General features: G+C 73.7%; 54 protein-coding genes (1 of these 54 running past the window's edge). 32 read left to right on the top strand and 22 right to left on the bottom strand.

What is annotated here, in order from left to right; all coding sequences use genetic code 11:
• The 6 genes from ACFO4E_RS26515 to ACFO4E_RS26490 all read left to right on the top strand — a co-directional run.
• Positions 1–648, top strand: the end of a protein-coding gene (locus ACFO4E_RS26515; protein WP_378579376.1) for an AI-2E family transporter. Its footprint begins 690 nt before the window's first position; the window shows 648 of its 1,338 coding nt (coding positions 691–1,338); its start codon lies off the left edge, out of view; it ends in the stop codon at positions 646–648.
• Positions 649–968: 320 nt separating this feature from the next.
• The gene (locus ACFO4E_RS26510; RefSeq protein WP_378579374.1) at positions 969–2,567 is read left to right on the top strand and encodes an ABC-F family ATP-binding cassette domain-containing protein; all 1,599 of its coding nucleotides are present in this window, start codon (positions 969–971) and stop codon (positions 2,565–2,567) included.
• Positions 2,568–2,780: 213 nt separating this feature from the next.
• Positions 2,781–2,987: a helix-turn-helix domain-containing protein gene (locus ACFO4E_RS26505; protein WP_378535129.1), complete on the top strand. Its 207-nt coding sequence runs from the start codon at positions 2,781–2,783 to the stop codon at positions 2,985–2,987.
• Positions 2,988–3,112: 125 nt separating this feature from the next.
• Positions 3,113–3,955, top strand: coding sequence for an enoyl-CoA hydratase/isomerase family protein (locus ACFO4E_RS26500; RefSeq protein ID WP_378579372.1), 843 nt, complete (start codon positions 3,113–3,115; stop codon positions 3,953–3,955).
• 268 nt (positions 3,956–4,223) lie between these two features.
• On the top strand, positions 4,224–5,717 hold the full coding sequence (locus tag ACFO4E_RS26495; RefSeq protein WP_378579367.1) for a DEAD/DEAH box helicase: 1,494 nt from the start codon (positions 4,224–4,226) through the stop codon (positions 5,715–5,717).
• A 135-nt stretch (positions 5,718–5,852) separates the two neighbouring features.
• On the top strand, positions 5,853–6,404 hold the full coding sequence (locus ACFO4E_RS26490) for a GNAT family N-acetyltransferase (RefSeq protein ID WP_378579365.1): 552 nt from the start codon (positions 5,853–5,855) through the stop codon (positions 6,402–6,404).
• Between the two features lie 36 nt (positions 6,405–6,440).
• Here the strand turns inward: ACFO4E_RS26490 and ACFO4E_RS26485 are convergent, their stop codons facing one another.
• The 3 genes from ACFO4E_RS26485 to ACFO4E_RS26475 are packed head-to-tail and all read right to left on the bottom strand — an operon-like array spanning position 6,441 to position 10,581.
• Positions 6,441–8,330 carry a helix-turn-helix domain-containing protein gene (locus ACFO4E_RS26485; protein WP_378579363.1) on the bottom strand — a complete coding sequence of 630 codons (1,890 nt, stop codon included), beginning with the start codon at positions 8,328–8,330 and terminating at the stop codon, positions 6,441–6,443.
• A gap of 32 nt (positions 8,331–8,362) precedes the next feature.
• Complete coding sequence (locus ACFO4E_RS26480) at positions 8,363–9,730, bottom strand: MFS transporter (RefSeq protein ID WP_378579360.1); 1,368 nt, start codon at positions 9,728–9,730, stop codon at positions 8,363–8,365.
• A 56-nt stretch (positions 9,731–9,786) separates the two neighbouring features.
• Positions 9,787–10,581: a 3-hydroxybutyrate dehydrogenase gene (locus ACFO4E_RS26475; RefSeq protein WP_378579358.1), complete on the bottom strand. Its 795-nt coding sequence runs from the start codon at positions 10,579–10,581 to the stop codon at positions 9,787–9,789.
• Positions 10,582–10,799: 218 nt separating this feature from the next.
• Between ACFO4E_RS26475 and ACFO4E_RS26470 the strand changes: the two genes are divergently transcribed.
• Both ACFO4E_RS26470 and ACFO4E_RS26465 read left to right on the top strand, forming a co-directional pair.
• The gene (locus ACFO4E_RS26470) at positions 10,800–11,870 is read left to right on the top strand and encodes a permease (protein WP_378579356.1); all 1,071 of its coding nucleotides are present in this window, start codon (positions 10,800–10,802) and stop codon (positions 11,868–11,870) included.
• A complete protein-coding gene (locus ACFO4E_RS26465) occupies positions 11,867–12,637 on the top strand; it encodes a TIGR03943 family putative permease subunit (protein WP_378579354.1) in 771 nt (256 codons plus the stop codon). Before ACFO4E_RS26470 ends, ACFO4E_RS26465 begins: the two co-directional genes overlap by 4 nt.
• On the opposite strand, the gene ACFO4E_RS26460 is transcribed toward ACFO4E_RS26465, so the two are convergent.
• Positions 12,628–13,287 (bottom strand): IclR family transcriptional regulator, encoded by a 660-nt coding sequence (locus tag ACFO4E_RS26460; protein ID WP_378579352.1) that lies wholly within the window; start codon positions 13,285–13,287, stop codon positions 12,628–12,630. The genes ACFO4E_RS26465 and ACFO4E_RS26460 overlap by 10 nt on opposite strands.
• A gap of 261 nt (positions 13,288–13,548) precedes the next feature.
• Complete coding sequence (locus ACFO4E_RS26455) at positions 13,549–13,953, bottom strand: SSI family serine proteinase inhibitor (RefSeq protein ID WP_378579349.1); 405 nt, start codon at positions 13,951–13,953, stop codon at positions 13,549–13,551.
• A 186-nt stretch (positions 13,954–14,139) separates the two neighbouring features.
• Between ACFO4E_RS26455 and ACFO4E_RS26450 the strand changes: the two genes are divergently transcribed.
• The 8 genes from ACFO4E_RS26450 to ACFO4E_RS26415 all read left to right on the top strand — a co-directional run bounded on the left by ACFO4E_RS26450 (position 14,140) and on the right by ACFO4E_RS26415 (position 21,998).
• Positions 14,140–15,318, top strand: a complete 1,179-nt coding sequence (locus tag ACFO4E_RS26450; protein ID WP_378579347.1) for a CobW family GTP-binding protein — start codon at positions 14,140–14,142, stop codon at positions 15,316–15,318.
• A gap of 169 nt (positions 15,319–15,487) precedes the next feature.
• Positions 15,488–16,813 carry a sensor histidine kinase gene (locus tag ACFO4E_RS26445; RefSeq protein ID WP_378579345.1) on the top strand — a complete coding sequence of 442 codons (1,326 nt, stop codon included), beginning with the start codon at positions 15,488–15,490 and terminating at the stop codon, positions 16,811–16,813.
• Between the two features lie 115 nt (positions 16,814–16,928).
• The gene (locus ACFO4E_RS26440) at positions 16,929–18,143 is read left to right on the top strand and encodes an AI-2E family transporter (protein WP_378579343.1); all 1,215 of its coding nucleotides are present in this window, start codon (positions 16,929–16,931) and stop codon (positions 18,141–18,143) included.
• 168 nt (positions 18,144–18,311) lie between these two features.
• On the top strand, positions 18,312–19,496 hold the full coding sequence (locus tag ACFO4E_RS26435; protein ID WP_378579341.1) for an isochorismate synthase: 1,185 nt from the start codon (positions 18,312–18,314) through the stop codon (positions 19,494–19,496).
• A 41-nt stretch (positions 19,497–19,537) separates the two neighbouring features.
• The gene (locus tag ACFO4E_RS26430) at positions 19,538–20,878 is read left to right on the top strand and encodes a lysine N(6)-hydroxylase/L-ornithine N(5)-oxygenase family protein (protein ID WP_378579338.1); all 1,341 of its coding nucleotides are present in this window, start codon (positions 19,538–19,540) and stop codon (positions 20,876–20,878) included.
• Positions 20,879–20,919: 41 nt separating this feature from the next.
• On the top strand, positions 20,920–21,132 hold the full coding sequence (locus ACFO4E_RS26425; protein ID WP_378579333.1) for an MbtH family protein: 213 nt from the start codon (positions 20,920–20,922) through the stop codon (positions 21,130–21,132).
• A gap of 143 nt (positions 21,133–21,275) precedes the next feature.
• The gene (panD, locus tag ACFO4E_RS26420; protein WP_378579328.1) at positions 21,276–21,710 is read left to right on the top strand and encodes an aspartate 1-decarboxylase; all 435 of its coding nucleotides are present in this window, start codon (positions 21,276–21,278) and stop codon (positions 21,708–21,710) included.
• A 51-nt stretch (positions 21,711–21,761) separates the two neighbouring features.
• On the top strand, positions 21,762–21,998 hold the full coding sequence (locus tag ACFO4E_RS26415) for a hypothetical protein (protein ID WP_378579324.1): 237 nt from the start codon (positions 21,762–21,764) through the stop codon (positions 21,996–21,998).
• A gap of 30 nt (positions 21,999–22,028) precedes the next feature.
• Here ACFO4E_RS26415 and ACFO4E_RS26410 read toward each other — a convergent pair whose 3' ends face one another.
• Positions 22,029–22,895 (bottom strand): (2Fe-2S)-binding protein, encoded by an 867-nt coding sequence (locus ACFO4E_RS26410; RefSeq protein ID WP_378579322.1) that lies wholly within the window; start codon positions 22,893–22,895, stop codon positions 22,029–22,031.
• A gap of 135 nt (positions 22,896–23,030) precedes the next feature.
• Entirely contained in the window at positions 23,031–23,753 is a 723-nt protein-coding gene (locus ACFO4E_RS26405) for a DUF2306 domain-containing protein (protein WP_378579319.1), read from the bottom strand.
• Between the two features lie 139 nt (positions 23,754–23,892).
• On the opposite strand from ACFO4E_RS26405, the gene ACFO4E_RS26400 reads away from it, so the two are divergent.
• Complete coding sequence (locus tag ACFO4E_RS26400; RefSeq protein WP_378579317.1) at positions 23,893–24,672, top strand: TetR/AcrR family transcriptional regulator; 780 nt, start codon at positions 23,893–23,895, stop codon at positions 24,670–24,672.
• Between the two features lie 4 nt (positions 24,673–24,676).
• On the opposite strand, the gene ACFO4E_RS26395 is transcribed toward ACFO4E_RS26400, so the two are convergent.
• From ACFO4E_RS26395 to ACFO4E_RS26385, 3 genes are all read right to left on the bottom strand, one after another.
• Positions 24,677–25,855, bottom strand: a complete 1,179-nt coding sequence (locus ACFO4E_RS26395) for a JmjC domain-containing protein (RefSeq protein WP_378579315.1) — start codon at positions 25,853–25,855, stop codon at positions 24,677–24,679.
• 242 nt (positions 25,856–26,097) lie between these two features.
• The gene (locus tag ACFO4E_RS26390) at positions 26,098–28,107 is read right to left on the bottom strand and encodes a prolyl oligopeptidase family serine peptidase (protein WP_378579313.1); all 2,010 of its coding nucleotides are present in this window, start codon (positions 28,105–28,107) and stop codon (positions 26,098–26,100) included.
• Positions 28,108–28,375: 268 nt separating this feature from the next.
• Complete coding sequence (locus ACFO4E_RS26385) at positions 28,376–29,110, bottom strand: 4'-phosphopantetheinyl transferase family protein (protein WP_378579310.1); 735 nt, start codon at positions 29,108–29,110, stop codon at positions 28,376–28,378.
• A 184-nt stretch (positions 29,111–29,294) separates the two neighbouring features.
• Between ACFO4E_RS26385 and ACFO4E_RS26380 the strand changes: the two genes are divergently transcribed.
• The 3 genes from ACFO4E_RS26380 (at position 29,295) to ACFO4E_RS26370 (ending at position 31,201) form a co-directional block, all read left to right on the top strand.
• On the top strand, positions 29,295–29,465 hold the full coding sequence (locus tag ACFO4E_RS26380; RefSeq protein ID WP_378579308.1) for a hypothetical protein: 171 nt from the start codon (positions 29,295–29,297) through the stop codon (positions 29,463–29,465).
• A gap of 55 nt (positions 29,466–29,520) precedes the next feature.
• Positions 29,521–30,327, top strand: a complete 807-nt coding sequence (locus ACFO4E_RS26375; protein ID WP_378579306.1) for a DeoR/GlpR family DNA-binding transcription regulator — start codon at positions 29,521–29,523, stop codon at positions 30,325–30,327.
• Positions 30,328–30,418: 91 nt separating this feature from the next.
• On the top strand, positions 30,419–31,201 hold the full coding sequence (locus tag ACFO4E_RS26370; RefSeq protein WP_378579401.1) for a polyprenol monophosphomannose synthase: 783 nt from the start codon (positions 30,419–30,421) through the stop codon (positions 31,199–31,201).
• Between the two features lie 9 nt (positions 31,202–31,210).
• On the opposite strand, the gene ACFO4E_RS26365 is transcribed toward ACFO4E_RS26370, so the two are convergent.
• From ACFO4E_RS26365 to ACFO4E_RS26350, 4 genes are all read right to left on the bottom strand, one after another.
• Positions 31,211–31,957 (bottom strand): FAD/NAD(P)-binding protein, encoded by a 747-nt coding sequence (locus ACFO4E_RS26365; RefSeq protein WP_378579304.1) that lies wholly within the window; start codon positions 31,955–31,957, stop codon positions 31,211–31,213.
• A 19-nt stretch (positions 31,958–31,976) separates the two neighbouring features.
• Positions 31,977–33,503, bottom strand: coding sequence for a DHA2 family efflux MFS transporter permease subunit (locus tag ACFO4E_RS26360; protein ID WP_378579398.1), 1,527 nt, complete (start codon positions 33,501–33,503; stop codon positions 31,977–31,979).
• A gap of 112 nt (positions 33,504–33,615) precedes the next feature.
• Positions 33,616–36,135 (bottom strand): ABC transporter permease, encoded by a 2,520-nt coding sequence (locus tag ACFO4E_RS26355; RefSeq protein ID WP_378579302.1) that lies wholly within the window; start codon positions 36,133–36,135, stop codon positions 33,616–33,618.
• A gap of 6 nt (positions 36,136–36,141) precedes the next feature.
• Positions 36,142–36,891, bottom strand: a complete 750-nt coding sequence (locus ACFO4E_RS26350) for an ABC transporter ATP-binding protein (RefSeq protein ID WP_378579396.1) — start codon at positions 36,889–36,891, stop codon at positions 36,142–36,144.
• A 324-nt stretch (positions 36,892–37,215) separates the two neighbouring features.
• Here ACFO4E_RS26350 and ACFO4E_RS26345 point away from each other — a divergent pair, with 324 nt between their 5' ends.
• The 3 genes from ACFO4E_RS26345 to ACFO4E_RS26335 all read left to right on the top strand — a co-directional run bounded on the left by ACFO4E_RS26345 (position 37,216) and on the right by ACFO4E_RS26335 (position 41,429).
• Positions 37,216–39,141: a sensor histidine kinase gene (locus tag ACFO4E_RS26345; protein WP_378579300.1), complete on the top strand. Its 1,926-nt coding sequence runs from the start codon at positions 37,216–37,218 to the stop codon at positions 39,139–39,141.
• Positions 39,142–39,468: 327 nt separating this feature from the next.
• A complete protein-coding gene (locus ACFO4E_RS26340; RefSeq protein ID WP_378579298.1) occupies positions 39,469–40,785 on the top strand; it encodes a sensor histidine kinase in 1,317 nt (438 codons plus the stop codon).
• Entirely contained in the window at positions 40,782–41,429 is a 648-nt protein-coding gene (locus ACFO4E_RS26335; RefSeq protein ID WP_378579296.1) for a response regulator, read from the top strand. Before ACFO4E_RS26340 ends, ACFO4E_RS26335 begins: the two co-directional genes overlap by 4 nt.
• On the opposite strand, the gene ACFO4E_RS26330 is transcribed toward ACFO4E_RS26335, so the two are convergent.
• The 3 genes from ACFO4E_RS26330 to ACFO4E_RS26320 are packed head-to-tail and all read right to left on the bottom strand — an operon-like array spanning position 41,426 to position 44,135.
• On the bottom strand, positions 41,426–42,442 hold the full coding sequence (locus tag ACFO4E_RS26330; protein WP_378579294.1) for a phosphotransferase family protein: 1,017 nt from the start codon (positions 42,440–42,442) through the stop codon (positions 41,426–41,428). The genes ACFO4E_RS26335 and ACFO4E_RS26330 overlap by 4 nt on opposite strands.
• Before the next feature lie 30 nt (positions 42,443–42,472).
• Positions 42,473–43,126 carry a TetR/AcrR family transcriptional regulator gene (locus tag ACFO4E_RS26325; protein ID WP_378579292.1) on the bottom strand — a complete coding sequence of 218 codons (654 nt, stop codon included), beginning with the start codon at positions 43,124–43,126 and terminating at the stop codon, positions 42,473–42,475.
• Positions 43,127–43,172: 46 nt separating this feature from the next.
• Complete coding sequence (locus ACFO4E_RS26320) at positions 43,173–44,135, bottom strand: glutathione S-transferase family protein (RefSeq protein WP_378579290.1); 963 nt, start codon at positions 44,133–44,135, stop codon at positions 43,173–43,175.
• A gap of 129 nt (positions 44,136–44,264) precedes the next feature.
• On the opposite strand from ACFO4E_RS26320, the gene fabG reads away from it, so the two are divergent.
• The 3 genes from fabG (at position 44,265) to ACFO4E_RS26305 (ending at position 46,746) form a co-directional block, all read left to right on the top strand.
• The gene (gene fabG / locus ACFO4E_RS26315) at positions 44,265–44,972 is read left to right on the top strand and encodes a 3-oxoacyl-[acyl-carrier-protein] reductase (protein WP_378579288.1); all 708 of its coding nucleotides are present in this window, start codon (positions 44,265–44,267) and stop codon (positions 44,970–44,972) included.
• 79 nt (positions 44,973–45,051) lie between these two features.
• Complete coding sequence (fabI, locus tag ACFO4E_RS26310) at positions 45,052–45,816, top strand: enoyl-ACP reductase FabI (RefSeq protein ID WP_378579286.1); 765 nt, start codon at positions 45,052–45,054, stop codon at positions 45,814–45,816.
• 96 nt (positions 45,817–45,912) lie between these two features.
• Positions 45,913–46,746: an SDR family NAD(P)-dependent oxidoreductase gene (locus ACFO4E_RS26305; protein WP_378579283.1), complete on the top strand. Its 834-nt coding sequence runs from the start codon at positions 45,913–45,915 to the stop codon at positions 46,744–46,746.
• A 42-nt stretch (positions 46,747–46,788) separates the two neighbouring features.
• Here the strand turns inward: ACFO4E_RS26305 and ACFO4E_RS26300 are convergent, their stop codons facing one another.
• Both ACFO4E_RS26300 and ACFO4E_RS26295 read right to left on the bottom strand, forming a co-directional pair.
• Complete coding sequence (locus tag ACFO4E_RS26300) at positions 46,789–47,346, bottom strand: dihydrofolate reductase family protein (RefSeq protein WP_378579281.1); 558 nt, start codon at positions 47,344–47,346, stop codon at positions 46,789–46,791.
• A gap of 66 nt (positions 47,347–47,412) precedes the next feature.
• Positions 47,413–47,991, bottom strand: a complete 579-nt coding sequence (locus tag ACFO4E_RS26295; protein ID WP_378579279.1) for a dihydrofolate reductase family protein — start codon at positions 47,989–47,991, stop codon at positions 47,413–47,415.
• A gap of 96 nt (positions 47,992–48,087) precedes the next feature.
• On the opposite strand from ACFO4E_RS26295, the gene ACFO4E_RS26290 reads away from it, so the two are divergent.
• A complete protein-coding gene (locus ACFO4E_RS26290) occupies positions 48,088–48,570 on the top strand; it encodes a winged helix-turn-helix transcriptional regulator (protein WP_378579277.1) in 483 nt (160 codons plus the stop codon).
• 127 nt (positions 48,571–48,697) lie between these two features.
• Complete coding sequence (helR, locus tag ACFO4E_RS26285; RefSeq protein ID WP_378579394.1) at positions 48,698–50,851, top strand: RNA polymerase recycling motor ATPase HelR; 2,154 nt, start codon at positions 48,698–48,700, stop codon at positions 50,849–50,851.
• Between the two features lie 22 nt (positions 50,852–50,873).
• On the opposite strand, the gene ACFO4E_RS26280 is transcribed toward helR, so the two are convergent.
• Positions 50,874–51,323, bottom strand: a complete 450-nt coding sequence (locus ACFO4E_RS26280) for an ATP-binding protein (protein ID WP_378579275.1) — start codon at positions 51,321–51,323, stop codon at positions 50,874–50,876.
• Between the two features lie 286 nt (positions 51,324–51,609).
• Between ACFO4E_RS26280 and ACFO4E_RS26275 the strand changes: the two genes are divergently transcribed.
• Positions 51,610–52,422, top strand: coding sequence for a helix-turn-helix domain-containing protein (locus tag ACFO4E_RS26275; protein WP_378579273.1), 813 nt, complete (start codon positions 51,610–51,612; stop codon positions 52,420–52,422).
• Positions 52,419–52,589, top strand: coding sequence for a DUF397 domain-containing protein (locus ACFO4E_RS26270; RefSeq protein WP_378579271.1), 171 nt, complete (start codon positions 52,419–52,421; stop codon positions 52,587–52,589). Before ACFO4E_RS26275 ends, ACFO4E_RS26270 begins: the two co-directional genes overlap by 4 nt.
• Positions 52,590–52,600: 11 nt before the next feature.
• Here ACFO4E_RS26270 and ACFO4E_RS26265 read toward each other — a convergent pair whose 3' ends face one another.
• Complete coding sequence (locus ACFO4E_RS26265; RefSeq protein WP_378579269.1) at positions 52,601–53,146, bottom strand: hypothetical protein; 546 nt, start codon at positions 53,144–53,146, stop codon at positions 52,601–52,603.
• Positions 53,147–53,160: 14 nt separating this feature from the next.
• Here ACFO4E_RS26265 and ACFO4E_RS26260 point away from each other — a divergent pair, with 14 nt between their 5' ends.
• Together ACFO4E_RS26260 and ACFO4E_RS26255 are read left to right on the top strand one after the other, a co-directional pair.
• Positions 53,161–53,481 carry a hypothetical protein gene (locus ACFO4E_RS26260; protein WP_378579267.1) on the top strand — a complete coding sequence of 107 codons (321 nt, stop codon included), beginning with the start codon at positions 53,161–53,163 and terminating at the stop codon, positions 53,479–53,481.
• Positions 53,482–53,596: 115 nt separating this feature from the next.
• Positions 53,597–54,019, top strand: coding sequence for a pyrophosphohydrolase domain-containing protein (locus ACFO4E_RS26255; RefSeq protein ID WP_378579266.1), 423 nt, complete (start codon positions 53,597–53,599; stop codon positions 54,017–54,019).
• Positions 54,020–54,738: 719 nt separating this feature from the next.
• On the opposite strand, the gene ACFO4E_RS26250 is transcribed toward ACFO4E_RS26255, so the two are convergent.
• A partial coding sequence (locus tag ACFO4E_RS26250) for an HNH endonuclease signature motif containing protein (RefSeq protein WP_378579265.1) occupies positions 54,739–55,664 on the bottom strand: 926 nt, incomplete at its 5' end.

Below are 55,664 nucleotides of genomic sequence, written 5' to 3'. Positions count from 1 at the left end.
GTGGCGCTCGTCGGGTTCATCGACGCGGTCGGGATCGGCATCTTCCTGGTCTTCCTGATCGACCCCGCCCTCGCCATCCCGCTGATCGTGCTGACCTTCATCGGCGCCTTCCTCCCGGTCATCGGCGCCTTCCTGAGCGGCCTGCTGGCAGCCATGGTCGCGCTGGTCACCGAGGGGTGGATCATCGCCCTGGCGGTGGTCGCCGTGGTGCTCGTGGTCCAGCAGCTGGAGAGCCACGTCTTCGCACCGCGCGTCTACGGCGCGGCGCTCGACCTCCCCTCGCCGGTGGTGCTGCTCGGGATCACCCTCGGCGGCATCCTGGGCAACATACCGGGGATGTTCCTGGCGACGCCGGTCGTCGCGGTCATCGCCGCGCTCCTGCACGACCGACCCTCCGCCAAGCACGAGCGCGGCCCCGGCGCCGCCTCCGAGGCCGATTCCGGTCCGCCGCCCGGCGCCGGTCCCGAAGCGCGGGCCGCCGTCGGCGCCTCCGCGGCCACCGCCTCCTCCGCCGCCGAGCCCGCCGCGACGGCGCCGGCCCCGGCGGCGGCCGAGAACGGCACCGCGCCCGATACGGGCGCGGAGCCCGCGACGAAGCCCGCCGCCAAGAAGCCCGCGGCGAAGAAGGCCCCGCCGCGCAAGAAGTAGGCGCGGCGCGCGGGAGGCGGTGCCCGCTCAGCCCGAGCGGCGCCCATGGGGGCGCCGCCGGACCACCGACACGGCACCCCCGGGGCGCCGTGCCCGGCCAACCGCGGCCGGGCACGGCGCCCGCGGATATTTCCGCGCGGGTACACCGGGCAGGGGCTACCCTGGATCGGGTGCGCGTGATTTCGGGCTGATCGCCTCCGCGCCTTCGCCGGACCCCAGCTTCCGCCCGCCGTCCGGGAGCGATGCCCGCGCCGCGGCCGGTCCAGCCCGCCGCCGCTGCCGCACCCCTGCCGCCCCGCTCCCGAGAAAGTCGCTCCGCAATGCTGATCGCCCAAGACCTTGAACTACGCGTGGGATCCCGCCTGCTGCTGGAGCCCACGTCCTTCCGCGTGGCGGCCGGCGACCGGATCGGGCTGGTGGGCCGCAACGGTGCGGGCAAGACCACCATGACCAAGGTGCTCGCCGGCGAAGGCATCCCCGCCGCGGGCTCGGCCACCAGCGCGGGCACGATCGGGTACCTCCCGCAGGACCCGCGGGCGGCGAACCTGGAGGAGATCGCCCGCGACCGCGTCCTCTCGGCGCGCGGCATCGACGACACCCTGCGCCGGATGCGGGCCGCAGAGGACAAGATGACCAGCGACGACCCCAAGGTCCGCGACAAGGCCGTGCGCGCCTACGCCCGGGCCGAGGAGCACCTGCACGTCATGGGGGGCTATGCCGCCGAGTCCGAGGCCGCGTCGATCGCCAGCAGCCTGGGCCTGCCCGACCGCGTCCTCGGCCAGCCGCTGGGCACGCTTTCGGGCGGCCAGCGGCGCCGCGTCGAACTCGCCCGCATCCTGTTCAGCTCCGCCGACACGCTGCTGCTCGACGAGCCCACCAACCACCTCGACGGCGACTCCATCGTCTGGCTGCGCGACTTCCTCAAGTCGCACCAGGGCGGCCTGATCGTCATCAGCCACGATGTCGAGCTCGTCGAGGAGGTCGTCAACAAGGTCTTCTACCTCGACGCCAACCGCTGCGTCATCGACATCTACAACATGGGCTGGAAGGCCTACCAGGTCCAGCGCGAGGCCGACGAGCGCCGCAGACGCCGGGAACAGGCCAACGCCGAGAAGCAGGCGAGCGCGCTGCAGAAGCAGGCCGACCGCTTCCGGGCCAAGGCCACCAAGGCCAAAGCCGCCCAGCAGATGGCCAACCGCGCCGAGCGCATCCTCGGGTCGGTGCAGGGACAGCGCACCGCCGACCGTGTCGCCAAGCTGCGCTTCCCCGACCCCGCCCCGAGCGGCCGCACCCCGCTGATGGCCACCGGGCTGTCCAAGTCCTACGGGTCGCTGGAGATCTTCTCCGGTGTCGACCTCGCGATCGACCGCGGCAGCCGGGTGGTCATCCTCGGCCTCAACGGGGCCGGGAAGACCACCCTCCTGCGCCTGCTCTCCGGGGTCGAGAAGCCCGACACCGGCGAGGTCGTCGCAGGCCACGGCCTGCGCCTGGGCTACTACGCCCAGGAGCACGAGACCCTCGACACCGGCCGCAGCGTCCTGGAGAACATGATGAGCGCGGCGCCCGACCTCCCCGAGGTCGAGGCGCGGCGGACCCTGGGGTCGTTCCTGTTCACCGGCGACGACGTCGACAAGCCCGCGGGGGTGCTGTCGGGCGGGGAGAAGACCCGGCTGGCCCTGGCGACGCTGGTGGTCTCCAGCGCCAACGTCCTGCTGCTCGACGAGCCGACCAACAACCTCGATCCCGCCAGCCGTGAGGAGATCCTCAGCGCGCTGCGCAACTACAAAGGCGCCATCGTGCTCGTCACCCACGACGAAGGCGCGGTCGAGGCGCTCCAGCCCGAGCGCGTGATCCTGCTGCCCGACGGTGTCGAGGACATCTGGAACGTCGAGTTCGCCGACCTCATCACGCTCGCCTGACCCCCGGGGCGGCGGCACGTCCCCTAGAGGGGGACGCGCGGGCGCCGCGCCGGTTGCCACGGTGTCTCGACCAGGCCGGATTTTGTATCGTCCGAAATACGCTCAGCGCGCCCGCGCAACTGCGGTGCGTCGCTGACGGGTAGCCAGCCGCCTCCGCATGGCTGATCATGGGCAGCAATGTCGCTTTGATCACCGAGAGCACAGGAGGACGTCGTGGCCGAGACCCTGAAAAAGGGCACCCGGGTGACGGGAACCGAGCGTTCGGAACTCGCCACTGAGCTGAAGAGACGGTACGACGATGGGGAAAGCATCCGATCCCTGGCCGCAGCGACCGGGCGGTCCTACGGATTCGTGCACCGCCTCCTCACGGAGGCGGGCGTGACGTTGCGTGGTCGCGGCGGGGCCACGCGGCGCGGCTGACCATTGGTCCCGGCCCTCCAGGACACCCGCTCGCAGGGGATGGTTCGGTAGCGGGTCACGGTGGGTGATCGTCGACGGTGGACTCGACCGCGCCCGCTTTCCGGGCGCACGACGTACGGAGGCGGATGACGGTGGAGGCGGCGATCCCCACAGAGGACCAGTTGGCGGAGGCCGGGCTGCGGCTACGGGTGGCCGGCGGCGTCGCGACGATCACGCTGGCGCGGCCGGAGCGGCGCAATGCCATGACCGGGCGGACGTGGACGGTACTGGCCCATGTCGGCCAGACCCTGCCCGCATCTGTCCGAATTGTTGTGATTAAGGGTGAGGGGCCGTCGTTCTCGTCAGGGATCGACCTCGCCATGTTCGGTCCCGACGGGGTCGAAGGCGAGCCCTCGCTCATGGGGTACCTCGGCGCGGGACCCGGAGGCGAAGCCGCACTGGAGGCGGCGATCGCCGGGTACCAGGAAGGCTTCCTCTGGCTGCGCCGTCCCGGCATCGTCTCCATCGCCGCGGTGCGCGGCCATGCGATCGGCGCCGGGTTCCAGCTCGCGCTGGCGTGCGACCTCCGGGTGCTCGCCGACGACGCGCGGCTGTGCATGAAGGAGCCCGCCCTCGGCCTGGTCCCCGACCTCACGGGGACCAAGCCCCTGGTCGACATCGTCGGCCTCAGCCGGGCGATCGAGCTGTGCCTGACGGCGCGTAGCGTCTCCGCCTCTGAGGCGCGCGACCTCCGGCTGGCCGAATTGGTCGTCGACGGCGCGGACCTGGACCGCGCCGTCGACGACCTGGTGGCCGCTCTCCTGGCCACCCCGCCCGAGGCCGCCGCGGCGACCAAGGCACTGCTCCAGCAGGCCGTCGGCAGCGACCCGGCCGAGCAGGCCGCCCGCGAGCGGCGCGCCCAGGTGGCCCGCCTCACGGCCCTCGCCCGCCAGGGCGCTCCGGGCGCTTCGGGTCCCCCCGCAGGCTGAGCAGGGTGCGGGCCCGCGGCGAGGCGGGGATCACCGGGGGAATTTCCCGCCTCCCGTCCCCGTTGGCTATCGATGTCTAGTACCCTGCTGAAGGCGGTCAATTCATGCTGCGCGCATCCGGCGCGCCGGGCCGCTTGGCGCCGGGGGAGCTTCAATCGCCGCCCCCGTGTCGCGTATCCGGCGCGTTTGTGTGATTTCTTCGCTGTGCCCGAGTGGCCGTGGAGCCTTCTTCGAGACGCCGCCGATTGATGAGGAAGGTTTACGTCACTTGACGGATAATCCTGCATGTCCGGTTTTCGGTGATCTCGGACTCCCCGAGAAGATCGTCGAGAAGCTGGCGCAGAGCGGCGTCACCACCCCGTTCCCGATCCAGGCCGCCACGATCCCCGATGCCCTCGCGGGCCGCGACGTGCTCGGCTGCGGCCGCACCGGGTCGGGCAAGACGCTGGCCTTCGGGCTCCCGCTGCTGGTGCGCGCCGGCGAGCGCCGCGCCGCCCCGCGCCGTCCCCGCTCCCTGGTGCTGGTCCCCACGCGCGAGCTCGCCCACCAGGTCCGCGATGCCCTGCTGCCCTACGCCCGTGTCCTGGGCGTGAACGTCGGCGACGTCGTCGGCGGCAGCTCCTACACCCGCCAGATCAACGAGCTGCGCCGCGGCGTCGAGGTGCTCGTCGCCACGCCCGGCCGCCTCAGCGACCTCATCGAGCAGGGCGCCTGCGAGCTCGACGACGTCGGCATCTCGGTGCTCGACGAAGCCGACCAGATGTGCGACATGGGCTTCATGCCGCAGGTCAGCGAGCTGCTCGACCAGGTGCGCCCGGGCGGGCAGACGCTGCTGTTCTCGGCCACCCTCGACGGCGACGTCGACAAGCTGGTGCGCCGGTACATGAACGAGCCGCAGACCCACTCGGTCGACCCGCCGGTCTCGCACGTCACCACCATGGAGCACCACCTGCTCAAGGTGCTGCCCCGCGACAAGAACCGGATCGTCACCGAGATCGCCGCGCGCGACGGCCGGACCATCCTGTTCGTGCGCAGCAAGTACCGCGCCGACACCATCAGCGAGCAGCTGGTCAACGCCGGCGTCCCGGCCGCGTCCCTGCACGGCGGCAAGACGCAGAGCGTGCGCACCAAGACGCTCGCGAAGTTCCGCGAGGGCCGCATCCAGGCCCTGGTCGCCACCGACGTCGCCGCCCGCGGCATCCACGTCGACGGCATCGACCTGGTCGTCAACGTCGACCTGCCCACCGGCCACAAGGACTACCTGCACCGCGGCGGGCGCACCGCCCGCGCCGGCGAGTCCGGCCGCGTGGTCTCCCTGGTGGCGCCCAACCAGCGCCGCATGGCGCGCCGCCTGCTGGGCGACGCGGGCGTCGACGCCAAGCAGCACCTGGTCAACCCGGGCGATGAACTGCTGTCCGAGGTCACCGGGGCCCGCGAGCCCTCGTGGGAGCCGTGGATCGAGCCCCCGGAGCCCGAGCGCCCGCGCCGCGGACGCGGCAACGGCGGTCCCCGCCAGCGCCGAAACGGCTACGGCGGCGGGCGTCCGCGGGGGGAGCGCCGCTCCTTCGGCGAGCGCGACGACCGCCGGGGCCGCGAAGGCGGCGGCGAGTTCCGCGCCCGCGAGCAGCGTGGTGAGCAGGGCCGCCGGTTCGACGGCGAGCGCCGCCCGTACCGCGACGACGCCCGCGGCGGAGCCCCCCGGGGCGGCGGCCGCGGAGGCTACAGGGGCGACCGCCAGGGATCCGGCGCGCCGCGCTCCTGACCGGGCCGACCCGAGCACACCCGCCGGGCGGCCGCCGCGGAACCCCGCGGCGGCCGCCCGGCGGCGTCGTATCCGGGGGCGGCCACGCGTTCCCGGCAGCGGGGTGCGGCACCGCGCCTTCGATAGCATGAGCCGGTGTTCAGCGCAGCGCAGGACCCCCGCGGCGATGCCGAGCCCGTCCCCCTCACCGGCGAGCGCGTCAGCCTGCGCCCCTGGGAGCCGGGCGACGGCCCCGAGCTCAACCGGATCGTGGCCCTGCCCGAGGTCTGGCGCTGGTGGAACGGGGAGGACTTCACCGCGCCCGCCGACCATGCCCGGCGCTATGTGGTGCTGGTCGACTCCGCCGTGCGCGGGATGATCCAGTTCTACGAGGAGAGCGAGCCCGGCTACCGGCACGCGGGGATCGACCTCTTCATCGACCCCGCGCTGCGCGGGCGCGGGCTGGGCGTCGACGCGATCCGGCTGCTCGCCGGCTGGCTGTTCACCGAGCGGGGCCACCACCGGCTGGTCATCGACCCCGCCCTGGGCAACGACGCCGCCGTGCGCGCCTACGAGAAGGCGGGCTTCCGCCGCGTCGGCGTGCTGCGCGAGTACTGGCTCGACCACGTCGACGGCGCCTGGCGCGACGGCCTCCTCATGGACCTCCTCCGCAGCGACCCCGCCGCGGCCGGGCCGGCGCGGGGCTGAGCGCCCGGCGCCGCGGCCCGGGGGCCGCCTCCCCGGTCACGGGGAGCCGCGGCTCAGCGTGTGCAGGTGCAGGGCGATCCGGACCTCCAGTTCCCCGCCGGGGGCGTTCCAGTCCGCCCCGAGGAGGTCGGCGACGCGGTCGAGGCGCTGCGACACCGTATTGACATGGACGTGCAGGGCCGCCGCGGTGCGCCCGAGGTTGCGCCCCCGGGCGAAGTACTCCTCCAGGGTGCGCCGCAGCTCCGTCGACCGGCGGGCGTCGTAGTCCAGCACCGGGCCGAGGGTGCGCCGGACATAGCCCGCCAGGTCGTGACCCTCGCCCAGCAGCAGGCCGGCGAACCCCAGGTCGGCGATTGCCGCGCCGCGCCCCTCCAGGCCCAGGGCGTGCATCGCCCGCATGCACCGGTCGGCGTCGGCGTGGGCGCCGGGGACCGCCGGCGGCCCGCACGCCGGCCCGCCGCCGGCGACGGTCACCCGCCCGCCGGCGTGGGCGGCGAGCTCGTCGCGGATGCGCCGCGCGGCCGCCGACGCGTCGGACCCGGGGACGACCAGCACGACGTGGTCCCGGTCCTGCCCGCTGAGCCCGCCCGCGGCGGAGGCCACCCGGCGGGCGCACTCGGCCAGCCGCGCCCGGGGGACCCCGGGCGCGTGCGCCAGCAGCACGCAGTGGTCCGCGTCGAGGTCGACCCCCAGGCGGCGGGCGCGTGCCGACAGCGCGCCGGGGTCGCGCCCGTTGCCCAGCACGAGGTCGCCGACGAGCTCGCCGCGGACCCGGTCCTCGGCCTCCGCCGCGGAGCGGCGCAGCAGCAGGAGCAGCGCGGTGACGACCCCCGCCCGCTCGAACATCCGGCGGTCGGCGTCGTCCAGGTCGGGGCGGCCCGTCAGCAGCAGGCCGCCCAGCGGCTGGGGCCCGGCCGACAGCGCGTACACCCACGTTCCGTCCTGGGCCACGGCCCGGCGCTCCTCGCGCGACCGGCGCACGGCGTCGGCCATCGGGGCGGCCGGGGCGAGGCCCGCGCACGCCAGGACGCGGCCGTCGGGGTCGGTGACGGTGACCCCGCCGCCCAGCACCGCTCCGACGTCGGTCGCCACATCGATGGGGCCGGCCCCGCGCAGCACGAGTCCGGTGAGGCGGTCGTGCGCGGCCTCGGCGCGCTGGATCGCGGCGTGGGTGGCCCGCAGGCCGGCGTGCGCGCGGTTGCGTTCGTCCAGGGCCGCGCGGGTCTCGGCCAGGAGCTTGGTGCTGTCGATGGCGATGGCGGCGTGCGCCGCCAGGGACGACAGCAGTGCCACCTCGTCGGGGGTGAACGTGCGCGCCGCCCGGTCGGCGGCGAACAGCACGCCGATCACCCGCTCGCCGGACAGCAGCAGCGGCACCCCGAGGATCGCGACCAGCCCTTCATCGGCCACGCCCGCGTCGATGGTCCCCGTGTGGGCGAACCGCTCGTCGCTGAGGTAGTCGGCGCTCGCGTAGGGAGCGGCGGTCTCGGCGACCAGTCCGCCCAGTCCCGCCCCGTAGTCCAGGCGCAGTCGCTGGAACAGCGGGGACACCGACCCGTCGGTCACCCGCATGAAGGTGTCGCCCCGCTCCTCGTCGTCCAGCGTGAGGTAGGCGGTGTCGGTCCCCAGCAGGTGGCGGGCCCGGTGCACGATCGCGTGCAGCACGCCGTCGAGGTCGCGGGAGGCGGCGAGGTCGCCGGACGTCTCGAACAGGGCCGTCAGCTGGGCCTCGCGGCGGCGGTGCTGGGCCAGCCTGCCGTGCAGCCGCAGCGCCACGAGGGTCGCGGCCTCCACCTCGGCGACCTCCTCGGGCGCGGCGGCCTGCGCCCGCAGCAGGGCGGCCGGCCCCCCGAACCCCTCCACCGGCGCACTGCCGTCGAGGAGGTCGAGGAGCCGGCGCATCGCGGCGAGGGAGGAGGCGTTCATGCCGCCGATCGTCGCATGCCGGACATCGGTGGTCACCCGGCCGATGCGGGGCGGGGCTCGCCGACGGCGGCCAGGTCGCTCCCGCGCGTCTCCCGGGAGGCGAACACCGCCACGAGCGTCAGGACGCCCGCTGCGGCGACGTAGACCGCGATGGGCAGGCTCGACCCGTAGGCGGCGAGCAGCGCGGTGGCGATGAGCGGGGCGACACCGCCCGCGGCGATCGAGGCGAGTTGGTAGCCGATCGACGCGCCCGAGTAGCGCACCCGGGTGCCGAACAGCTCGGAGAAGAAGGCCGCCTGCGGACCGTACATCGCCCCGTGCAGGACCAGGCCGACGGTGGCGGCCAGGGTGACCGAGCCGAACGTGCCGATGTCGATCAGGGGGAAGAACGCGAACCCCCACGCGGCGACCCCCGCGGCGCCGATCGCGATGACCGGCCGCCGCCCCCACGCGTCGGACAGCGCCCCCCACGCGGGGATCGTCACCAGGTGCACCGCCGAGGCGACCAGCACCGCGTTCAGCACCTGCCCGTTGGGCATGCCCGCCTCCTGGGTGGCGTAGACCAGGATGAACGCCGTGATGACGTAGTAGGAGATGTTCTCCGCCATGCGCACGCCCATGGCCACCAGCACCTCGCGCCAGTGGTGCACCAGGACGCCGAGGATGGGCGCGCGCTCGGTCGCGCCCTCGGTCTCCGAGCGCGCCGCCGCCTCCTGGAACACCTTGGACTCGCTGACCGCCAGGCGGATCCACAGGCCGATCAGGACCAGGACGCCCGAGAGCAGGAACGGGATCCGCCACCCCCAGGCCAGGAACGCGCTGTCGGACATGGCGACGGCCAGCACCGCCAGCACCGCGGTCGCCAGCAGGTTCCCGCAGGGGACGCCGGCCTGCGGCCACGCCGCCCAGAACCCCCGATGCCGCGGGGACCCGTGTTCGGAGACCAGCAGGACGGCCCCGCCCCATTCGCCGCCCAGCGCGAACCCCTGGACCACACGCAACAGGGTCAGCAGCAGGGGAGCGGCGACGCCCACCGCGGCGTGGGTGGGCAGCAGGCCGATGGCGAAGGTGGCGCCGCCCATCATCAGCAGGCTGATCACCAGCAGCCGCTTGCGCCCGATGCGGTCGCCGTAGTGGCCGAACACCAGCCCGCCCAGCGGGCGCGCGACGAACCCCACCGCGTAGGTGGTGAACGCCAGCAGGGTGCCGATCAGCGGTTCCGACTCGGGGAAGAACACGTGGTTGAAGACGAGGGCGGCGGCGGACCCGTAGAGGAAGAAGTCGTACCACTCGATGGTGGTGCCGATCAGGCTGGCGGTGACGACCCGGTGGAACGGCGTCGAGCGCTCCGCGCCGCGGCCGGGGCGGGACGCCCGGGGGGTCGGGGGGATCTGGGGCATGGGGCACCGTTTTCCTAGCGGGGCAGGGGTGTGCGGTCCGGCGTGTGCGGAGCCGGTCAGGTCGCGGTCCAGCCACCGTCCATGGTGAGGCTCGAACCGGTGATGCCGCGAGCGTGCGGGGTGCACAGCCACGCCGTGGCCTCGGCCACCTCCTCCGCGTCGACGAGCCGCTTGGCGGCCGAGCGCTCCAGCAGCACCCGGTCGACGACGTCGGCCTCGGACAGGCCGTGCGCCCGCGCCTGGTCGGCGATCTGGCGCTCCACGAGCGGGGTGCGCACGTAGCCGGGGCAGACGCAGTTGCTGGTGACCCCGTGGGGCGCGCCTTCGACCGCGGCCACCTTGCTCAGCCCTTCGAGGGCGTGCTTGGCCGAGACGTAGGCGGACTTGTAGGCGCTGGCGCGCAGGCCGTGGACCGAGGAGATGTTGACGATCCGCCCCCACCCCGCCGCGTACATGTGCGGCAGGCAGCGGCGGATCAGCAGGAAGGGGGCGTGCACCATGAGGGCGTGCATGCGGCGGAACACGTCGGGCGGGAACTCCGCGATCGGGGCGACGTGCTGCACGCCGGCGTTGTTGACGAGCACGTCCACCTCGGCGGGCAGCCCCCGCACCGCCGCGTCGTCGGTCAGGTCGGCCGGGTGCGCGGTGCCGCCGGTCTCGGCGGCGACGTCCGCGAGGGCCCCGGCGTCGACGTCGGTCAGGTGCAGCCGGGCGCCCGCGGCCGCCAGCCGCAGCGCGCACGCGCGCCCGATCCCGCCGGCGGCACCGGTCACCAGGGCCGTCCGGCCCCGCAGGTCCGGCCCGGCGGCGGGGGAGTCCGGGGCCGCGCCGCGGCCGTCAGGGATATCCATGCCCGGAACGGTAAACGCGTGATGTGACCCACGCCATATGTGTCGGCCCCATGTGCGCCGCCGGTCGCATGTGGCGCACCCACATGGCCGGGGGCGGATCGCACGGCGGCCCCGTCCCGCGGCCGACGCGCCGGACGGGGCCGCCGGGGGATACGGCCGCAATGAAAACGATTCTCGGTACTATGCGGGATAACCCACCACGACGACGGAGAACAAGCGTGTCCGACAAGCCCGCGGGATCGGTCCCCCCCGCGACCTCCTCACTGGGTGACTCCCTGGTCAGCGACTGGGAAGCCCGCGACGACCTCCCGCCCGCCGAATGGGGGCGGCCGCGCGGCCCCCGGCGCGTCGCCACGGTGTGGGGTTTCGCGGTGTTCCTCATGGCACTGGCCTTCGGCAACGCCTGGCTCTCCGACGCCCTCACCGGCGACGCCTTCCTCGCCTGGGCCACCATCTTCACCGCGATCAGCCTCCAGGCGCTGCCGTTCCTCGTCTTCGGCGTGGCCCTGTCGGCGGCGCTCACCGCGTTCGTCCCGGCGTCCTTCTACCAGCGGGTGTTCCCCCGCAACACCGCGGCCGCGGTCCCGGTGGCCGGCCTGGCCGGCGCCGTCCTGCCCGGCTGCGAATGCGCGTCGGTGCCGGTCGCCGGCGGCCTGATCAAGCGGGGGGTGGCCCCCGCCGCGGCGCTGACCTTCCTGCTGGCCGCGCCCGCCATCAACCCGGTCGTGCTGGTGGCCACCGCCGTCGCCTTCGCCGGCCAGCCCGAGATGGTGGCCGCCCGCTTCGCGGCCTCGCTGGGCGCGGCGGTGGTGGTCGGCTGGGTCTGGGCGCGCTTCGGCCGCACCGACTGGCTCCGCCCGCCCCGGGTCCACCACGACCCCTCGGCGCCCAAGTGGCGGGTCTTCCAGGAGTCGATGGTGCACGACCTCATGCACGCGGGCGGCTTCCTGATCGTGGGCGGGCTGGCCGCCGCCACGCTGAACGTCATCGTCCCGCGCGAATGGGTGTCCGCGGTCGCCGATCTCCCCGTTGTGTCGGTGCTGGTCCTGGCGCTGCTGGCGATCCTGCTGTCCATCTGCTCCGAGGCCGACGCGTTCGTCGCCATCAGCCTCACCGAGTTCTCGCCCACCGCCAAGCTCGCGTTCCTGGTGGTCGGGCCCATGGTCGACCTCAAGCTCATCGCCTTGCAGGCCGGTACGTTCGGCTGGGGCTTCGTCCGCCGGTTCGTCCCCTTGACCCTCGCCGCGACCCTGGCCTTCAGCTTCCTGATCGGAGGACTGCTCCTGTGAACCGCATCGCGCAGGGCATGGTGCTCGTGCTGCTCGGAACGGCCGCCCTCACCAGCACCGTGTTCACCGACCTCTACCTCAACTACGTGCAGGCGTGGTTCCAGCCGTTCCTGGTCGCCTCCGGCGCCGTGCTCGCGCTCTTGGGCCTGGCGGTGATCGCCTCGGAACTGCGCCTGGTGGTCCGGGGCGAGCAGGGCGCGGACGATGGCGGCCACGGGCACGGGGAGCACGGCGGCCACGACCACGCGACCGCCCCCCGGGTCGCCTGGCTGCTGCTCCTGCCGGTGGTGTCGGTGTTCGTCATCGCGCCGCCGGCGCTCGGCGCCTACACGGCCGAGAACGCCGCCTCCTCCGCGCCGCCGGACGAGTCCGCGTCCGGCGACTTCGACGAACTGGGCGACCCCGCCTCCTCCGCCCCCGTCGAGCTCAAGATCCAGGAGTTCGTCATGCGCGCCTGGACCGACGACGACCGCGCCATGGCGGAGCGCACCATCGAACTCACCGGGTTCGTGGTCCCCCACCCCGATGGTCCCGACGAGGGCTGGTACCTCGCCCGGCTCCAGATGTCGTGCTGCGCGGCCGACGCCATCGTCAACCGCGTGCTGGTCACGGAGTTCCCCGGGACCGAGGAGCCGGAGAAGGACTCCTGGTGGACCGTCCGGGGCACCTGGCAGGAGCCCGCCGGCGACCTCCAGAGCGTGCGCGACCACCGGTTCACCGTCGAGGAGATGACCGCGGTCGAGAACCCGCCCGACCCCTACGAGTGAGCTCCGGGACGGGTCCCCAGGCCGGCCGTTATCCGTGCGGCGACCGCGGCCACCCGGGGGCCCAGTTCGCGTACCCGGGCGACCGGGAGCCCGCGCGGCGACGCCGCCACGCCGACCGCCGCCACGGGCTCGCGGTCGTGGTCGAACACCGGAGCCGCCACACAGCGCACCCCGGGGTCGTTCTCGCGGTCCGCCACGGCGTATCCGCGCCGGCGGACCCGCCGCAGCTCGGCCCGGAACGCGTCGGGGTCGGTGATCGTCTTCGCGGTCGCGCGGGCCAGGCCGGATCGGAGCACGTCGTCCACCAGATCCGGCGGGCCGAACGCCAGGATCGCCTTGCCCGCCGCTGAGCGGTGGACGGGTATCCGCAGCCCGGCCGGCGTCCGCGGTGCCGCCGCGGCGCCCGCTGTCAGGGCGCAGACGGCGTCGCGGCCCTCCAGCACCACCAGGTGGCAGGCGTGCCCGGTGCACCGCGCCAGCTCGCGCAGGTGCCGTGCCGCCACCGACCGCAGATCGAGCTGGTCGAGGTAGGCCAACCCGAGTGCCAGCGCCGCGGGCCCCAGCCGGAACCGGCCCGTCCGCCGGTCGCGGACGAGCAGGCCGGTCTCCAGCAGTGGGGCGGCCAACCGCAGGACCGAGCTCTTGCTCACGCCGACCGCTTCGGCGAGCAGGGTCAGCGTGACCTGGCCCTCCCCGCCCGAGCGCGCGCACGTATTCCAGGATCGCCAGGGCGCGGCGCAGCGAGATCGACGCGTTGCGCCGGGACCCCGGAGGCCCCTCGGCCGGACCCGCCACGCTCACCGCGCCACCGCCCGCCCTCTACTGAAAGGTTCCTTTTCAGTATTGTGCGGCCCGGGACGCGGGCACACCAGCCGTCCCCCGGAGCGGGGGACGGCCGGTGCGGGCGGGGGTCAGAACCCGAACACGCCGTCGGTGCTGTCGGCGGCGATGCAGGGGTTGGCGAACTCCTCGGTGTAGTCGACGGTTTCGCCGTCCCACCGGCCCGAGGCGCGGACCGTGACGGGGCGGTACTCCATCGTGCAGACCTGCCCGCGCGTGGGAAGGTCGGCGAAGCGTCCGCCGACGGCCTCAAGGGACGTGCAGGAGGAATCGGCCTCCGGGTGCGAGCCCCCGCTGGGGTTGCAGTCGAGCGTGACCGCCGACCGGTCGCCCCCGGAGTCCTTGCCGGTCTCCATCGATAGTTGGAGGGTCGCGCCGGGGCTCTCGTGCGCCTGCGCGCCCGCGGGTGCGACCAGCGTGCCGGCGCCCACCGCCAGCAGGGTCGCGATCATGGCCGACGTCCGCTGCTTCCGCATGTTCTCTCCTGGTGTGTCATGGGCGATGATCCAATACCAGGAGTCATTAAATCGTGACGGAGCGTCGTGTGTGCTGGTTTCGGGGGAAATCCACGCGGCGTGTGTCGGGGTGTCGCTCGAAGGCGTTAGGATAATGATAATCATTTTCATCATCCTCGCCCTCTCCTCTCATTGGAGGTTCCGCCGATGACCACGGCCCTGCCCGCACGGGTGGCGCTGGTCGCCGGGCTGCATCCCGAGGCCCGGACACGCGCCGTCGACCGCCTGCTGCTCGCCGACCCCGGCGCCATCGCCGTCCACCACGACCTCAGCCGGATCACCGAAGGCCGCGTCGAACGGGTCGTCCGCGACCGCTGGGGCGAGGTCGACCGCGTCCCGGTCGACCTCGTCCACGCCTGTGCCTCCTGCACCCTGCGCGAGGACCTCCTCCCGCTGCTCTGCCGGCTCGCCGAGACCGGCGGGTACGGCCTCCACATCGTCGAGTCCTGGGACGGCGTGGAGCCCAGGCTCATCGCCGAGGCGCTCACCCGCACCGTCGTCGACGGCCGCCCCGTCACCCACTGGCTCCGCCTCGCCGCGGTCATCACCGCCGTCGCCGCCGACCGGCTCGTGGCCGACCTCTCCAGTACCGACGACATGGCCGGCCGGGGGCTCGCCATCGCCACCGCCGACGACCGCACGGTCGCCGAGGTCCTGGCCCAGCAGATCGAGTACCCCACCGCGCTCGCCCTTTACGGCGCCGCGCGCGACGCGGCGGTGGGCGCCCAGTGCGCCGCGGTGCTCGCCCAGCTCAACCCGGCCGCCGCCGTCGTGTCCGTCGAGCGCGCCCCGCTCATCGACCTCACCGGCGGCCGCTTCGACACCGACGCCGCCGCGGCGCGCATGGACCCCGCCACCGCCCAGCCGCCCGACCACTGCGAGATGGGCGACGTCCGGACGGTCACCTGGCGCCGGTCCCGGCCGATGCACCCCGCGCGGCTGCACGCGGCGCTCGACGACGTCGTGGGCGCCTCCCTGCGCAGCCGCGGCCGGTTCTGGCTGGCCAGCCACCCCGACACGCTGCTGGTGTGGGACGCGGCGGGCACGTCGCTGGCCGTGCAGCCGGCCGGCCCCTGGCTGGCCTCGCTGCCCGACGCCGCCTGGGACCTGGTCTCCGACCAGCGCCGGGCCGCCGCCTCCCTCGACTGGTCCGACGGATGCGGCGACCGCTGCCAGTGCATCTCCTTCACCGGCGTGGGCCTCGACACCGACCGGCTGGTCGGCCTGCTCGACTCCTGCCTGCTCACCGAGGAGGAGATCGCCGCCGGGGCCGCGGCCGACCGCGCCGACGACCCCTTCGCCGACGTCCTCGGCCCCGCCGCCTGAGCACGCCGCCCCCACTCCTCCCCGCGCCCCGGCCGACGCATTCTTGGAACGCACCTGACCTTGCCCTTCCCGATTCCCGGGAAGGATGCCGGGGCATCGGTCGCACGCGGGGAGCTGGAGGCCAATGGCGCAGCGGAGGCGGTTTCGACCCTGGTCGATCCGCGCACGCGTGACGACGGGATCGGTGATCCTGATCGCCATCTTCGTCGCCTTGGCCTTTACGACCACCTCTGTCGTGGGCCGGCGCACGACAGAGCGCGAACTGATCGACCGGGCATCGGAGAGCGCGCGTGCCGTCATCGACGAGGCGCGTGACAAGCGCTTCCCCGGCGCCATCCCGCCGCAGAACGGCGTGGTGCGGTTCCAGATCGTGGACCAGAAGCGCCGCGTCGTCGCGGAGAGCGCCGTCATGGACCACTCGCCGCCGATGAGCGACCTCAACCCCAGGGGCAGGGACTCCCAGGTGGAGAGCGGCTATTGCATCGGCAACGGCGAGGACTGCTACACGGTCGTGGGCATCCACACGACTGCGACCGCCTACGGCGACGTCGTCGTCTACGCCGCCACCCGCCAGCCCACCCTCCTCACCGGCCACACCCTGGAGATCCTGCTGGGGGTGTTCGGAATCGGGCTGCTGGGGGCGGCGAGCTGGCTGACCTGGGTGGGGGTGGGGCGCACCCTGCGCCCGGTCGAGCGCATCCGCGCCGATCTGGAGCGATTCAGCGCCTCCGAGCCCGGCCACCGGCTGACGGTGCCCGATTCCCAAGACGAGCTGGCCGACCTCGCCCGCACCGGGAACGAGACCCTGGACCGGCTGGAGTCCTCCCTCGCCCGCCAGCGCAGCTTCGTCTCCGACGCCTCGCACGAACTGCGCAACCCCATCGCGGGGCTGCGCACACGGCTGGAGGTGGAGCTGGAGGACCCCGGCGGCGGCGACCCGCGGGAGGCGCTGGCGGACGCGCTGGCCGACGTCGAACGGCTCCAGCGCATCGTCGGCGACCTGCTGGAGCTCGCCCGGATCGACGCCGACGTCGCCACCGAGCGCACGTCGGTCGATCTCGGTGTGCTCGCCGCCGATGAGGCCGCCCGGTCCGACGAGGGCCCCGGGGTCCGGGTGGACGCCGAGCCGCGGGTCGTCGTGGAGGGCAACCGCCTGCGGCTGGTCCGGCTGCTCGACAACCTCCTGGTCAACGCCCGCCGGCACGCCGAGGGACGGGTCACCGTGGTGGTGCGCTCGCGGGAGGGCCGGTCGGTGCTGGAGGTCCACGACGACGGCAACGGGATCGCGCCCGAGGAGCGCGAGCGGGTGTTCGAGCGGTTCGCCCGGCTGGAGGAGTCGCGCGAACGCGATCCGGAGGGCAGCGGGCTGGGGCTGGCCATCTGCCGGGAGATCGCGATCGCGCACGGCGGCACGCTGACCGCGGGGGAGAGCCCTCTCCTCGGCGGCGCCGTGATGACCCTGACCCTCCCGCCCGCCGACGACGGCGGCCGCTGACCGCGCTGCTCCGCGGGCCCCGCCGGTGTACGTGCGGAGTGCTCCGTGCGGCGCCGCCCTTTGCGGCGCCGATTCCGCTAGCGTGAGGCTCACCATTGACGTGCGGAGATGCCACATGGCCCAGGGCAGGTCCGAGGAGAGCGGCCGGGGAGACGGCAGCGGGGGCGGTGACCGCGGCGAAGAGGCGGCGGCCCCGGGACCCCGGGCGCACGCCCCTGCGGAGACCGGGGAGCACCCCGGTGTGCCGGCCGCGTCGGTGATGGCCGCGGCCGAGCACCGGGCCCAGCGGACCCCGTTCCCGGGGACCGGCCGGCTGAACTACTTCACCCTCGGGTTCACCGGGGCGCTGGGCGTGCTGACGGCGTGGCTGCTGGTGCAGGCGCTCATCGGGGCCCAGGGCCTGTTCGTCAACATCCTCGTCGCGCTCTTCCTGGCCGTGGGCCTCAACCCGGTGATCGAGTCCCTGCACCGGCGGGGGCTGCCCCGTTGGGCGGCGATCCTCACCGTCTGCGTGGCGCTGATCGCGTTCGTCACCGGGTTCGTGTGGACGCTCGTGCCACCGCTGACACAGCAGTTCGGCGAGTTCATCGCCAACGCGCCCGACTACGTCCGGCGGCTGGGCGACAACCGGTTCCTGGGCGACCTGGAGCGGCGCTTCCACGTGCTGGAGCAGGCCCAGCAGTTCGTCTCCAGCGCCGACTTCGGGCAGCGCGTGTTCGGCGGGGTCTTCGGCTTCGGCCAGGCCGTGCTGAACTCGCTCATCGCGACCTTCACCGTGCTCGTCCTGACGCTGTTCTTCATGGCATCGCTGCCGGGCATCACCGAGGTGGCCTACCGGCTGGTGCCGCGCTCGCGGCGGGCGCGGGTGCGCGAGCTGGGCGATGAGATCATCGCCCGGGTCGGCGGCTACATCGGGGGGCAGCTGCTGGTCGCGCTCATCGGCGGGGTGGTCGCACTGGTGTTCCTGACCGCGATCGGCTCCGGATACGCCCTCACCCTGGCCCTGGTGGTCGCGGTGACCGCGCTGATCCCGCTGATCGGCACCACCATCGGCGCGCTCGCGGCCACCCTGGCGGTGGGGCTGGGGGACCTGCGCCTCGGCGCGGTGACCCTGGTGTTCTTCCTCGTCTACCAGCAGATCGAGAGCTACGTCATCGCGCCGCGCGTGATGCGCCGCTCGGTCGACGTCGCACCCACGGTGACCATCACCGCCGCGCTGCTGGGGGGCGCGCTGCTGGGCCTGGTGGGGGCGCTGATCGCCATCCCGGTCGCGGCGGCCGTGACCCTGGTGCTCAAGCAGGTCGTCTTCCCGCGCCTCGACGAGCGCTGAGGCGCGGCGTCCCCTGTTCTGTGCGACTTGCCCGCTTGCTTAGGTAAGGTTAACCTTCGTAAGGTTTGCTTGTCCTATCCAACGGCGTCGGCACCGTGTCCGGCGTCCGCGCGGCCGACCCCCGTCCCTCCCCCAACCACCTGACCAGTGCGGAAAAGAGGCCGATCGGTGTTCCACCAGCGCGCCGCGACACCCGACCCGGACGCGGCCGACCTGCTCGCCGCCTACCGGCCCGGGGCATCCTTCTTCGCCTCCCCACACGGGGCGTTCCTCGGCCACGGCGCCCTCGCCGCCGTCGACGACCTCGGCGACGCCGTGGCCGTGCTCCGCGAGACCCGCGCCGACGGCGGCACGCCCCCCATCGCCATCGGCGCCATCCCCTTCGACGGCGCCGCTCCCGGCCGCATCGTGGTCCCCGAGGTCCTGCGCCGCGCCCCCGCCCTCGCGTCCGGGCACCGCTCCGGCCGCGGACAGCGGCCCCTGCCGGGCCCGTGGTCCGCCCGGCCCGTCCCCGGCCCCGCCGACCACGTCGCCGGGGTCGAGCGGATCCTCGAGCTCCTCGCCGACGCCGATACCGGCGACGGCCTGCGCAAGGTGGTGCTGGCCCGGTCGCTGCGGCTCACCGGGCCCGGGACCGTGGACGTGCCGCAGCTGCTGCGCAACCTCGCCTGGCGCGACCCTTCGGGCTTCACCTTCGCCGTGGACCTGCCCGCGGACGGCCCGGGCGCGCGCACCCTCATCGGCGCCAGCCCCGAGCTGCTCGTCGCCAAGAAGGGAGCCGCCGTCACCGCCAACCCGCTGGCCGGGTCCGCGCAGCGCAGCGCCGACCCCACCAAGGACCAGCGGCGCGCCGTGGCGCTCCTCGCCTCGGACAAGGACCGCTACGAGCACGCCGTCGTCGTCGACGCCGTCGCCGACGGCCTCCGGCCCTTCTGCCGGTCGCTGCGCGTCCCCCCGGAGCCCGAACTCGTCCGCACCGCCACCATGTGGCACCTGTCCACCCGGATCTCGGGGGAGCTGCACGACCCCGCGACGCCGTCGGCGCACCTGGCCCGCGCCCTGCACCCCACCCCGGCCGTGTGCGGCACCCCCACGGCCGACGCCCGCGACGCCATCGCCGCCACCGAGCCGTTCGACCGCGGCTTCTACACGGGGGCCGTCGGGCACACGGACGCCCGCGGCGACGGCGAATGGGTGGTCACCATCCGGTGCGCCGATGTCGCCGGCGACACGCTCGACCTGTTCGCGGGCGGCGGCATCGTCACCGGGTCCGATCCCGAGGCCGAACTCGCCGAGACCTCGGCCAAGCTGCGCACCCTGCTGCTCGCGCTCGGCATCAACCAGTCCTTCTGACGCGCACGCCGGCCGACGCACCACCCACCGAAAGGACGAACGTGACCTCCACGCCGCAGCCTCCGCCCTCCCACGACATCGTCGGGATCGGATTCGGGCCCTCCAACGTCGCGCTGGCCATCGGCCTGCGCGAACAGCGGGAGCGCGCCGCGGCCGACCCCGCCGTCCCCGCCGTGAGCGGGGTGTTCCACGAGCGCCAGGAGCACTTCGGCTGGCACCGCGGGATGCTGCTGGACGACGCCACCATGCAGGTGTCGTTCCTCAAGGACCTGGTCACCACGCGCAACCCGGCCAGCGACTTCAGCTTCCTGTGCTACCTGAGCTCGGTGGGCCGGCTGCACGACTTCATCAACCACAAGACCCTGTTCCCGCTGCGCACCGAATTCCACGACTACCTCGCCTGGTGCGCCGGCCGGGTCGCCGACCAGGTGCGCTACTCCTCCGAGGTGGTCGCGGTCGAGCCCGTCCGCGACGCCGCCGGCCGGGTCGCCCAGCTCGACGTCGTCACCCGGCGGGCCGACGGCTCACTGGAGCGCAGCCGCGGACGCAACCTCGTGTTCGCCCCCGGGCTGTCCCCGCGCCTGCCCGACGGCGTCACCGCGGGCGAGCGGGTCTGGCACAGCGAGTACCTGCTGCACCGCCTGGGCGAACTCGACCCGGGCGCCGCGCCGCGCAGGTTCGTGGTCGTGGGCGCGGGGCAGAGCGCCGCCGAGGTCGCCGACCACCTGTACCGGCGCTTCCCCGGAGCGGAGGTCAACGCAGTGTTCTCCCGCTACGGCTACAGCCCCTCCGACGACAGCCCGTTCGCCAACCGCATCTTCGACCCCGAGGCCGTCGACACCTACTTCGACTCCTCGGCCGACGTCCGGGCCGAGATCATGGGCTACCACCGCAACACCAACTACTCCGTGGTCGACCCCGACCTCATCGACGCCCTGTACCGGGCCTCCTACCAGGACAAGGTGAACGGGCAGGAGCGGCTGCGGCTGCACAACACCTCCCGGGTCGCCGGCGTGAACGAGCGCCCTGACGGCGTGACCGTCACCGTCGAGCACCTGCCCAGCGGCAAGCAGACCCCCATCGAGGCCGACTACGCGGTCTTCGCCACCGGCTACCGCCCGGGCGACCCCCGCGACCTCCTCGGCGACCTCGCCGGCCACGTCGTCACCGACCCCCAGGGGCGGCCCGCCGTCGAACGCGACTACCGGCTGGCCACCAGCGACGAGCTCACCTGCGGCATCTACCTCCAGGGCGGGACCGAGCACACCCACGGCATCTCGTCCTCGCTGCTGTCCAACGTCGCCGTCCGGGTCGGCCTGATCCTCGACGCCGTCGCCGCCCGCCTGCCGAGCGCCGCCACCGTTCCGGCGCAGGGCCGCTAGAGTACGGCCGATCCCACGGAACCAGAATTCGGAGTGCCGGTATGACCAACCCGTTCGACGACGCTGAGGGCGCCTTCCTGGTCCTGGCCAACGACGAAGAGCAGTGCTCGCTGTGGCCGGAGTTCGTCGCGGTCCCCGAGGGCTGGCGGACGGTCCACGGGCCGGCCGGCCGGGCCGACGCCCTGGAGTACGTCGAGACCCACTGGACCGATTTGCGCCCGGCGAGCCTGCGCGCCGCCGCCGGCGGCGCCTGAGCCGCCCCGGTCCGCGCGGCGGGGCGGTCCGGTCGGGCCACCCCGCCGGTTCCCCGGCCCGAGGGCCGGGGTCATGATGGAGGTGCACGGAACCCCTGACGGGGTCTGTAGACACGTCCCAGCACAGACCGAGGATGAAGCACGTGCGTCGCACACTGTTCAACGGCAAGATCCACCGGGCCACGGTGACCCACGCCGACCTGCACTACGTCGGCTCCATCACGATCGACGCCGACCTCATGGAGGCGGCGGACCTGGTCGAGGGGGAGCAGGTCCACGTGGTCGACATCGACAACGGGAACCGGCTGGTCACCTATACGATCGCCGGCGAGCGGGGCAGCGGGGTGATCGGCGTCAACGGCGCCGCCGCCCACCTGGTGAGCCCCGGCCACCTGGTGATCATCATGTCCTACGTCGAGGTCGACGACGCCGAGCGGGCCGCGCACCGGCCCAAGGTGGTGCACGTCGACCCGGCCAACCGGATCGTGCACCTGGGAGACGACCCCGCGGAGCCGGTACCGGGCTCCGGTCTGGATTCCGGGCGCACCGCCGCGCCCGTGTCCAGCGGTGGACGGTGACCACATCCGGCCCGATCGTGGAGTGAGCCGCCGGGGTATGCACCATTCGCAATGGATGGTGACGACCACGAGCGGCGCAGCGTCGCGGCCCACATCGAGTGGCAGAAACAGGACATGTGGCTGGTCCTGTGGGGCTGCTACACGCGCCGCTACTGGGCCTTCGCGCGTTGGCCGCTCCCGCCCGGCGGAGCGGTGGTCTCCGCGCACGACCCCGACGGCCTGTACGCCGAGATGCGCCGGGTCGAGCGGGAGCACGGCTTCCTCAGGTGGCGCTACGGCGGGGGCTGACCCCCGCCGCGGCGGAGGCCGGGCCGCGGGTCAGGGGGCCAGCGCCGGGTTGCGCAGCCACTCCCGGAGTTCGGCGCGGCGGTCGGTGTCGCTCTTGAGCGGGCACGTGGTGCAGTACCCGTGCTCAGGGTCGCCTTTGTAGTCGAAGCAGCAGGTGCCGCGGACCGCCCAGGTGCCGCGCGGGTGGCCGGCGCAGAAGGGGAACAGCCGGGGGCGGGCGCGGGTGACCGCGCCCGCGCGCACCAGGGCGTCGCCCAGGCGGTCGGCGCGGTCCCACGCCGCCTCGGCGTCGCGGCCCAGGAACCGCGCGGGGTTGAGCATGTAGAAGTGCAGGGTGTCGAGCACCCAGCCCCACAGGGTGCGCAGGCCCACGCGCGTGTGGGCGTGGACGGCGTGGATGACGGGCGTGAAGGCCGCGACCAGGTGTTCGGCGGCGATGCGGTCCAGGGCGTCGTCGTCGGCGACCACGACGGAGTCGGGGTGGCCGGCCGCGGGGTCGCCGGGCAGGACGGCCGTGCGCGGGCTGGTGATCATGGGGGTGCCGAAGCCGATGTTGGACAGCCACGGGAACCACAGGTGCCGCCGCTCCAGGAGCGCCGCGCGGCCGGTGAGGTAGATCCCCGCGGAGACCATGAAGATGGGCTCGCGCAGCAGCGCTCTGAGGAAGTGGGTGGCGGCGGGCAGCCGGTGTCCGGGGCCGTGGTGGGCCGTGATCTGGTCGAAGAGCGCACCGACCGTGTCCTCGGCGACCATGAGGTCGGCGCGGTAGTAGTGCTCGGTGCCCGGGTGCTCACGGCGCACGACGAGGTCGCCGGCCAGGATATCGGGCAGGGGCGCGAACTTCAGCGGCGCGCAGGCGTCGACGACGGCCTGCAATGGTGCCTGAGCCACGGCCATCTCTGCTTCAGCCAACCTTCCCGAGCCGCGTGCGGCGGCAGGTGTCGTGGACGGGGGCGTGTGCAGCGGCGGTTCCGCCGGCCGCGTGCGGCCCCGCGGGGCATCGCCGGAAGATCGCCATCCCGTTAGATGAGGCTACCCTAATGGCTCGCGCCGCCGCAAAGGGCCGGCGCGGGTGCGCCGCAGCCACCGTTCGGCCAGCATCAGGTTGACGACCCAGCTCAGCCATACCGAGGCGCCCACGGCGGCCTGGAGCATCAGCTCCTCGTCGCCGCCGTAGAGCGTGTCGAGTGCGGGGGAGGCGACGGCGAAACAGATCACCAGCCACGCCCGGTTGGCGACGATCGACCAGGCGAGGGCGAAGCTGCGCACCATCCACGCGCGGTGGTCGGCGAACCGCTTGGCGCGGGCGGCCCGGTAGCCGGCGAGCGTGCACCCGAACCACAGCAGTGCGAGCAGCGCGTTTCCGGTGTGCTGGGCCGGTCCCATGGCGCCGAGCGGCGAGACGGCCAGGGCAAGGAGCGCCGCCGGCAGCGCGGCCGCGACGTAGGCGCGCCCGCTCCACCGGTGCACGTGCGGCCGGTGGCGGCGCAGCCGCGGCCACACCTGCAGGCACGAGGCCGCCAGGACCACCGAGCCGAGCAGGATGTGCGCCACGAGGGCCGGGTAGTGCCACGGGACGTCGGCGCGCGGGGCGACCCGGGACTGGCCGGGGTCGAACGTCAGGTACGGCGGGAGCGAGACGGCGAGGAACGCCGCGCACACGACCGCCAGGGGCAGGACCCAGGGGCGGCGCCACCACACGACGGGGGTGCGGCGGCGCGGTCCCGGTTCCGGCCGGGCGGGTGCGGATGGCATGGAGGGCTCCTTGCGGTCGGTGGGGTGGCGATCGGGTGGCCGGGTGCGGGCCGCGCCCACCGATCTGTGTATGTCATACACTTGATGTGTAATACATACACAGTTCTAAACTGGGCGTCAACCGAGCGATGGGTGGGCGATGGCAGGCGTGAACGACGGCACCGGCGGGCGGGCGCGCACCGTCGAGCTGCTCTGGGGCACCACGGCGCGCGCCTCGCGCGGGCCGCGGCCCAAGCTGAGCCTCGGCGGGATCGCGCGGGCCGCCATCGGCATCGCCGACGCGGAAGGGCTCGACGCCGTCTCCATGCAGCGCGTCGCGAAGGAACTCGGCTACACCACCATGTCGCTCTACCGCCACGTCCCGGCGAAAGAGCAGCTCATCCAGGTCATGGTCGACACCGCGGTCGACCGCGCGCCCGATGTCGGCCACATCGAGGGCTGGCGGGCGCAACTGGAGGCCGTGGCCCGCTCACTGCTGGCCACCTACCAGCGGCACCCCTGGGTCCTGGAGGCGCACGCTCCGGGACCGCCGGTCGGCCCCGGCGGGCTGAGCTGGCTGGAGGCCGGGCTCGGCCCGCTGTCCCGCGCCGGCCTGGAGCCCGAAGAGGCCCTGGGCGCCATGCTCTTCCTCGACGGCGCGCTGCGCGGCCTGGCCCGGCTGGGGGCGGACATGAGCCGGACGCGCCGGCAGGCCGGGATCAGCGCGGACCAGGCCGACCGCGACTACGCCGACACCCTGCGCGGGGTGGTCACCGATGACGCGTTCCCGGTGCTGGCCGGCCTGGTGCGCGACGGGGTGTTCGACCCTCCCGCCGCGGACGCGGCGGCGGGCGGCGACATGGACGCCGACGTCGAATTCGGCCTCCAGCGCCTGCTCGACGGCATCCACGCGCACACCCGCCGCTCCGCGGCGGGATGAGGGCTCAGCTCAGCAGCGCCAGATGGTGGCGCACCAGAGCGCGCAGCACCGCCGCCACCGTCTCGGGCGCGGCCCCCGTCCCCTCGGCGAGCTCGGCGGCCGTCGCCGAGCGGAGCCGGGCGAGTTCGGAGATCACCGGCCCCGCCGCGGCCGGGAACCGGTAGCGGCTGCCCGAGACCGTGATCGCGACCTGGTCGCCCTCGCGCTCCAGCGGCGGGGCGACGATCGGCACGAATTCCGCCCGGGTGCCGGGGCCGGGCTCGGCGTCGCCGACCGCCCACTCCAGGGAGAACGACTGCCGCCGCGGGAACCGGTCCGCCCGCTCGGCCAGCGCGTCGTCCACGCCGTGCCGCTCGGCCGCCTCCACCAGGTGCCGGAGCAGCTCGCGGTGGTGGGCGCTACGCTCCTCGCCGGTGGCGGCGCGCGGCAGGTCGCGGCGGAGGAACTCGACCTCGTGCAGCCGGTCCAGCACCGACCGCGCCCAGTCGATCCCGGTCGCGCGGGTGAAGCCGAAGGTGAGGTGCATGCTGACGTCGCCGGTGCCGGTGACGGTGTGCCACCACCCCCGGGGCACGTGCAGCACCTGGCCCGGGCGCAGCACTCCCTCCCACACCGTCCCCTCCGGGGCGGTGTGGCCGTGGTCGGCGTCGACCTTCATCGGGTAGGGGCGGGTGCCCTGCCCGTGCACCTGCCACGCCTTGGTCCCCCGGACCTGCACGATGAAGGTGTCGTGGTCGTCCCAGTGGGTGTCGAAGCCGTGGGAGTCGCCCCAGATCAGGTAGAGGTTCACCTGGGCCCGCTCGCGGACCAGCCGCATCAGGTCGTCGGCGGCCTCGCGGACGGGCGGGTGCAGGCGGTCGATCCCGTCGAGCACCAGGCTCGCGCCGTCGCGCAGCTCCCGGTAGAGCGCGTCGGGGCGCAGGAGCCGGCGGGCCGCGCCCGACGTCTCGCCCGGTTCGGTGTAGCGCGCGGCGGGAACGGGGCTGCCCTTGCGGTGCAGCCGGATTCGCGGCGGCTCCAGCGGACGCGTGGCGAGGATGTCGTCGAGGGCGTCGAACGTCAGGAGCCCGCCCACGGTGTCGGGGCCGAGGTCGGCGAACAGCACCTCCGACGACAGGCGCGCGTCGAGCCGGTCGGCGCCGATGGCCGCGCGCAGCGTCTCGGTGAACAGGCGGTCGGTCACAGGGGCCTCCACAACGGCGAAGGGCCGCCGGAGGCGCGAAGCCCCTCCGGCGACCGTCGACACGCGGTCGACTGGGTGTGTCGGAATCAGATGAAGTCGGAGCTGGAGTCCGTGCCGTCGTTGTCGCCGCCCGCGGTGGTGTCCCGCGACGTCACCGCGGCCAGGTCCTCGACCTCGACCTCGATCGGGTCCATGAGTGATCACCTCTCTTTCTGTTGGGGAGTGGACCGGCCCGTGCGGGCTCAGCGCCCCGGGGCCAGCCCCGTTCGCGCGGCCGCGAACGCGTGCGCGTCGGCCGCGAGCTCGATCGCCTTGGTCACGGCGCGCGGCCCGTGCCCCACGTCGTGCTCGTAGCGCAACAGGACGGGCGCGCCGCCGGGTGCGGCGGCGGCCTGGAGCGCCGCGCACATCTTGCGCGGATGCGCGGCGTCGGTGCGGGTGTCGCCGTGGAACCCGGTGAGCAGTACCGCGGGGTAGGACCGGCCCCGGCCCTCCAGAGCGGCGTGGTAGGGGGAGTAGGCCATGAGCGCCGCGAAGTCGCCGGGGTCGGCGGCGGTGCCGAACTCCCGGGTCCACATCGGCCCCAGGCCCAGCCGTTCGAACCGCGCCATGTCGGCCAGGGGCGCCGACGCGATCACCGACCCGGCCACATCGGGGCGCAGCACCGCCGCGGCCAGGACCAGGAGGCCCCCCGCGGAGCCGCCCGACAGGCACAGCTGCGCACGCGAGCAGGCGCCTTCGGCCACGAGCGTGTCGGCCGCCGCGACGAGGTCCTGCACCGCGCGGATCTTGTTGCGGCGGGCGCCGCGCAGGTGCCAGTCGCGCCCGGCGTCGCCGCCGCCGCGCACGTGGGCGACCGCGTAGCGCCCGCCCGCCCGCAGCCAGGCGAGCACGGTGGCGCTGAACCCGAACTGCCGCGGGCGGCCGAACCCGCCGTAGGCGTGCAGGATGGTCGGGCCGGGGCCGTCGGGGCCGAAGACGGTCACCGGGACGCGGGTGCCGTCGGCGGAGCGGCACGCGGTGGTGCGCCGGCGCACCGGCCGCGCGGCGGGGGAGGAGCCGCCGCCGGGCCAGGGGCGGGGGCGGCCGCCGCCCGGGGGCAGCAGGTGGACGGTCTGCTGGGTGGCGACATCGGCGTAGCAGAAGTGCGCGGCGCCGTCGGCCCCCGACTCCAGGCGGGTGACCATGCCCTCGCCCGGCAGCGCTATGCTGCGCGGCGCCGACCCGCCCGCGGGGTCATGGGCGGTCAGCTCGCTGATCCCCAGCCTGGTGCGGACCACCAGCAGCTCCGCGGATCCGGGGTGCCCGGCGGCGGCGAAGCCGTCGAGCGTCGCCCCGGGGTCCTCGGCCACCGCCTCGCGCCACCCCGCGGGGGAGGGGGCGGCGGGATCGGCGGCGCAGATGCGGCGGCGCGGCGCGCCCAGGGTGGTGCGCAGGTACAGGACGCCGTCGGGACCGATGTCGGCGTCGGTCTCCGCGTCGACGCCCTCCTGCACGGTGCGCCACGACGGGGCGGCCGGGTCGCCGGCCCGCAGGTCGGCGATCCACAGGTCGTTGCGGTGGCCGGTGCCGTGGCTCTCCGTCACCAGCAGCCACCGGTCGCGCAGCACCCGCACCCCGGGCACCGTGCGCGGGCCGCGGCACGCGCGGACGAAGACGTCGGTGCGCGGCGGTCGGCCGCGGGAGACCCGGTGCAGCCACACGCCGCGGCGGCCGTCGCCGTCGTCGCGCCGCACGTAGTAGAACGAGGCGGGATCGCCGCCGAGCCACGCGACGTGGGAGTAGCGCACCCCCGGGATCGGCTCCTCGACCGGCAGCCCCGAATCGGTGGCGAGCACGCGCAGGGCGCCGCGCTCGGTGCCGCCGGTGGACGTCTGCACCGCCACGCACCGGCCGTCGGAGCTGGGCTCCCAGGCGTCGAGCGTGGTGCGCCCGGTGGGGTCGAACACCGCGGGGTCGAAGACGACGCGCGCCCGTGCGCCGTCGACGGTCACCAGCACCGGATGGTCGGCCCCGGCGGGCCTGCGCGTGGCGAAGACCGTGCCGCCGCGCCGGACCGGCGGCGACCACAGGTCGGCCGCCACCAGGTGCCGGATATCGGACGCCAGCGCCCCGCGCAGCGGCCACCCCGCCGCCGCCCGCGCGAACTCCCGCGACCGGTCGCCCAGCCAGCGCCGCGTGGCGGCGGAATCGGGCGCCTCCAGCCATCGGAAGGGGTCGGCCACGACCCTGCCGTGCAGGGTGTCCACCACTGAGGGGCCGCCGTCCTGAGGGCGGGCCGTGGGCCGGGGGGAGGCCGGACTCACCTCGGGTCGGACCGTCGGCTGAGGGGGACGGGGGCGTAACCAGGCGTTCCTTGAGGCACGGTCACATCCTCGAAGTGCGTGTTACCGGCGGTCAAGTAACTCCTGACTTACCGGTAAGGCCGCGAGTGTGACGCAACGGTGAGGTTTCGGTCCGGTCACCCCGGCCGCGGGAACGGCCGCCGCGCGCGCCGCGCCCTCCGGTCCGCGCCGGGGGTCAGAGCGCCAGGAGCGGGGCGGCGTCGTGGGCCGTGACCTCCACCGGGCCCGGGGTGAGCGCCGCGAGGGCCGCGCGGTAGCCGGGGCCGGCGTCGAGGTCGGTCAGCCACACGTGCCCGGGGGCATCGGGGAGGTTCCACGCCGTTACCCGGGCGGGCCGGTCGGGGGCGTTGACCGCCACATTGGCCAGCCCGCCCGACAGGCCGTCGCCGGTCGACTTCAGGAGGGCCTCCTTGCGCGCCCAGTACCCGAAGAACCCGGCGGCGCGGCCGGCGTCGGGCAGCGCCGCCAGGTCCGCGCGCTCCGGGCCGGTCAGCGCGTACTCGGCCAGGCCGTCGATGTCGCGGGAGCCGGTGACCTCCTCCACGTCGACGCCGATCTGCACGCCGCGGGCCAGCGCCACCACGACCCGCGCGCCGGAGTGGCTGATGGAGATCTCCAGCCCTTCGGCCGCGCCGGCCGGCCGTGGCTTGCCGTGGGGGCCGGGGCGCGGATCGGGCCGCCGTTCGCAGCCGCGGCAGTGCAGGGTGAAGGCCACGTCGCGCGGGTCGCACCCCGCGGCGCGGCCCACGGTGAGCCGGGCCAGCGCGTGCGCCACGGCGTAGCGGTCGCGGTCGGCCCGCACCCGGAAGCGCGCGTGCCGTTCGCGTTCGGCATCGTCGAGGAGTCCCAGCAGGGCCCCGGTCGCCTGTCCGGGCCCGGCCCACCACACATCACAGTTCACGGGGGTCACCGTCACATTGTGGCCGGACGAGGGGGCGACCACCAGGCCGCCCCCTGTTCCGGCCCGAACACATGGGCCCGCCCAGGCATAATCCGCACCGCCACGGGGCATTCGTCTATCGACCTCATCGCACGGGGCGCCGGGCGGCCCGCAGCGCCGGTGCAGGTCAGCCCGCTCATCAGGGAGGCCCCCCATGTCGGTCATGATGATGTTCGGAACCGCCGTCGTGATCCTCTTCGCCCTGCTCGTCGCGGTCTTCATCGCGGCACTGGTCAAGGGGTCGGCTCCCGACCCCGGTGAAGAGCCCGCCGACGACGCCGCGATCGACGCGGCCTTCCAGGCGCACGGAGTGCATTTCAGCTGACGCTCTCCGCTCTATCATCGGAGCGCAGCGGCCCGCACCGAGATGGAGTTCTCTCATGACCGACGACACCAGGCCGGCGTTCGCGGCCGAGCGCAGAGAGCGCATCCTGGAACTGGTGCGCACCAACGGTGCCATGGCGCTGCGCGACATCGCCTCCCGGGTCCGGGCCTCGGAGGTCACCGTGCGCCGCGATGTCCGCGCCCTGGAGGCCGACGGGCTCATCGACCGCAGGCGGGGCGGTGCGGCGCTGCCCGGCCACCTGGGCCACGAGCAGAGCTACGCGCAGAAGAGCGGGCAGGCCGCCCCGGAGAAGCTCGCCATCGCCGCCGCTGCGGCGCGGCTGGTCATCGACGGCGACGCCATCGTCCTGGGGCCGGGCAGCACCACCGAGGCCCTGGCGCGCGAGCTCACCGGCCGGCAGAACCTCACCGTGGTGACCAACTCGCTGCCGGTGGCCGACGTCCTCGCCTCGGCGCCGGGGGTCGAGGTCGTCATGACCGGCGGGACCCTGCGCGGGACCATCCGGGCGCTCGTGGGCACCGCCGCCGAGCAGGCGCTGTCCGGGCTGCGGGTGCGCCAGGCGTTCGTCTCGGGCAACGGTGTGACGGCCGACCGCGGGCTGAGCACCCCCAACCCGGCCGTCGCCAGCGTCGACCGCGCGCTGGTGGCCTGCGCCGAAGAGGTGATCGTGCTGGCCGACCACACCAAGGTCGGCGCCGACACCATGGTGCAGACGGTGCCGCCCGAGCACATCGCCCACCTGATCACCGACAACCACGCCGACCCCGAGGTCCTGATGACCCTGGAGGACATGGGGACACTGGTGCACGTGGCGGTGCTGGAAGTCGATCGCGGGGAGTGACCACCGGCCCTGGCAGGGGCGTGTGAGCGCACAGTACGCTACGTGGATCGTCCGCGATGCCGAGAAGATCCCTTTTCTGGAGGCCGCCTACATGCCGACCCCGGTGACCCTGCCCGACCCCTGGTCGAGGTCGAAGGTGAGCGTCGTCATCCCGACCTACAACGAGGCCGAGAACCTGCTCGTTGTCGTCGGGCAGGTCTTGGCGCTGGAGCTGCCCGGGCTGCGCGTGGTCATCGTGGACGACAACTCCCCCGACGGCACCGGCGACATCGCCGACAAGCTCGCCGCGGACAACGGCGGCGAGGACGGCCGCGTCTCGGTCGTCCACCGCACCGCGAAGGACGGCCTGGGCCGCGCCTACATCGCGGGGATGACCCGGGCCCTCGACGACGGCGCCGACTACGTCGTGCAGATGGACGCCGACCTCAGCCACCCGCCCGGCTACATCCCGCAGCTCCTCGGCACCATGCTGGCCACGGGCGCGGGCGTGGTGATCGGCAGCCGCTACGTCCCCGGCGGCAGCCTCTCCGACCACTGGGGACTGCGCCGCCGGCTCCTCAGCGGCTGGGCCAACGCCTACGTCAAGGCGATCCTGTCGATGCCGGTGCGCGACGTCACCGCGGGCTTCAAGATCTGGCGCCGCACGGCCCTCGACGCCCTCGACCTCGCCGAGGTGCGCAGCACCGGCTACAGCTTCCAGGTCGAGATGCACTTCCGCGCCTACCGCCGCGGCCAGAAGATCGTGGAGATCCCCATCCACTTCGAGGACCGGCAGGAGGGCGCCAGCAAGATGGACCTCGCCGAGCAGGTGGAGTCGGCGCTGCGCCCCTTCCGCCTGCGCCGCGACGAGCGCGGCGCCGCCCGCCGCCGCTGACCCCGCCGGTCAGGGCCCTTCCAGTACCACCGCCCGGTCGCGCAGCACGGTGTCGGCGATCCGCTCGGCCAGGCGCTCGCACTGGGCGCCGATGCGGTCGACGGTGGTGCCGGCGTGCCCCCGGCGCACCGGGCCCACCGCGAAGACCCTGCGCGCCACCCCGCCCCCGGGCAGGAGCAGCGCGCCGCGGGAGCAGGTCGTGATCCCGTCCGTCCCGGCCCCGGGGAAGCCCGGGATGTGCGGCGGGGGCGCGAGGCGGGGGTCGCCGGTGGCCACGATCGCGGCCGCCGCGTCGATGCGCCCTCCTCCGGCCAGGTCCACGGCCACGCCGCCGGACGCGGCAGCGATCCGCAGGACCCTGCCCGTGGACGTGGCGACCTCCGCGTGCGGGGCCGCCCATCGCGCGGTCCCGGCGAGCGCCGCGGCCAGGTAGTCGCCGTAGACCCCGCGCGGCAGCCGGGTCTCGGGCCCGCAGGCGAGGCCGCCGCCGCGCGCCCAGTCCATGAGGTGGCAGGGCTGGTCCGGCAGCACCGACATGGCCTTGGCCGGTGCGTCCAGCAGGCGGGTGTCACCCGGCGGGTACCCCGGCCCCCGGGCGTGCCGGCCGTGCTCGTCGACCAGGACGATCCGGTAGCCCAGCCGCAGCCAGGTGGTCGCCCGCAGCAGGGCGATCGCCGCCACGGCCGCGCTCGGCCCGCCGCCCGCGCACACGATGGTCGGCCTCCGGCGGCCGGCGGTGTCCGCCCCTTGTCGCATGGCCACCACGATAGAACTTTCAGCCGCTCCCGGGGGGCGGTCGGCCGGCGGTCGACCCGGGGCAGGACCGCAGCGGCGGATCCGCCACCCCGCAGAACATCGGGCCCGGCTCCGCCCCGCCGGGCGGCGCGGCCGGGCGCCCCGTGTCCTTGCGCAGGAAGGCCAGGGCCGCCAGGCCGGCCAGCACCGCCAGCCCGGCCAGGATGAGCATCGCGGGACCGAACCCGCCCTTGATCCCCGCCGGGCCCGCCACGCCCGCCGCCACCGGCACGGCCGCGACCCCGATCAGCTGGGCGGCCCGGGCCAGCGTGTTGTTGACGCCCGAGGCCAGGCCCGCGTGGCGCTCGGGGGCCGAGGCGAGCACCGTCGCCGTCAGCGGCGCCACCGCCGTGGCCAGTCCCAGCCCCACGAGCAGCACCCCCGGGAAGACACCCGTCAGGTAGGACATGCCCGGCTGGAGCAGGGAGAGCAGCACCAGCCCGGCCGCCACCAGCAGCGGACCGACCGTGAGCTGCGGGCGCGGGCCCAGCCGCACCCCGAGCTTGCCCGACCGGCTCGACAGCAGGAGCATCAGGATCGTGATCGGCAGCGAGGCCGCCCCGGCGAGGATCGCGGAGTAGCCCAGCCCCTCCTGCAGGTAGATCACCAGCAGGAACAGCAGCGGCCCCAGGGCACCGTAGAGGGCGATGGTGACCAGGTTGGTCACCGAGAACCGGGTCGACCGGAAGATGTCCAGCGGCAGCATCGGCCGCGAGCTGCGCAGCTCCACGACCACGAAGCCGATCATGGCCGCGGCGCCCACCGCGCCGCTCGCGGCGACGCTCCACACGGGGGCGCCCGACGTAGACCCCGACTCGATGAGGGCGAACGTCACCCCGGCGAGCCCCACCATGCCCAGCACCGCACCGGCGTAGTCCATCCGGCGGGGCGCCTGCTCGTCGCGCGACTCCGGCACGTGCCGCCAGGTGATCAGCAGCACGATCACCGCCAGCGGCAGGTTGATGAGGAAGATCAGCCGCCAGGACCCGGTGTCGACCAGGTAGCCGCCGACGAACGGGCCGACCGCCGCGGCCACGCCCGTGAGCCCCGACCAGGCGCCGATGGCGCGTGCCCGGTCGCGCTCGCAGAACGACGCCTGGAGGATCGCCAGGCTGCCCGGCGTCAGCAGCGCCCCGCCCACGCCCTGGAGCACCCGCCCCGCGATCAGCCACGTGATGTCGGGCGCGGCCGTGCACAGCGCCGAGGCGAGGGCGAACCACACCACCCCCAGGGAGAACATGCGCGCCCGCCCGAAGCGGTCGCTCAGCGAGCCGCTGAGCAGGATGAGCGACGACAGGGTGACCATGTAGCCGTTGGCGATCCACTGGAGCCCGGCGACACCGGTGCCCAGCTCCCTGCCGATCTCGGGCAGCGCCACGTTGACCACGGTCGAGTCCAGGAACGCCATGCCCGACCCCAGGACGGTTGCCCCCAGCATCCACCGCCCCGCCGGGGTCCCCCACTCCACGTCCCCGGCCGGCACCGCCGCGGCCCGGCGGATGCGCATGCGGCTCATCTGCACACTCCTCGCCATCGGGCCCCCGCCGACCCGCCCTGCCAGCAACAGTACGGCGCGGACGGCCGCTACCGGCCGTCCGCGCCTTGCGGGTGTGTCGCGGTCACTCGCCGGCGAGCGTCCCGCTGATCGAGGTACGCGCCGCCCGGCGGGCCGGCAGCGCCGACGCCAGCAGCCCGGCGGCCAGCGCCACGGCGATGAACAGCCCGATCTGCCCGGCCGGCAGGGTGAACAGCATCCCCTCCAGGGCGGCCGAGCCCGCCGCCCAGCCGAAGAGCACGCCCAGCCCGATGCCCACCGCCGCGCCGGTCAGGCTCAGCAGCACCGCCTCCAGGCCGAGCATCGTGCGCAGTTGGCGGCCCGACACGCCCAGGGCCCGCAGCAGCGCGGATTCCCGGGCGCGCTCCAGCACCGACAGCGCCATGGTGTTGGCGATACCGACGACCGCGATGAGGATCGCGAGGCCGAGCATGGCGGCGATGGTCAGGAACGCGATCCCCAGAACCTCGTCGAACTGCTGGCGGACCTGGGCCATCGACTCGACCTGGACCGTCGGGTACTCGGCGACGGCGTCGTAGACCGCGTCGCGCACATCGGCCGGGTCGGCGCCCTCGGCCGCCCGCACCAGCACTCTGGAGTCGGTGGTGGTCCCGGGGAACGCCGACGCGAAGTCGGCAGGGTCCATCGTCACCCCCCACAGCTGCTGCATCTCCGAGGTCACCGCGACGATCTCGTAGTCCCGGGGACCTTCTTCGGTCTCGATGGACAGGGTGGTACCCACCCCGCCCCCTTCGGTGAAGTCGCCCGATACCGCGACGGTGCCCGGCCCCACGTCGGCGAGGTCGCCCTGCTCGACGTCGCTGTCGATGTCGGTGCCGAGACGGCCGCCGGCATAGGTGGCGACCGGGAGCGTCTGCCCGCCGGCCCCCTCGGTATCGGCCCGGCGCTCCGAGACGGCGAGTTCGATCTCGGGGGAGGAGGCCAGGTTCGCGGCGACGTCGGCGGGCATACCGGAGGACTCGTCGTCGGTGTACTGGGAGTTCAGCTGGTAGTCGGCCGGGAACTGCCGGTCCAGCTGCTCGTCCAGGGTGGCGCGCAGGGAGGCGTCGACCACCGAGTAGCCGGTGATGAGTGTCGCGCCCACCGCCAGCGCGATCATCGCCGCCGCCGCGCGTTTCGGACTGCGCCGGGCGTTGTCGGCGGCCAGCATGCTCGCGACACCCATGCGGCGCATCGGCACGCCCGCGACCGCGACGACGGCGCGCACCAGGAGGGGGCTGACGACCACCACGCCGATGAAGGCGACCATCCCCGCGGCCACCACCAGGATCAGCCCCGCCTCCGGGCCGCCCCCGAGCATCGCCAACGCCAGCAGCCCCGCCGAGGCCAGGAAGAACACCACGGCGACCAAGATCCGCCTCCAGCCGATGCCCTTCTCCAGGCCCGCGGCCACCGCGCTGGTGCGCAGAGCGGCCAGCGGCGGGACGTTGGTCGCCCGGCGCGCCGGGAGTACGGCGGAGAGGAGGGTCACGACGGTGCCGACCAGCAGCCCGACCGCCACCGGCGTGAGGCCCACGACCGGCGTGGCCGGTCCGCCCGCCCCGGCGGCCGCACCGCCGAACCACGCGCCGGCCGCGCCGACGCCGATCCCCGCCAGCACCCCCAGCGCCGACGCCACCAGGCCCACGATCAGCGCCTCCAGCAGGACACCGCGGAACACCTGCCCCCGCGAGGCGCCCACGCAGCGCAGCAGCGCCAGTTCCCGCTGCCGCTGGGCGAGCAGGATCGAGAACGTGTTGTAGATGACGATCGACGCCACGACCACCGAGATCAGGGCGAACAGCAGCAGCGCCGTGCCCAGCGTCCTCGCCTGGCCCCCGGCGGCGCTCGCCAGTTCCTCGCCCATCTCCTGGCCGGTCGCGACCTCGGCCCGGTCCCCGGCCGCGCCGGCGACCGCCTCGGCCACCTGCTCATCGGAGGTGCCTTCGGCCCCGATCACGTCGATCTCGGAGAAGTCGTCGCGGCCGGTCATGGCGGCGGCGGTCGAGTGGGTGAACGCGACGGCGCCGCGGTAGGCCAGCTCCGCGTCGACGCCGACGTCGATCAGCCCGGTGACGGTGAACTCGTGCCGCTCGCCGCCGGCGTCGAGAACGCTGACGGTATCGCCGATCCCGTAGCCGGTCGCGTCGGCGGTGACGGTGGCCAGGGCGGCCTCGTCGCCGGCGGCGGGCAGCGCGCCCTCGTCCGCCTGGTGGCGGACCACCCCGCCCACGGAGATTCCGGCGGTCGGGACGGTGCCGACGGCCCGGCCGTCCTTGTCCAGCAGAGCGGCGTCGCCGTGGATGATGCCGTCGGCGTCGTCCACCTCGGGCAGGGCGCGGATGTCGTCGAGCACGTCGGCCGACAGGCCCTCGTCGCCGTCCTGGGCCCCGTCCGGTGCGGGCCGGGCCACGGCGTCCAGCGAGTCGGCCGAGCCCATGACCCGGGCGCTGTAGGCCGCGCTGAGCGTGTCGCTGAAGACCAGCGTCCCGGCGACGAACATGACCCCCAGGGCGATGGCGAGTGCGGTGGTGACCAGCCGGCCCTTGTGCAGGCGCAGGCCGGCCATCGTGGTTCGGAACATGGCGGCCTAGGACTCCAGCTTCACGAGGCGGTCGAGCACGGTCTCGGCGGTGGGGGCGTGTACCTCGTCCACCAGGCGGCCGTCGCGCAGGAAGACGACGCGGTCGGCGTAGGCGGCGGCGACGGGGTCGTGGGTCACCATGACGATCGTCTGGCCCAGGTTCGCGGCGGAATCGCGGAGGAACGCCAGCACTTCGGCGCCCGACCGGGAGTCGAGGTTGCCGGTCGGCTCGTCGGCGTAGACCACCTCCGGCTCCCCGAGCAGGGCGCGGGCGACCGCGACCCGCTGCTGCTGGCCGCCGGAGAGCTTGGACGGCAGGTGGTCCAGGCGCTCGCGCAGGCCCACCACGTCGACGATGCGGTCCAGGCGCTCGCGGTCCACCGGGCGCTTGGCGATCTGCGCCGGAAGCAGGATGTTCTGCTCGGCGGTCAGCATCGGCAGCAGGTTGAACGACTGGAAGACGAACCCGATGCGGTCCCGGCGCAACCGGGTGAGCTGCTTGTCCTTGAGCCGGGTGATGTCGGTGCGGCCCAGGTGCACGGTGCCCGAGGTGGCGGTGTCCAGACCCGCGAGGCAGTGCATCAGCGTGGACTTGCCCGACCCCGACGGCCCCATGATCGCGGTGAAGGCGCCGCGGGCGAACTCCACGCTCACGCCGTCCAGCGCGTGCACGGCCGATCCGGACGTCCCGTAGACCTTGGTCAGATCTCGTGTGAAGGCAGCGGGTGGCGCCTGGGTGTACTGCGCTCCGGCCAACGCGGCGGTCTCGCTCACGTCTCCCTCTTTCTTCCCGGCGGTTGGTGATACCGGAGACGCTAGGCCCGAGCAGTGCGGCGGGTCGTCGGCCGCGCAGCCGATTTCCGGTAGGGCGTTAAGGAGGGGGCCGGGGCCGTCCAATGGCTCAAGGCACCGCGCCGCCCATCGACTTTCGTCGTAGCCCTCGCCAGGTGACCTCGCTCTCGATCACCGCCGGGTTCAGCAGCGGCCTGCGACAACCCGGTGCGCCGACTTCCGTCGCCCCCGCTGTGCCGCCGCGGCACACGATGATCTCCGGCCTGCGAGCCCCATACACTCCGGCGCATGGGTGACGACACTGTGCAACGCCGTGCCTTCCGGCCGGGGGTGTGGCCGCTGCGGATCGGGCGGTGGCTGTGGGACCGGCGCCACGGGATCGTCGATTGGGCTCTTGCGATCGGTCTCTTTCCGATCTGGGTGTTCACCGTGATCGAGCTGCCCAACGGCCCCTTCAAGACCCTCGTCGACCGGATCGACACGGTGGGCACCTCGGACGAGGCGGCGGTCGTCTGGGTCGCCATCGCGTTCGGCGGGGCGACGGCGGTGTCGCTGGCGACGCTGTTCCGCCGCTCCAGGCCCGCCGTTCTGCTCAGCGTCGCCGCGGTCCTGGCCTTCGGCTTCGGCAACGGCTTCCCGATCGCGCTGGCGCTCTACTCCTACGCGTCCTGGTTCAGCCACCGGCGCCGGTCGCCGGCCGTCTGGACCGCGGCCATGGTGCTCGGCGTGATCTGGATCTGCACCTACTCCTACGCCGACAACGGCGGCGAGGGCTTGGCCGAAGCGGTGATCTTCGTGACCGTCCTGGTGGTCGCGTTGCCTGTGACCGCCGGCCTGTTGGTGGCCACCGTCCGGCGCCGGCTCGTCGAGAACCTGCATGAACGCGCCGGACGGCCCGAACGCGAACAGCACCGGTCGGCCGAGCAGGCCGTCAACGGGGAGCGCAGCCGCGTCACCGGGCAACTCCGCCCCTTCCCTCTTGGGGCGTGGCCGCCGAAGATCCGAGAGCGGCTGGAGGACGGGCGCCACGGGCTCGTCGACTGGGCCCTTGCCATCGGCCTCTTCCCGATCTGGGCGGGCACCATGGTCGAGCTGTTCAGCGGCCCCTTCCACACCCTCTTCGACGGGGGCCGTCCGGGCAACACCTTGATCCCGGAAGACTTCGCCGTGATCGCCATCGTGCTCGGCGGGGCGACGGTGGTGTCGCTGGCGACGCTGTTACGGCGCTCCAGGCCCGCCGTTCTGCTCAGCGTCGCCGCGGTCCTGGCCTTCGGCTTCGGCAACGGCTTCCCGATCGCGCTGGCGCTCTACTCCTACGCGTCCTGGTTCAGCCACCGCCGCCGGTCGCTGGCCGTCTGGACCGCGGCCATGGTGCTCGGCGTGATCTGGATCCACGTCTACTCCTCCGCGGACAACATTGTCGGGTCGTCGATCTTCGTGACCGTCCTGGTGGTCGCGTTGCCCCTGACCGCCGGCCTGTGGGTGGGTGCCCGCCGCCAGCTCATCGGGAACCTGCATGAACGCGCCGAACGGCTCGAACGCGAACAGCACCTCTTGGCCGAGCAGGCCATCAACGGTGAGCGCACCCGTATCGCCCGCGAGATGCACGACATCGTCGCCCACCGGGTCAGCCTCATGGTGCTGCACGCCGGCGGGCTGGAGGTGTCGACAGCGGAGTCCACGACCGCCGATACCGCCGGGCTCATCCGCACCACCGGCCGCGAAGCGCTCGCCGAGCTGCGGGAGATCCTGGGGGTCCTGCGCAGCAGCGACGACGCCGCCCCCACCGCGCCCCAGCCGGTCCTGGCCGACCTGGCGCGGCTCATCGGGCAGTGGCGGACGGCCGGCATGCCGGTGGAGTGGGTGACGACCGGGACCCCGCGCGCGCTGCCGCCCCGGCTGGAGCGCACCGCCTACCGGATGGTGCAGGAGGCGCTGACCAACGCCGGAAAGCACGCGCCGGGCCGTCCGGTCACGGTGCAGCTGGGCTACGGCGAACGCGACCTGGAGATCGTGGTCGCCAATGAGCCGCTTCCCGACATCGGGCCCGCCGTCGAGCCGCCGCCGACGAGCGGCTACGGGCTGGCCGGGCTGCGCGAGCGGATCGCCCTGGCCGGCGGAACGCTGTCGGCGGGTCCCTTCCCCGACGGCGGGTGGCGGGTCCGCGCCGTCGTTCCGATCGATGGGGCGGTCGACGAGGACGAGGACGGGTGAACGGCAGCGTGATCCGCCCGGTCGTGGCGGTCGACGAAAACCGGTGTGGTCGGGGCTGACGCCGGCTCCGTACGACCCGCGGGCGCATCGGCCGCGCGGACACTCTCCGGGACAGCGGAAAGGCGGGTACGCATAGCACCCGACGCCGCCCGGCCGTCCCCGACTCCCGACTTTCGTCGGGGGTCGCGACACCGGCGGCGATATCCCGGGCCGCCCCGCTCGCGGCCGCCACCTGCGGCGATGCGGCGGAATCGACTTTCGTCGACCGTGCGCAGCCGCTCCGGCCTGCGGTGATGCCGGTCCTGCCGGCGGCATAGACTCCGGCGCATGGGTGACGACGACCGCATGGCCGACGACACAGCGCCACGCCGCTCCTTCCGACCAGGGGCGTGGCCGCCCCGGATCGGACCGTGGCTGTGGGACCGGCGCCACCAGTGCGCCGATTGGGCCCTGGCCGTGGGCCTCTTCCCCATCTGGGCGGTCGCCGCGGCCGGTCTGCCCGACGGCCCGCTCGACACCCTCGCCAACAGGGTCGGAGACGTCGGCACCACGGTCGAGGCGACGCTCCTCTGGATGGCCATCATGTTCGGCTGCGCGACGGCGGTGTCGCTGGCGACGCTGTTCCGCCGCTCCCGGCCCGCCATCCTGCTCACCGTCGCCGCCGCGCTGGCCCTCGGCTTCGGCACCAGCCCCCCGATCGCGCTGGCGCTCTACTCCTACGCCTCCTGGTTCATCCACCGCCGCCTGTCGCTGGCCGTCTGGACCGCGGTCATGGTGCTCAGCGTGATCTGGATCTACGCCTACCCCGGGGACGAGGACGGGGGCGGTGCCGCGGGCCTCGTCTGGGCGACGGCCTTGGTGGGCTTCATGGTGATCGCGTTCCCCCTGACCGCCGGCCTGTGGGTGGGCACCCGCCGCCAGCTCGTCGACAACCTGCACGAGCGCGCCGAGCGGCTCGAACGCGAGCAGTACCTGCTGGCCGAGCAGGCCATCACCGGCGAGCGCACCCGCATCGCCCGCGAGATGCACGACATCGTCGCCCACCGGGTCAGCCTCATGGTGCTGCACGCCGGCGGGCTGGAGGTCTCCGCGCCCGACACCAAGACCGGCGAGGCCGCCGGGCTCATCCGCACCACCGGCCGCGAAGCGCTCGCCGAGCTGCGGGAGATCCTGGGGGTCCTGCGCAGCAGCGACGACGCCGAGCCGCCCACGGCGCCGCAGCCCGTACTGGCCGACCTGCCGCGGCTGGTGGGGCAGTGGCGGGCGGCCGGCATGCCGGTGGAGCTGCGCACGACCGGGACGCCGCGCGCGCTGCCGCCCCGGCTGGAGCGCACCGCCTACCGGATGGTGCAGGAGGCGCTGACCAACGCCGGCAAGCACGCGCCGGGCTGTCCGGTCACGGTGCGGCTCGGGTACGGCCGGCGCGACCTGGAGATCGTGGTCGCCAACGATCCGCTCCCGGACACGGCGCCGATCACCGAGCCGCCGCCCGCCAGCGGTTACGGGCTGGCCGGGCTGCGCGAGCGGATCGCCCTCGTCGGCGGCACGCTGTCGGCCGGGTCCTTCCCCGACGGCGGGTGGCAGGTCCGCGCTATGGTTCCGGTCGACGCGGAAGCCGATGAGGACGGGGGAGCGGCACAGTGATCCGCACGGTCGTGGTGGACGACGAACAGCTGGTGCGGTCGGGGCTGCGGATGATCCTCGACTCCGCCGACGACATCGAGGTGGTCGGCGAGGGCACCGACGGCACGGAGGCGGTCGACCTGGCGCGGCGCCTCGACCCCGACATCATGCTGCTGGACATCCGGATGCCCGGCGCCGACGGCCTGACCGCGGCGGCCGAGCTCGCCGCCCTTCCCGAACCGCCGAAGGTCGTCCTGCTGACAACCTTCGACCTCGACGAATACGTGCACCGGGCGCTGCGGGCGGGCGCGGTCGGGTTCCTGCTCAAGGACACCCCGCCACGCGACCTCATCGCCGCCCTGCGCACCGTCGCCGCGGGCAACGCGATGCTCGCGCCCACCATCACCAAGCGCATGCTGGAGCGGTTCGCCGCCCCCGCGCGCTCCGGAGCCGCGCAGGCGGCCCGCCGGCTGGACGTGCTCAGCGGGCGTGAGCGCGACGTCCTCACCGCCGTCGCCCGCGGGATGTCCAACGCCGAGGCGGGCCGCGCGCTGGGCATGCGCGAGGCCACGGTGAAGGCCCACGTCAGCCGGATCCTCGCCAAGCTCGGCCTGGCCAACAGGGTGCAGGCCGCCATCCTCGCCCACGACGCGGGCTGGGGCTAGCGCGTCCGGGCGAGCCCGGCGTCGATGAGTCCGGGGACCACGCCGCCGATCCGGTCGAAGTCCGCGCCGACCGTGCGGCCCTGGGCGAACCGGTAGTGGATGCCCTCGAGGATCACGGCGATCTTGAAGAACGCGAACCCGGCGTACCAGTCGAGGCCGGCCACATCGCGGCCGGAACCGCGCGCGTAGCGCTCGGCGATCTCGTCGGTCGCGGGGTAGCCCGCCGCCAGGTGGGCGTCGCTCACGCCCGCGCCGTCGGGGATCGCCGGGCTGCCGTAGGCCAGCAGCAGCCCGAGGTCGGTCAGCGGGTCGCCGAGCGTGGACATCTCCCAGTCGAGCACGGCGGTGACGCGGTCCCCGCCGTCGACCAGCAGGTTGTCGAGCCGGTAGTCGCCGTGGACGATCGCCGCGTGCGGGGACTCCGGGACCCGGGCCGCCAGCCGCCGGTGCAGCTCGTCGATCCCGGGCAGCTCGCGGCTGCGCGACGCGTCGAGCTGCTTGCCCCACCGCCGCAGCTGGCGGGCGGTGAACCCGTCGGGGCGGCCGAAGTCGGCGAGGCCGGCGCCGGCGGGATCGACCGCGTGCAGGGCCACCAGGGTGTCGACCATCGCCAGCGCGATGGCGCGGGTCCGTTCGGCGCCCAGGGCGTCCAGATGGCCGGCCCGGCGGAACGGCGTGCCCTCGACGAATTCCATGACGTAGAACGGCGCCCCGATGACATCGGGGTCCGGGCACGACAGCACCGTGCGGGGGACGGGGACGGCGGTCGGGGCCAGCGCGCTGATGACCCGGTGCTCGCGGCCCATGTCGTGCGCTGTCGGCAGCACGTGGCCCAGCGGCGGCCGGCGCACCACCCAGCGGCCGTGGCCGTCGGTGACCAGGTAGGTGAGGTTGGAGCGGCCGCCGGCGATCAGCTCGCCGCTCAGATCGGCGCGCACCAGGCCCGGGAGCGCGGAATCGAGGTGGGCGCGCAGCCGCTGGAGGTCCATGCCCGGCGGGTCCGACTCGGCCATGCAGCGAACATACCACCCGGTCGGTGGCTGTCAGCGGCGCGCGGGGTCCGGGCGCAGCGCGTCGAGGAGGAGCCGCGCGTAGTGGCCGCCGATCTCCTCCGGCGACAGCCGGCCGCCGGGGTGGTACCAGGCGCTCAGGTGGTGGACCGACCCGAAGTAGAAGTCGACGACGATGTCGGCCGGCACCCCCCCGGTGAAGACGCCCTCGTCCTGGCCCTCGGTGATCAGCGAGCGGAACAGTTCGTGGTAGCGGCGGCGCTCCGCGCGGACCTCGCGCTGCTTGGCCGCGCTGAGCTGGTGCATCGAGCGCAGGGCGATGGCGGCGTCGTCGAGGTTGGCGATCGTGGTGACCACGACGTCGGCCGCCGCCGCGTACACCCGGTCGGCCACCGGGCCGCCCCGTCCGGCGACCTCCTCCAAGCGGGTCATCTGCAACCGGAGCACCCGGGCGTAGATCTGCGCCAGCAGGTCGTCCTTGGAGTCGAAGTAGTGGTACATCGCCCCCTTGGTGACCCCGGCGGCGTGCACGATCTCCTGGACCGAGGTGCGGTCGAACCCCTTCTCGGCGAAGAGCCGCGTGGCGTGGGCCAGGAGCCGTCGCGGCACGGAGTCCTCGGCGGAGCCGACGGCGGGCGGGCCCGGCGGCGGTGCCGCGTCGCCCCCGCGGGTTCGGAGAACGGCCATGACGACACAATAGACCGCACGGGCCCGGCGACCGCGGTGACACCCGTCACCGGTCGCCCGGCGGGGTGTAGTCCAGCAGGGGCCCGGCGGGCACGATGCGCTTGGGGTTCAGTGCGCCCTGGGTGATGTGGTAATGGCGCTTGATGTGTCCGAAATCGGTCGTGTCGCGGAAGGCGGGCCGGGCGTAGAGGTCGCGGGTGTAGGCCCACAGGGCGGGGTAGTCCACCAGGCGGCGCACGTTGGCCTTGAAATGGGTGGCATAGACCGGGTCGAACCGGATGAGCGTCACCCACAGCCGCACGTCGGCCTCGGTGATCTCGTCGCCGAGCAGGTAGCGGCGTGCCGACAGCCGCTCCTCCAGGTCGTCCAGCGCCGCGAACAGCCGCCCGACCGCTTCGTCGTAGGCCTCCTGCGAGGGCGCGAAGCCGCATCGGTAGACGCCGTTGTTGACCTCGGCGTAGACGCGCTCGTTGATCGCGTCGATCTCGGGGCGCAGCGCCTCGGGGTAGAGGTCGGTGTCCTCGCGGGCGAGGCCGCCGAACGCGGAGTTCAGGTCGAGGGTGATGTCCGGGAAGTGGTTGCTCACGATGCGCCCGGTGCGCCGGTCCCACAGGACGGGCGTCGACACGTGGCCGTCGAAGCCCGGCTCGGTGGCCTCGTAGGCCTCCCGGAGCAGGGTGAAGTGCCCCACGGTGTCGGGGCCGTGCCCGGGGCCGTCGCGGAACGCCCAGCCGCGGCCGTCCCGCAGCGGGTCGACGATCCCCACCGAGACCACGTCCTCCAGCCCTTTGAGCCTGCGCACGATGAGGCTGCGCTGCGCCCACGGGCAGGCGTAGGACGCGTAGATGTGATAGCGCCCGGCCTCGGCCGGGAACTCCGCGGAGCCCAGCCGGCCGCGGAACGGGTAGCGCGGGCGCTCGAACGCCGGCCCCTTGGGTGTGGTCATCGACGAGCCGTAGTCGCCGTACGTCGCGAAGTCGATCGGAGTGGCGGTCGTGGGTTCCTGCACGGTGGCCTCCCTGCGCGTTCGCCCCGGATTCCGGTACCGGCCGGTAGCTGGATACGCTGCTCTCCATCCCATCCGTTGTCGTTCATGCCCATCATCGCGCTCAACAGCGCATTCGGAGGTGCCCTAGATATGTCACGATCGGCACTGGTCACCGGCGGCAGCCGGGGGATCGGCCTGGCCATCGCCCGCGAACTCGCCGCGAGCGGGGACGACGTCGCCGTGACGTACCGGTCCGGCGAGCCGCCGGAGGGGCTGCTCGGCGTCGGCTGCGACATCACCGACACCGCCCAGGTCGACGCCGCGTTCAAGCGCGTCGAGGAGGAGCAGGGCGCGGTCGACGTCCTGGTCGCCAACGCCGGCATCACCAAGGACCAGCTCCTGGTCCTGATGAACGAGGACGACTTCTCCGCGGTCCTCGACACCAACCTCACCGGCACGTTCCGCGTGGTCAAGCGCGCGGTCCGCGGCATGATGCGCAAGCGCCAGGGCGGCCGGATCATCCTCATCTCCTCGGTGGTCGGCCTCATGGGGTCGGGCGGGCAGGTCAACTACGCCGCGTCGAAGGCCGGCCTGGTCGGGTTCGGCCGCTCGCTGGCGCGCGAGCTGGGCTCCCGCGGCATCACCGTGAACATCGTCGCGCCCGGCTTCATCGAGACCGACATGACCGCGGCCCTGTCCGAGGACCGGCAGGCCGAGATCAAGAAGAACGTCCCCTTGGGCCGCTACGGCACCACCGAGGAGATCGCCAAGACCGTGCGCTTCCTCGCGAGCGCGGACGCCGCCTACATCACCGGCGCCGTGATCCCGGTCGACGGCGGCCTCGGCATGGGGCACTGAGCCACCCCCACCAGCGGTACCAGGACCGGGTCCCCGCATCCGCCGCCCGGAGAACAAGCAGAACAGGACAGAAGACCTCATGGGAATTCTTGAAGGCAAGCGCATCCTCGTGACCGGGGTGATCACCGACAGTTCGATCGCCTTCCACGTGGCCCGGCTCTGCCAGGAGCAGGGGGCCACGGTGGTCCTCACCGGCTACGGCCGGCTGAGCCTGGTCGAGCGCATCGCCAAGAGGCTCCCCGACGCCCCTCCCGTGCTGGAGCTGGACGCCACCGACGACGAGCACCTGCGGACCTTGCCCGACCGCATCCGCGAGCACGTGGACGGCCTCGACGGCGTCGTGCACGCGATCGCCTTCACCCCGCAGGACGCGCTCGGCGGCAACTTCCTCAACACCGAGTGGAAGGACGTGGCCACGGCGATGCACACGTCCACCTACTCCCTCAAGGCGATCAGCACCGCGGTGCTGCCGCTGATGAAGGACGGCGGGTCCATCGTGGCGATGGACTTCGACAACAGCGTCTCCTACCCGGTCTACGACTGGATGGGCGTCGCCAAGTCCGCCCTGACCTCCACCGCGCGCTACCTGGCCCGCTACCTCGGCGACCAGAAGATCCGGGTGAACCTCGTCTCCGCCGGCCCGCTGCGCACCATGGCCGCGCGCAGCATCCCCGGGTTCGACGAGCTGGCCGAGGCGTGGCCGCAGCGCGCCCCGCTGGGCTGGGACACCTCCGACCCGGAGCCCTCCGCGCGCGCCGTGGTCGCGCTGCTCTCGGACTGGTTCCCCGCCACGACCGGCGAGATCGTGCACGTCGACGGCGGATTCCACTCCACCGGCGCGTAGACTGCCCCCGTCGTCCGCACGGCCGCACGGGCGCCTCCCGTTCTCGGGGGGCGCCCTGGTCGTGTCGGGAACCGTTCGGCGGAAGGGGACAGCGCGTTGGATCTGGGACTCGAAGGCGCGAAGGTCGTGATCACGGGGGCGAGCCGGGGGATCGGCCGCGCCATCGCGCAGGTCTTCGCCGAGGAGGGCGCCGACCTCGCGCTGTGCGCCCGTTCGCCCGAGCCGCTGGAGCGCGCGGCCGCCGAGCTGCGCACGACCCTGCTCGCGGCGCGCGGGGCCGGTACGGCCGCCCGGATCCCCGACGCCGATCCCGACGCGGAGGCGCGCGGCGGCCCCGTGGTCGCGGCCCGGCCCCTGGACGTCGCCGACCCGGAGGAGCTGGAGGCGTTCGTCGCGTTCGCCGCCGAGGAGATGGGCGGTATCGACGTACTCGTCTCCAATGTCTCCGGGGGCAGCTCGGCCACCCCCGACATGTGGGAGCGCGGCGTGCGCACCGACCTCATGCCGTTCGTCCACCTGGCCGAGTTCGCCGAGCCGCACCTGGCCGCATCTGAGCGCGGCGGGTCGATCGTGCTCATCTCCTCCACGTCGGCCGTGCACACCACCGCCCCGTCCGGCCCGATCGCCTACGCCGCGATGAAGGCGGCGCTGAACCACCACGCCGCCGCGCTGGCCCGCACTCTGCCGCCCAAGGGCATCCGGGTGAACACGGTCTCACCGGGCCCGACGGAGTTCGAGGGCGGCGGCTGGGCGCGCCGCCGCACCGAGCAGCCCGACTTCTACGAGGGCATCCGCTCCCGCATCCCCCTGGGCCGGCTGGCCCGCCCGGAGGAGGTGGCGCGCGCCGCCGCCTTCCTCGCCAGCCCGTTGTCCGCCGCCATCACCGGAGCCGACATCCGCGTCGACGGCGGTTTCGTGGACCGGGTCTGACGCGGCCCCCGGCGCGGCCGCCCTCCGGCGGAAGGGCGGCGTTCACCGGATGTCGTAGGTGACCTGCACCATGCCGTTGCCGAACCGGCGCTCCCGCCTGAGCGAGAGGGAGGCCCGGAACCCGTCGGGCAGGACCGGTGTGCCCGCGCCCACGATGACCGGGCACAGCAGCAGCTCGACCGCGTCGACGAGCCCGAGCCGCAGCGCGCTGTGGGCCAGAGTGGGGCCCTCGATCGTCAGGTCCCCGGTCGCCTCGGCCCGCGCCCGCTCGACCGCCTCGGGCGTCAGTTCCCGCTCCAGGCGGGTGCGCTCGGTCCACACCTCCGGCAGGCTCGCGGAGAACACGACCTTCCGCGCGGCCTGCCACGTCGCCGCCCAGGTGGCGGACTCGGGCGACTGGGCGGCGGTCGCGGGATCGGTCTCCCAGCCCGCCATCGCCTCGTACATCCGCCGCCCGTAGAGGTAGGTGTCCACCTCCCGGGCGTCGGCGGTGAGCGCCGCGATGACCTCTTCGCTGGGAAACGCCCAGGAGAAGTCGCCTTGGGCGTCGGTGTTGTAGCCGTCGAGCGACGACGCGACCGAGTAGATGACGCGGTGCACGGGATCGTCCTTCCTGCTGGATCGGCCGAGTGGGGCGGAACGGTGGCCGGGAGGCGCCGGCCGCGCCTAGCTGTCGCGCGCGCCCGGTCGGGAAACGGGACGGTACCGCACGTTGACGACAGCCGCGGGGTCGCCCGCGCCGACCCTGCCGAGGCGGACCGGTCCGCCGCCGGGGTTGTCGTAGAGCCGGATGCCCTCGCCGAGCAGCACCGGCGCGATGTGCAGGTCGATCTCGTCGATGAGTCCCAGTTCCAGGAGCCGGCGGCCGATGCTCGGGGAGAAGACCTCGAGGTTCTTCCCGCCGGCCGCCTCCAGCCCGATGCGTACCGCCTCGGCCGGGTCGCAGTCCAGGAAGGTGACCCCCTCGACCGGTGTCGCGTCCTCGGGGTGGTGGGTGAGCACGAAGAGCGGCCCGCTCCAGGCGCCGCCGTAGATGGCGCCGGGATCGGGGGAGTGGTCCCAGCCCTTGCGGCCCCCCAGCACGGCGCCCGTGGTCGAGGCGTACTCCTCGACCAGCCCCGGACGGAAGGAGGCGCCGGCCGTCCAGTCCATCCCGTGCTCCGGCCCCGCCACGAATCCGTCCAGGGACATCGTGAAGTGCCAGAGCACCTTGCCGCCCGCGGTCTGCCGCTCGGTGTCGCCCATGCGCCGCCTCCTCAGGACCGATTGCGTTTTGCAACCGGTAGGGGGGACGCTAGACCACACCGGTGGTAGATTGCAACCGGATCGGAGGTGCGCTTGGTGGAGTCGGCGCGTTCGGGGTGCCCGATCAACGCGGCGGTCGAGGCGTTCGGCGACGGCTGGAGCCTGCTCGTGCTGCGGGACGTGATGTTCGGGAACCGGCGCTATTTCCGGGAACTGCTCGCCGGCTCGGAAGAGGGGATCGCCTCCAACATCCTGGCCGACCGGCTGAAGCGGCTGGTCGGCGCCGGCCTGCTGACCCGCGAGGACGCGGGGCCGGGGCGGCGGGCCGCCTACAGCCTCACCGAGGCGTCGATCCGGCTGGTGCCCGTCTTCGCGCACCTGGGCGAGTGGGGGCTGCACCACCGCCCGACCACGAAGCGGCTGCGGGTGCGGGCGGAACTGCTCGCGGCCGGCGGGCCGAAGCTGTGGGAGGAGTTCATGGCCGAGCTGCGGACGATCCACCTCGGAGCACCGGCCCCGGAGGGCGACGGGCCGGGTGTCATGGAGCGCCTGGCGGCGGCCTACGCCGCCGCGCTCTGACGTGCCGGGAGGGCTCCGGCCGCTCCCCTCCACTCTCAACGTATAGCGCACCCCGGGGCTTGCGGCAAGACCCGGGTCATGCCGCACAATCGTCGACCGTGTGCAGAACCTACGATCGGGAGACGACGTGAAACCCCAGGCCACCAGCGCCTTCGACCTGCCCGGCCACCTCTCTCCCAAGGCCGACCCGAAGCTCATCGCCGACGACGAGCGGCACTTCGCGGCCATCGCGGACAGCCTCCAGCGGTCCATCGCCGACCTCTCCGACCGCCTCGAAGCCGAGCGCGGGGCGCCCGGCGGCAAGGGCAGGGCGGCGCTGGACCGGGACCTGGAGGTCCACCGGCTGGCCGCCCGCCTGCGCGCCCTGCGGCGCTTCGGGCTGGACCTGTGCCTGGGGCGCATCGTCGGCGCGGACGACGGCGAGCCCGTGTACATCGGACGGCTCGGCCTCGCCGACAGTGAGGGCCGCCGCCTGCTGCTCGACTGGCGCTCACCCGCGGCCGAGCCGTTCTTCGCGGCGACCCACGCCGATCCCCTGGGCCTGGCCAGCCGCCGCAGGTACCGCTGGACCCGCGGCCGGATCGTCGACTACTGGGACGAGGTCTTCACGGCGGACGGATTCGAGGGCCACGCCGCGCTCGACGACCAGTTCGCCTTCATCGCCAGCCTCGGCGCCGACCGGTCGGCCCGGATGCGGGACGTCCTCGGCACCATCCAGGCCGACCAGAACGCCATCATCCGCGCGGGCTCCGGCGGAGCGCTCGTCGTCGACGGCGGCCCGGGCACGGGCAAGACCGTCGTCGCCCTGCACCGCACCGCCCACCTCCTCTACTCCGACCCCCGCCTGGGCCACCGGCGGGGCGGCGTGCTGTTCGTCGGTCCGCACCAGCCCTACCTGGCCTACGTCGCCGACGTCCTGCCCAGCCTCGGAGAGGAGGGCGTGCGGACCTGCACCCTGCGGGACCTGCTCCCGGAAGGGGCTGCGGCGGCGGCCGAGACCGACCCGGAGGTCGCCCGGCTGAAGTCGTCCGCGGACCTGGTCGAGGCGATCGAGCCGGCCGTCGCGTTCTACGAGCAGCCGCCGGCCCGGGGGATGACGGTCACGACGCCCTGGGCCGACGTCCGGCTGAGCGCCGACGACTGGGCCGAGGCGTTCGCGGCGGTGGAGGACGGGACCCCGCACAACGAAGCGCGCGACCGGATCCTGGAGGAGCTGGCCGCGATCCTCGCGGACAAGCACGCCGACGATGACGACGTCTCGGCCGACGCGCTCCGGATGTCCCTGCGGCGCGACACCGAGCTGATGACCGCCCTCCACCGCGCCTGGCCGCTGCTCGAACCGACCGACATCGTCGGCGACCTGTGGTCGGTACCCGCCTACCTGCGCAAGTGCGCCCCCTGGCTCGGCGTCGACGAGATCCGGGCGCTCCAGCGCGCGGACGCTCAGGCGTGGACGGTGTCGGACCTGCCGCTCCTGGACGCGGCGCGGCAGCGGCTCGGCGACCCGGCGGCGTCGCGGCGCAAACGCCGATACGACGCCTCCGTCGCCGCCGAGCGCGAGCGCATGGCCGCCGTCATCGGCGACCTGGTCGAGGCCGACGACGACGGCGAGGGTGCGGTGACGATGCTGCGCGGACGCGACCTCCAGGACAGCCTGATCGACGACGCCGCGCTGCCCGCCGCCGACCCGGACCTGCTCGCCGGCCCGTTCGCGCACATCGTCGTGGACGAGGCCCAGGAGCTGACCGACGCGGAGTGGCGGATGCTGCTGCTGCGCTGCCCGTCCCGGAGCTTCACCATCGTGGGCGACCGCGCCCAGGCCAGGCACGGGTTCACGGAGCCGTGGCGGGAACGGCTCGAACGGGTCGGGTTCGACCGGGTCGAACTGGCCTCCCTGAGCATCAACTACCGGACGCCGGAGGAGGTCATGGCGGAAGCCGAGCCGGTCATCCGGGCCGCGCTCCCGGACGCCAACGTGCCGGCCTCCATCCGCAGCGGCGGCGTCCCGGTCGTCCGCGGACCGGCCGCGGAGCTGGACGCGGTCCTCGGCACGTGGCTTGCCGAGAACCCGGAGGGGATCGCCTGCGTCATCGGCGATCCGACCTTCCGGGCGACGCCCCGCGTCCGCTCGCTCACCCCGGAGCTGGCGAAGGGGCTGGAGTTCGACCTGGTCGTCCTCGTCGACCCGGACGCGTTCGGCGAGGGAGTCGAAGGAGCGGTCGACCGCTACGTCGCGATGACCCGGGCGACTCGCCGACTGGTCATCCTCACGAGCTCCTGAGCTCCGGGGCGCGGCCGCGCGGTCAGGCCGTGGCGGGCGCGCGACCGGCGCGTCGAGCGGACGCGTCATCCCAGGTGAGCGTGAAGGTGACGCCGGTGCGGGGGTGGTGGAGCGGGCCCCAGGCGGCGGCCAGGTGGTCGATCAGGGTCATGCCGCGCCCGTGCTGGGCCAGGGGGGTGATGGGACGGATGAAGGGAACCGTCCCGCCGGCGGGACACCCTTCGTCCTCGACCTCGATGGTCACCGCCCGGGGCTCGATCATGAGAGTGACCCCGAACCTGCCGCCGCGCCCGCTGGCGGTATACCGGACGGCGTTCGTAGCGGCCTCGCTGACCAGCAGGACGGCCGAGGCGACCGTATCGTCGGGGATCCGGAAGTCGGAGTGGGCGCACAGGAGGTTGTCGACCCAGAACCGAGCCCGGCCGACCTGCTCGGCCCATCCCGGGAAGCGCTGGAAGTAGACCACGGCCATCACTTACCTCCGTGTGTGGTCGGCTTATCGGAGAGGATGGGATTCGGGGGAATGTGTCCGGATCGCCGGTGAACGAACCTTGTAAGGTCGTGCATGTCTTCAGCTCCTCAGTAGCTGGTGGCCGTGCCCCGGGCGATCTGCGGTCGTCGCGGGGCTGCGTGCGTTCAGGATTACGCAGAGAGATGTGCTAACTGAAGAGGTCGGGAGGGGTGCGAACACGTTTTCAGGGCGAGGGAAAATCCGGGAATTAGTTTTCTTGCATACGGCGATCTGACATGCTAATTGCATGGCAGATCAACCCCCGGTGCCCGCCCTCATCGCATACGGGCGCGAGGTCCGCAGGTTCCGAAACGACGCGGACCTGACATTGGCGACCCTTGCCGGCAGGGTTCGCAGTAATAAAACAGCTCTCTCCTTGCTCGAAAACGGAAAATTTGTGCCAAATGGCACGCTTCGCGAAGCGCTGGACGAGGTCATCGGGAACGGTCGCCTGGGGAAGCTGTGGAACGAGCTGACCGGTGAGCACCGTCCGGAATGGCGGAATGAGGTCGCCTCCGCAATCCGGAACGCCAACGCCGTCTACGACTACCAGGCACTCACCTTCCCCAGCTATCTACAGACGGAGGCTTACGCCACGACACTCGTGCGCGCCGCCACACCCGGGATACTCCCCGAGGCGCTTGATGAACGTGTCGCCGAGCGAGTGGAACGGTCGGAGCATATTCGGACGTCGCTGCGTCCCATGCTGTGGCTCGTGCTGGACGGGACCGTTCTTCGGCGCCGGTACGGCGGGGGCGAGATAACCCGTGAGCAACTCGTCTACGTGGCGGGACTGGCAGAGGCGGGCCGTCTCACGCTACAGGTGGTTCCCGAGGACTGCCCGGATCACCCGGGCAACTCGGGCACCTTCCGTGTTCTTTCCATGGGAGATGGGAGCGAACTCGCGTATGTGGAGAGCGCGGAGCGGGGGCAGATCCTCACGGGAGCCGCCGCCGTGGCGCGTCGCCGAGCCCTATTCGCGGCGCTACAGGCGGTCGCCTTGGGCGCCAGGGCCTCCGTGGATCTGTTGCGCGCTGAGATAGATAGGATCCGGCCATGAATGCTGGCTGGCACAAATCCACCTACAGCGGCGGCACGAACGATTGCGTCGAGGTCGCCGAAGGTGCGCGGACGCTCGTCCGCGACACGCAGAACCGCGATGGCGCGGTGTTGTCCTTCCCCGTCCCCGAGTGGCGGGCGCTGCTGGTCGACCTCGACCGCCTGTAGCGGTCCCGCGGTCATCCCCGCAGGGACCGCGCGAATCCGATCAGTCCCGCCGCCGTTCCGAGGACGGTGGCGGCCACCGCCCCGGCGGTTGCATCGGGGGGCCAGACGAACGACCCCCTCAACCCCATCTCCGACACCAGCAGGGCCGTGGCGGTGGCCGGAAGAATCGTCACAACGGCCCACGCGGCTCCGGCGGCCGTCCTCCGCCGCCGGGTCCGCGGCGCACGGGCGGCGGCCCTCCGCCGGCCGCGAAGCGCGATCGCGAGAGCCGTGAGGCCGCCCACGGCCCCGGCCGAGCAGACGGCCACCAAGGCCGGATACAGCGGTTCGGCCGCCGCCGGTTGCGGTCCACCCCCCGCCACCATCCGGGCCACGCCGAACGCGCCGAGGTCGCGCAGGCTGCCGCCGAGGTATCCGTAAGCGACTCCGGCCGGGTCGTACCCTGACGCCGTGGCCGCCGGGAGGCCCCACAGCAACCGGTGTCCGGGAGGCGGCGCCTGCTCCGCACCCGTTGCGGTGTCGGTGATGGCGCCGTCCATGCCCGCCGGATCCAGCACCCGTCGCTCAGAAGATGGTGGATGACGATCCCACCGGCGAGGGCTATTTCACGGACGAGACCTACTATCTCGAACAGGATGAAGAAGTCGTTTTCGAGATGCACGCGAACCGGTCCGGTGGATACTGCGATTTCCGTATCGAGGTGGATGTGCTGGCGGGCGGGAGCCGACGCTCGACGGAGATCATCGACAACGAAGGCGAACCCTTCTGGGTGAGCGGTCTGGCAACAGGGTGGGACGACTACGACGCTAGTTACATCGGCGGCGTGGCTTCCGGGGGAGACTGGCGCAGACCGGGGCCCGACGACTTCTTCCCGGGCGATTTCGCCGATTGACGTCCCGCCGCTCTACCCGTCATCGTCCCGATCCCGGGCCGAGGGGCAGCCGACGACGCGCACCATCTCCGCGGACCCTCGCTCGGACATCGGGCGGAGCGCCTACGGTGAGCGCATGGACCATGAACCGATGCGGCGGGTCGCCGAGTTCCGCGAGGTGTTCGACGTTGCGGCCGATCCCGAGCACCCCGAACTGGCGGAACACCGCCGGACGCTGCTGGCCGAAGAAGCGCGGGAAGCCGCGGAGGCCCTCACCGACCTCGCCAAGGCCCTGCGATCCGGCGACGACCCGCACGCCGCGTACAAGGCGGTGGCCAAGGAACTGGCCGATGTCCTCTACGTCACCTACGGCACCGCCGACGCGCTCGGGATCGACTTGCCGGCCGTCTTTGACGAGGTCCATCGGTCCAACATGAGCAAGCTCGACGCGGACGGCGGAGTCCTCCGCCGAGCCGACGGCAAGGTACTCAAGGGCGCCGGCTACCGACCGCCGACCCTCGACGGACTCGTCGAGTGGCCGCCGCCATCCGGTTCCTAGGACGACGCTCCACCTGGCGTGCGAGCGGTGGCCCCACGAGCTACGGCGAACGGGCTCGTGTGGGGAGCCCCGAGTGATCGCGGGGTGGAGGTTCGAGCGAGTAGCGGGGCTGGCGGTGGGGGAGGGCCGCGCTGACGGTGTGGGCCATGGTGGCTGCGGTTCAAGCGGGCAGCGACGGCGGTGAAGGGTAGGGCCGGGCGCGATCCCTGGGCCGTCACGGGGCGGGGTTCAGACGGGCGGCGACGGTCGGCGGTGGGGGCAGGTCCTCCGTCTGGTGCGGCAGGCATTGCGCCAGGGTTCAAGCGGGCGGCGACGGCCCCGGAGGGTGAGGCCGGGGGGATCCTCAGGTGGTCGCGGGGCGGGGCCAGAGTTCGGCGGTGCGCTGGGGACTGGGGGGCGTGGGCGGGTGCCGGGTGCCGGGTGGTGTGTGGTGGCGGTCCCGGCTGCCGGGGTCCTTCTGGTACCTGGGGCGCCGCCGGGTGGATGCTTTCGCCGGTCGCCGGTGGCCGGTGGCCGGTGGCCGGTGGCCGGTGGCCGGTGGCCGGTGGCCGGTGGGCGGTGGGCGTGTGCTGCGGGGTGGACGGGGGCGGGGCGACCCCCTCCCGCACGTGGGGCCACCCCGCCTGGGCGCGTTCGGTGCCCCTGTCCGTAGCCGGTGTCCGTCTCGGTGGCCGGTGTGGTCCCCCTGCCCGGGTCCCCCGGGCTCCTGCTCCGGGGGGTCATGGTCCGGGGTAGGGGTCGGGGACGGTGGTGTGGGTGCGGTGGTGGGGGGTCCGCCATATGAGGGTGCCGGGGGAGGGCTGGGACAGTTTCCAGCCGGGGTGTTGCTTGAGGCGGTGGTGGCGTCGGCACAGTGCGGCCATGTTGGCGGCACTGGTCGGGCCGCCGAGGTGGTGGGGTGTGGTGTGGTCGGCGTCGCACTCCACCGCGGGGCGGTTGCAGTGGGGGAAGCGGCAGGTGCGGTCGCGGGAGTCGATGTGGGACCGGAGCCGGGGCGGGGGCCGGTAGCGGGTGGTGCCCTCGGCCACCGGGGTTCCCTCGTCGTCGACCACCGTGTAGCACCACCGGGTGGCCTTGTCGGTGGCTTCCTTCGCGAGTTCGCGGGCGGCTTCGGCGAGGATGGGCCCGTGGCCGGGGATCTCGGCCAGCGCCCGGGACTCCCGGCCGCCCATCTCGGTGGGCAGGGCGGCCAGCGGGATGATGACGTGGAGCTTGCCGACCGGCGAGAACGGCACCGGGGTGGGGGTGGCCATCCCGGGGATGACCACCTGCCCGTGATCCTCCGCCCGCTCCCGGCCGTATCCCCCGCACTCGCCCTGCCCGTGTGCTCCGTCCCGGTCCCGGCCGTGGCCGCGTGAAAGGTCCCGCCCGTGGGCTGGTGCCGGGTGGCACCGGTGGGCCGGGGCCGGGGCGGCGGTGTCGGGGACGCCGTGTTCCGTGGCGTCGGCGGGGATCTCCAGCCCGGGGGTGACGGGCAGGCGCCCCAGCAGGAGGCCGACGGCGACGTCGGCGCGCAGTTGGTCGAGGGTGAGTTCCTTCTGGGCGGCGGTCGTGTTGGCCGCGCCGGGGGTGTCGGTGCGCAGGGCGCGGGCGATGGCGCCCAGGCGCTGGTGGATGGCCAGCGCGTCGACGGTGTCGATGTCGG

Origin of the sequence: Nocardiopsis mangrovi (assembly GCF_042653925.1) — a bacterium.
Lineage (GTDB): Bacteria > Actinomycetota > Actinomycetes > Streptosporangiales > Streptosporangiaceae > Nocardiopsis_B > Nocardiopsis_B mangrovi.
This window is presented reverse-complemented; position numbering and strand designations above follow the sequence as displayed.

What these genes read in the sequence shown, in the direction of transcription:
- ACFO4E_RS26510 (WP_378579374.1), top strand. Translation starts at nt 969, where the DNA reads ATGCTGATCGCCCAAGACCTTGAACTACGCGTGGGATCCCGCCTGCTG.
- ACFO4E_RS26500 (WP_378579372.1), top strand. Translation starts at nt 3,113, where the DNA reads ATGACGGTGGAGGCGGCGATCCCCACAGAGGACCAGTTGGCGGAGGCC.
- ACFO4E_RS26485 (WP_378579363.1), bottom strand. Translation starts at nt 8,330, where the DNA reads ATGAACGCCTCCTCCCTCGCCGCGATGCGCCGGCTCCTCGACCTCCTC.
- ACFO4E_RS26480 (WP_378579360.1), bottom strand. Translation starts at nt 9,730, where the DNA reads ATGCCCCAGATCCCCCCGACCCCCCGGGCGTCCCGCCCCGGCCGCGGC.
- ACFO4E_RS26475 (WP_378579358.1), bottom strand. Translation starts at nt 10,581, where the DNA reads ATGGATATCCCTGACGGCCGCGGCGCGGCCCCGGACTCCCCCGCCGCC.
- ACFO4E_RS26455 (WP_378579349.1), bottom strand. Translation starts at nt 13,953, where the DNA reads ATGCGGAAGCAGCGGACGTCGGCCATGATCGCGACCCTGCTGGCGGTG.
- ACFO4E_RS26450 (WP_378579347.1), top strand. Translation starts at nt 14,140, where the DNA reads ATGACCACGGCCCTGCCCGCACGGGTGGCGCTGGTCGCCGGGCTGCAT.
- ACFO4E_RS26440 (WP_378579343.1), top strand. Translation starts at nt 16,929, where the DNA reads ATGGCCCAGGGCAGGTCCGAGGAGAGCGGCCGGGGAGACGGCAGCGGG.
- ACFO4E_RS26425 (WP_378579333.1), top strand. Translation starts at nt 20,920, where the DNA reads ATGACCAACCCGTTCGACGACGCTGAGGGCGCCTTCCTGGTCCTGGCC.
- ACFO4E_RS26415 (WP_378579324.1), top strand. Translation starts at nt 21,762, where the DNA reads ATGGATGGTGACGACCACGAGCGGCGCAGCGTCGCGGCCCACATCGAG.
- ACFO4E_RS26410 (WP_378579322.1), bottom strand. Translation starts at nt 22,895, where the DNA reads ATGGCCGTGGCTCAGGCACCATTGCAGGCCGTCGTCGACGCCTGCGCG.
- ACFO4E_RS26405 (WP_378579319.1), bottom strand. Translation starts at nt 23,753, where the DNA reads ATGCCATCCGCACCCGCCCGGCCGGAACCGGGACCGCGCCGCCGCACC.
- ACFO4E_RS26400 (WP_378579317.1), top strand. Translation starts at nt 23,893, where the DNA reads ATGGCAGGCGTGAACGACGGCACCGGCGGGCGGGCGCGCACCGTCGAG.
- ACFO4E_RS26380 (WP_378579308.1), top strand. Translation starts at nt 29,295, where the DNA reads ATGTCGGTCATGATGATGTTCGGAACCGCCGTCGTGATCCTCTTCGCC.
- ACFO4E_RS26375 (WP_378579306.1), top strand. Translation starts at nt 29,521, where the DNA reads ATGACCGACGACACCAGGCCGGCGTTCGCGGCCGAGCGCAGAGAGCGC.
- ACFO4E_RS26370 (WP_378579401.1), top strand. Translation starts at nt 30,419, where the DNA reads ATGCCGACCCCGGTGACCCTGCCCGACCCCTGGTCGAGGTCGAAGGTG.
- ACFO4E_RS26365 (WP_378579304.1), bottom strand. Translation starts at nt 31,957, where the DNA reads ATGCGACAAGGGGCGGACACCGCCGGCCGCCGGAGGCCGACCATCGTG.
- ACFO4E_RS26360 (WP_378579398.1), bottom strand. Translation starts at nt 33,503, where the DNA reads ATGCGCATCCGCCGGGCCGCGGCGGTGCCGGCCGGGGACGTGGAGTGG.
- ACFO4E_RS26355 (WP_378579302.1), bottom strand. Translation starts at nt 36,135, where the DNA reads ATGTTCCGAACCACGATGGCCGGCCTGCGCCTGCACAAGGGCCGGCTG.
- ACFO4E_RS26345 (WP_378579300.1), top strand. Translation starts at nt 37,216, where the DNA reads ATGGGTGACGACACTGTGCAACGCCGTGCCTTCCGGCCGGGGGTGTGG.
- ACFO4E_RS26340 (WP_378579298.1), top strand. Translation starts at nt 39,469, where the DNA reads ATGGGTGACGACGACCGCATGGCCGACGACACAGCGCCACGCCGCTCC.
- ACFO4E_RS26330 (WP_378579294.1), bottom strand. Translation starts at nt 42,442, where the DNA reads ATGGCCGAGTCGGACCCGCCGGGCATGGACCTCCAGCGGCTGCGCGCC.
- ACFO4E_RS26325 (WP_378579292.1), bottom strand. Translation starts at nt 43,126, where the DNA reads ATGGCCGTTCTCCGAACCCGCGGGGGCGACGCGGCACCGCCGCCGGGC.
- fabG (WP_378579288.1), top strand. Translation starts at nt 44,265, where the DNA reads ATGTCACGATCGGCACTGGTCACCGGCGGCAGCCGGGGGATCGGCCTG.
- fabI (WP_378579286.1), top strand. Translation starts at nt 45,052, where the DNA reads ATGGGAATTCTTGAAGGCAAGCGCATCCTCGTGACCGGGGTGATCACC.
- ACFO4E_RS26295 (WP_378579279.1), bottom strand. Translation starts at nt 47,991, where the DNA reads ATGGGCGACACCGAGCGGCAGACCGCGGGCGGCAAGGTGCTCTGGCAC.
- ACFO4E_RS26280 (WP_378579275.1), bottom strand. Translation starts at nt 51,323, where the DNA reads ATGGCCGTGGTCTACTTCCAGCGCTTCCCGGGATGGGCCGAGCAGGTC.
- ACFO4E_RS26275 (WP_378579273.1), top strand. Translation starts at nt 51,610, where the DNA reads ATGGCAGATCAACCCCCGGTGCCCGCCCTCATCGCATACGGGCGCGAG.
- ACFO4E_RS26270 (WP_378579271.1), top strand. Translation starts at nt 52,419, where the DNA reads ATGAATGCTGGCTGGCACAAATCCACCTACAGCGGCGGCACGAACGAT.
- ACFO4E_RS26260 (WP_378579267.1), top strand. Translation starts at nt 53,161, where the DNA reads ATGGTGGATGACGATCCCACCGGCGAGGGCTATTTCACGGACGAGACC.
- ACFO4E_RS26255 (WP_378579266.1), top strand. Translation starts at nt 53,597, where the DNA reads ATGGACCATGAACCGATGCGGCGGGTCGCCGAGTTCCGCGAGGTGTTC.